This window comes from Croceicoccus sp., from assembly GCF_983967925.1.
Window position 1 is genome coordinate 1 of sequence record NZ_CFETID010000021.1, and the last position, 56,348, is coordinate 56,348.

Genomic DNA, 56,348 nt, shown 5'->3' on the forward strand with positions numbered 1-56,348 from the left:
GGAAACTCGACGCTTCAGATTAACCGCGCAAGGTGGGGACGCAACAGCGCTTACACCCGAAATCAAAATCCCCATAGCTCATCGCGTGCGGCCCGCGGGTTCGGGCACCGTCGACTTTCCGACGCCTCACGGCGTCCGAAACTCTAAACGATTGCGGAACGTCCGCTTTAGGATTGGCGCACCGCGAAAGCGGACGCGGCCCCAATTCTACTGCTTAAGTCCAGAAAACAGGGCGTCCATCGCTTCATCGGAAAATTCTTCGTTATACAAACTTGAAGATGAGAAGCTTGGAGAGGTCGAGGACGTAGTCTCGTGTTCCTCAATTTCAGCAATCCGCTCCTGGATCATGTCCAATGCTGAGGAAAGGCTCCAATCCGGAATACCGGCACGCTGCCCAAGCACTTTCATTGCCTCAGCCTGATCGGAGAGATGGGAACTAGAGTCCTGATCCCGACAATAGTTATCTACATTGTCGATCTCAGTTACAATCGCCGCTTTCAATGCGCTTTGGATTTCCAGACTAACCCCTTGTGTCTCTTCGACGGTATCGGAAACAGTTTTCAGATCTTCTGCCCACATTCCTTGTTCGAGCAGCGTGACAATGGCCCCCTCAATCTGGGCCTTAAGCTCAGGCATGTCCGAATGGGCTCCGAAGTAGTCGCCGTCATCGATCTTAACAACCAATTCCAATAGGGCGTTGGTATCTCTCCAAGCGTCAAAACCTTGCGGAGGATCACGAACAAGATCGGCGGCCGCCTTGAAGAATGTCTCGTTGGAAGTTTCAGACCACCATTCCAGCAATAGCTCTACGCGAGCTGAGTTACTGGAATCGGCGAAAACTATCCGATTACCATCGACAAGCCTTTGATATGGTCGCGACTTCAGAACTTCAGTTACGCCATGAAACTCTCTGGCGATGATCTCCTTCGCGGGCGACAGGAGAAATTTTTTCTTGGTGAACTCCCAAACGGCAGATGCGAAGCTGACGGATTGCGAACTAGATGCGGCCGCTGCGAGAAGCCCGGCATCGATAAGAAAGTTGGCAAGAAAGTCTCGCACAGAGGGATTTATGAAGTTGACTGTCGTGTCTTGGATGTCGACGAAACTACCTTCGAGAGTGCGAAGGGAATCTTCGAAATCTTGCAAGCCCCGCGGCAGACCAAGTTTGGAGCAAAGGGTCCCATGAAGAGCGTCGAAGGTCTTACGGAGCTCCGCAATTTCCTCACCGAATGACCCGGAAAAGAAGAGCACGATCAATAAGTGACGGCAGGCATCGTTGATATGGCTCTTGAAAGCCACTTCCCATATTTTCTGCGGATTGGCGAGTGCGTGAAGAAATGCCTTAGGGTAGTCCGCCCCTTCGAAGCTTCCGATTTGAATGGCATCAGTCATCCATTCTACAATACGTGGATTGTAGTTCTTATGATCAACAATCTGAGGAATCTGGCCGCTATCGACCAGTGCATTGATGTGGGTTTGGGGCGTATTTCCGACAAGAAGGTGGTTGTAGAGGATCCGGGCACGAATAGCGCGTGTGTACGATTCGAGATCAAGAACATACGTGCTGATTTCAACGCGATCATCTGCCAATCGGTCCGATATACTCCGCGCCTCATTGAGAATGTAAGCCCTGGTCGTCAAAACAAAACGCGCATTCGGGCTTTTGCGTACGCGGTTCATGAATTTGGCTAGGGCAGAGTCATTTGCTGCGAGTGATTGGCGATCCAAGGCGATGGTGCCGAGAAAATCGTCAAAGAAGAAGATTTGCTTCTGCGAGTCCTTTATCCGAGCGAACCCATCCTCGAGGCTACGGATAGCGATGAACTCCCAACCGTCCCCGATATGCGCATATGCCAGCATCTCAGCTAGTGTGGTCTTGCCAACACCCGGAGGGCCAGAGACAATTAGGACATGGTTCTTCTCAAGTGTTGATTGCGCATCAGCAAGGCTAGGATTTTGTGCGTAGACTCTGACCTTTGCTTCAATTTCGACCTCCGTGGTCGCGCTAAAGGCATGTGAACTGGCATTGACGACGGAATCAAGGACGTGGCTGCTAGACAACCAGAGTTTGAGATGGGCACGTTCGACTTCACCGTGGTCTTTTAAGGAGGCGTTGAGTTCGTCCGGCCCTACAATATCGCTCAGCGATAGAAGTCTTGGTCCAATAATCTCTGCGAGCTCATCCTTTCGATTAGGCGTCAGTGGGCAGGAGGTCGCGAGAATGTATCGATCCGGTTCCAGCGCATCGATCGAAGCGCGTTCCTTTTTCATCTTCGATTTTAGGGCGGAGTATCCGGAATTAATGTAGTGTTTTGCTTGGAGAATTGTTTTGGCTTCACTTGTAGCGTGACGACCATCAACTCCGCCATCGGGCCCCTTGGCAAAAGCCTCGAAACGGATGCCGAGGCTCTTGCCGATGAGGTCGCGGGAAAAGTCTTCGAAGTCTGCCGGAAGAAGGGTGCGAAAATCGTAGGTCAAGTTTTTCTCAATCAGCCACGCTGTGTCAGCTAGTGGGTTTGCCTTTTCTACACTTCTAATAATGGTAATGCTTCAAGCACATATAATATTCTTGCGGCTAGGTTTGGAAACCGAGAGAATAGCGAGCAGTTCGATCAGGTAACGCGATCTCGAATAGCTTCCATCCACCCCCTAATTTCGCCCTGCCCATCTTGCTGCTCAAGGTCGGCGACAGACATCCGGTCCATCACGACCGAATTGAGCCGCTTCTTCGCTCTACTTTCCTTTTTCCCCTGTAACTCCTCGGACAGTACAGCCCATGCATTCGGCGAGCCAGATTGAATATGAACTTGCTCCGCGAACAGCATGGGCACGTCACTCCAATCCGTACATTCCAATGCAACTCCGAGTTCATCTTGTATGGCAGTTGGGTGCAGGTAGTTTTCCATTTCTCGCTTATTGGTCAGAAAGGCGACAGAATTGTCTCCTCTAGCATTAACGTCATCTACCTGGGCTTGGTACTTAGGATCGTTCTGATCGTCTCGGTCATAGATGTGCACTTCGACCAATTGGACATTTGCAAGGTATCGCTTGTCGACCCAGTGCTTCAAGTTTCCGCCGCCGGTAACAACCCACGCGATACGATGATCCTTTTCAAGGTCGATCAATGTCGGATCAGTCTGGCGCAGTTTCTCGCTCGCTCGAACGAGAAACTCATAGTCGTGAGGCCCCTCAATATAGATCGCAACTTGCGCACGCTTGTCGGGAAGCAAGCCAAGAGATTCGACAGCTTTCTCATAGGCGTCTTCAGTTCCTTGCTCGATAACCGGATACCCATCTTGATGGCGGGTGACCAACCGGACGCTTTCAACTGGAATCTGAGCAGCAACAGCAGGAACGTGCGTGGTTAGGAGCACTTGGGTATTTGGGTCGATGCTGAGCTCCAACAATGCCCGTATAAGCATCGTTTGATTGTCTGGATGTTGGGAGCTTTCAGGTTCCTCAATTGCGTAAATCACTCGCCGAGAATCCGCTGTCTCCCTACGGCGTTCAGCTTCCGCCCGGAAGAAGTTGAGCAGGATGAGCCGCCTTACCCCACTACCCCTCTTGTTGATGGGGATGTCATTGTCGCCTGTGAGGGTGAGCTTGAATCCGTCCCACTTCGGCTCCGCTTTGAATGTGGGATTGAGCTGACCAGCTAGCTCGCTGTCCATTTCGGTAAGTTTAGCTATGGTGCGTTGCGCCACTTCCATGACACTGAGCCGGACTTTCTCTCGAACCGCTTCCAACTCATCTTCGATATCCTTGATCGCAGCCTGAACGGCGATCTTCATCGGGTCAGAGACCTCCGGATCGTCGTCCTTGCTTGGACGATCGGCTTGGAAGAGCGCGAATACGGGCAATCCTTTTTGAATCTGATCCCACACCTTCTTTCCGTCATCTTCCTTGAGCGGTATCTCGCGTTCAGCAAGAGCAAGATCACCAAGTGAATCTCGGATGGCTTGTCGCAATGATACATTCGATCTTTTATCAATCTCGGCTAGGTCGGCTCCCAGTTCGCCGGCACGAGTTTTGAGCTGCGCATTCTTAAGTTGGAGCAGGTCGGCAGCTCCTTCCATTGTTGGATGATGAGCCCTCGCAAAAATCTCGGCTTTGGGGGCTGTCCGCAATCCACAGTTGTATCGTTTGAGGATTTCTAGATCGCCATCAGCGTTCAGCAGATGTTCCTCAGACCAAGTCGTCTCGGCATGGGCGTCAATCGTCAGCGTTGTGGGTAGGCTGTCGAAGATGCATGCAATCTCTACGAATTTGTCGTCATTAGCCGCGTGCACACAGCAGTCGCCAGAATCTGGCTTTACCAGCTCGGAATTGAAGAAAATTTCCAACGCTTCAAGCAAACAGCTTTTGCCGACATCATTCCGCCCGAGGATGGCCGTTAAGTCGTCCAAGAAGAGCGTCGTTTCGACTTGGTACGCTCGAAAATTTCTGATTTTTACTGCCTTGAGTCTCATAATAACGTCGCTGCTCCAAAAAATGATCATTGGAATAGCATGTTGAAATTGGCTGCAGAAGTCCCACCGCGCTAGTAGCGACACTTCGCGCCAATCGATTCCCTCAGATGATCAGCAAACTCGCTAGTCATGCCTGAGAAGCGCAACGGCATTTGAAGGCAGCTTCCAGGCGATTGCTGAGCTCGCGTGTATGTCCGAGATGAGGGCGCAAAGCTGACCTAGCGCAAAATGTCAGCAATCGGGTCGGAAGCCGAAGGTCTGCTTTCAGCAAGCCATCTCGACAAGCTGCGCCTCGGCGACCGCTGAGCCTACTGCTTATCCGGGCGCGCCCTTGCTTCAGCTTTGAGCTTTTCAATCCGTTCCGAGCACACCTCGTGCACAACCCTACCAAGCTCCTCTACCTGTTCTCCGAGCCATTCGAGCTCTTCCTTTGTGATGCGGTAGTGCTTCGAGTAGCGCGCCTTAACGTAGGCCTCCTTGAGCTTCTCGAAGCGGGCGCGGTCGCGTCGGGTGTCGCGCGGCCATACATAGGTTAGCCGAGCGTCAATCCGCTCGGCCTGAGTGCGGAGGAAACCAAGATTGTGCACGTGGGGCGTATAGAAGGTGCAGACCAGTAGGACACAGTGATACAAACTCTCTGCAGCTTGATGCATCAAGAACGCAGCTCGCTTGTACCTTCCTTTGCTCATTAGGTGAGTGGCACTGTCCACAAAGTCGTTCGCGCCGGGCATCCACTCGTCGAAATACTCTTGCGCCATGGCGACCGCCTGCGTCGGCGTCTTGGGCTTCGGTGTGTGCAGTTCAGTGTCGTCCGACTGGTACAGCGCTATCCCGTCGTCCTTGACGTCCATGAAGAAGTAGCGCCCATGGGCGAGCCCGTCGTTCACCTCCTGCAGGGTGTGGACGATGAAATTGACCGGGGTCTTGAGCCCTTTCGTGACGCCGTACTCTCGCATCAGACGATCATCGAGCTTCGACCAGTACTTCACTCGGTCGACCAGCCGCTTGTCATTGACGATGATCAGCAGGTCATAGTCCGACTGGTAGCCCTTGGCGGTGTGCGGTTCATCAACCCAGGTACCGCGCGCGTAGCTTCCGTAGAGGATGACCTTGAGGATGCGTCCGGCCTTCTTCCACTCGTGCTTTGCAAGCGCGAACGCATCGTCGAATTCCTCGAAGATCAGCTGCACCACGCGTTCAATCTCGCGCTGCTTTTGCGGTGGCAGATGATCGAGGTCGGTCTTCATCATTCGACACCTAGCAAGGTGCTGGAATGGTTGCACCTGTCGATCAGATTTCGTCCGCAATGTCTTCTCATTGGACTCGTTGAGTCAGCATGAGACTAGTGCGTCAATACCAAGAACTGGGGAGGGCAGTCGCAAAGCCACTTCTGAGTTGAGAAATGCACGAACGCGGACGCGTAAGGATTGGTGTCTTGAGCAATCGAATGAACACATCGCAATGTGCTGGAAGCCACTGTAGGTCACGAGATTGCGACGAATCATCTCCGCGCTGCGCGGCACTACGCCAACGTTTCCAAAGGTTTCCCTCTACAGTGCGAGGGCACTTGATTACGTGGTGATTAAACGGGCCTCGACACCCCTTTGGTAGGGATGTATACTCTGGCCTAAGTCTTTGAGAAGTTTGGTGGACGCACTAGGGTTCGAACCTAGGACCCGCTGATTAAGAGTCAGCTGCTCTACCAACTGAGCTATGCGTCCACATCGCCGATTTCAGACGATTGCGGCAAATGCGAGAAGTGCGATTCGCCGCGGGAGGCCTCCCTATACGGATTGCGCGGCGCGATGGAAGGGAAAATTTCACCTTTCCGAAAATTTCTCGCGCAGCGCTAGGCGAAGCTGCCCGGTTCACGCGTGTTCCAGCGCTCGACTGCCATGATAAGGCCTACGCAAATCATGATCGTCAGCATCGACGACCCGCCGTGGCTCATGAAGGGAAGGGGGATGCCCACCACCGGTGCCAGGCCCATCACCATCATCAGATTGATCGCGGCATAGAAAAAGATCGTCGCGGTAAGTCCCGCCGCCATCAGCTGACCAAAGCGGTCGCGCGTGCCCATCGCGACCTTGATGCCCCAGCGCAGTAACAGGCCAAACACGGTCAGTACGAAAAGGCCGCCCATCATGCCCCATTCCTCCGCCATGGTGGCAAAGACGAAGTCCGTGTGCGGCTCGGGCAGGTAATTGAGGTGGCTCTGCGATCCGTTTCCAAAGCCCTTGCCGAACAGGCCGCCGGACCCGATCGCGATCTTGGACTGGGTGATATGGTATCCCGCCCCAAGCGGATCGCTCTCAGGATCGAGGAACGTCAAAACGCGGCGCTGCTGATAGTCGTGAAGCGCAAAGAAGAATGCCAGCGGTATGGCGGCAAGCCCCGCCACGCCGACCGTGATGAACCAGCTGAGCGGCAGGCCCGCCAGGAACATGACCAGTCCTGCGCCGAATACGATGGCAAGGCTGGTGCCAAGATCCGGCTGCATCAGCACCAGCCCGAACGGCAACCCGATCAGCACGCCCGGCACGATCAGCGAGGAAAACTCGCGCGTCGCCGCGGGTGGCAGCATGTCGTAGAAACGGGCGAGAATGATGACGATCGCGGGCTTCATAAGTTCGGAAGGCTGCAAGGTCATGAAGCCCAGGTCGAGCCAGCGCTGGCTGCCCCCGCCGACGAACCCCATGGCCTCCACCGCCATCAGCATCAGCAGCAGGATGACATAGACCGGCAATGCCATAAGCCTGATGAAATCGCGCGACATGCCGGCAATGACGATGGCCATGATGAGGAAAACGACAAAGCGCACCACATGCAGCAAGGCCCATGGCATCAGGCTGCCACCCGCCGCGGAATAGAGAACGGCCGCACCAAAGCAGACCAGAAGCAGCAAGGGGATGATGATGCCCCACGGCTGAACCGCGATGATGCGGGGCAGGAACTTGCGGTTCACTGGCCTTGCTCCGCCAAATTCGCACCATTCGCAGCCGGAGGCGTGACCGAGGCGGCCTCGGCCGATGCGGCGTCTGGCCCTGACTGCTCCTGCAAACTGTCGCCTTCGGCAGCACGCTGCGCTTGGGCGGAGTTCAGCGGGGGCGGAGCGGTAGCACTGTCACCGGACGCCGCGTCGTCGATATCGGTCGATTCGGGCTTTGGCGCATTGCCGCCATAGGCCGCTTCGTAGGCGCCATATTTGCGCGCGAGCCTTTCCTGCGCCGTGCCGCCCCATTGCTTTTCATAATCGTGCAGGACTTCCAGCGCCTTGTCGGGGTCGAACAGGAACGTCATGACGTCGCGCGCCACCGGATAGGCCGAGGAGGAGCCGGCGCCGTGCTCGATAGCGACGGCGCAGGCATATCGCGGGTTCTCATACGGGGCAAAGCTGATGAAATGGCCGTGATCGCGATACTTCCACGGCACGTCCCGTCCACCGCGCCCATAGGCCAGCGACACGACCTGCGCCGTGCCGGTCTTGCCCGAAAGCTCGATACCGGGGATCGGCAGGCGCGCGCGGCCCGCCGTGCCAGCGCCGTTAACGACTTCCCACATGGCGTGGCGCACGATCTCGAGATGCTCGTCCGGGATGTCGAGGTGCGGTGCGGGTTTGGGATCATTCGTCAGCAACAGGCGCGGCTGCAATCGCCGACCACTGGCGATGCGCGAGGTCATCACCGCCTGCTGCAGCGGATTGACGAGCATGTAGCCCTGTCCGATCGTCGCGTTGACGGTATCGAACGTCTGCCAGTCGCTGTCGTATTTCTTTTTCTTCCAGGCCGGATCGGGCACGGTGCCATAGGACTGGCTTTCGACGGGAAGCGGGTATTTCCACCCCATGCCCAGCCTGCGCGCCATATCCGCGATGGGCTGCATCCCGACGCGCTGCGCGAAATAATAGAAATAGACGTCGCAGCTCTGATAGATGCCCTTGGCCATGTTGACCGTACCGTGGCCACCGCGCTTCCAGCAACGGAACACGCGATTGCCGACCCGCAATCCGCCGCCGCAGAACACGGTTTCCTCCGGGTCTATCCCTTCCTTCAGGAATGCAAGCGAGACATAGGGCTTGACCGTCGAACCGGGCGGATAGAGCCCCGACAGCACCTTGTTCCGAAGGGGAACGTGGTCGTCTTCGGACAGCATCTTCCATTCCAGACGTCCGATGCCGTCCGAAAAGCTGTTGGGATCGAAACTGGGCATCGACGACATGGCAAGAAGGTCGCCTTGCCGCAGATCCATCACCACGACCGAACCCGATTCCTGACCCAGCCGGCGCGCCGCATAGTCCTGAAGCGGGCCGTCGATGGTCAGCTGGACCGGATCGCCCTGAACGTCCTCGCGCATTTCAAGGTCGCGCACGATCTTGCCGCTTGCGGTGACTTCCGCCCGTCGCGCGCCGGGTTCGCCGCGAAGGCGCTTTTCGAAATATTTTTCAACGCCATCCTTGCCAATCTTGAAACCGGGTGTGATGAGCAGGGGGTTCTTTTCCTCCTCATATTCCTCGGCCGAGACGGTGCCGACATAGCCAAGCAGATGGCCGACCGAAGGACCCGTCGGGTAATAGCGCGAGAAGCCGCGCTGCGGGACCACGCCCGGCAGATCGGGCAGGCGGACGGAGAGCGCAGCGAACTGCTCCCAATCGACGCCGGTGGCGACTTCGACGGGACGGAAACCGCGGACCTCGTTCAGCTTGTCGCGCAGATCGGTGATCGCGGCCGGTGACAGTTCCAGAACTTCGCCCAGAACGGCCAAGGTCCGTTCCTGATCCACGATCCGTTCGGGGACCAGATCGACGCGAAAGTCGGCGCGGTTGGAGGCCAGCGGAACGCCGTGCCGATCGAGAATCCAGCCGCGACGCGGCGGAATCAACGTAAGATCGACGCGATTGCTTTCTGAGGCGAGCTGGTATTTCTCATTCTGCTCAACCGACAGCCACGCCATCCTTCCGGCCAGCAAAAGGCCCACGCCGCCTTGCAGCCCGGCCAGCACGAATGTCCGCCGATCGAAGGCATTGTGCAATTCGCCCGCGCTGACCCGTTTGGGCGCGCGATTCCGCCGGCGCCAGGAAAGGGTGACCATTAACCCAGCACCTTGATGCGGGCGCGGCGCAGGACATCAAGAATGGCGACGAGACGGGTGAACAGGGGAAACGACAACACGGAAATCAACAATTGGGGAAGGAGGAGCGAGGGATACCATATCGTACCGGCCATGACCGCAATCATGTGCGCCAATGCCAGATAGATCGCAATCAACACGATGGCCACGGCCCAGTCCTGCCAAAAGCTGCGCCAGCGTTGCCAATTATCCAATGCTTCCAGTGCGATCATGGTGATGGACCACAATAGCACGGCACTGCCGATTGGTTGACCGGAAAATAGATCGTCGACAAATCCAAGCGGCGCGCCAGCCCACAGGGGCAGCATCCCCGGACGAAACAGGCGCCACGCGATCAGCAGCATGAAGGCGAGCGGGGGGAGAACCGGCGCAGACGCGATGATCGGCGACAGCGGGGCGAGGGACAACAACGCGATCGAAAGCCACGGAACGATCGTCGCCAGAACGGGGGAGGGCGCCCGGTTCAGCTTGCGCTGGAACATGTCCTCGCCAGGAAGGCGATCGCCTTTCAGAGCCATGGCTGGGCGCCCCATCGCTGAGTTCCGCGCCGCCCATTGATCATGGCGGCGTCTCCCCGTCGACAGGCTGAAGTTCTGTCATCGGTTGCCATACCGGCTCTACCATGACGAAGTCGGTGGCCGCCGGATCGGAAATGATCCGTGCGACCGCGCCGTCGCGGGTAACATTCTCGACAATGGCAACGGGGACATTCGGACGATAGAGACCGCCAGAGCCGGACGTGACCAGCAAATCACCTTTTTCTAGGGGGTTGATGCCCATTTCTATCAGGCGGACGATCAAGGTGCCATCCGCCTGCCCCTGCGCGAAACCGGCGACATTTCCCTTGATGCGGCGCACGGGAACGATGCTCTGGCCATCGGTGATAAGCAGGACGCGCGCGGTCCGCCGTCCCGTTTCAAGGACGCGCCCGACCAGTCCGGTGGCCGAACGCACCGGCTGGCCCACCACCACCCCATCCGATGCGCCTGCGCCGATCAGGGCGAAACGGCGTGTGCTGGACGGGCTCGATCCGATAAGGCGCGCGCTTGCGACCGGGCGAATTTCCTTCTCTCGCAGCGACAGCAACTGCTTGAGCCGGCGGTTTTCATCCTGGATCGCTTCGGCCTCGGCCAGCTTCGCCCTCGCAAGCCGAAGCTCTTCCTGAAGGCGGGCATTCTTGCTGCCCGCCTCGATATAGCCGGTGATGACGTCGATGATCGACCGGCTGCCATTGCGCGCGACGGCGGAAACCTCACCCACCGGGCGCGCGGCATCGCTGGCAGCATTGCGCGCGAACGCAAAACTGCCGGGGCTGAACAGCGACACGAGCAGCAACACGACGCCAAGCACGATTCCGCCCGTGGCGACGACATAGCTCGTGAAGATCGAGATATGCGCCCTCTTGGAAAAGCCGGGACGTCGCTCCGCCGACGCCATGATGCACTACTCCCCTTCGGCCCGTCGGCCGTTACGCGATATCGGGGCGCACGCGATGCGCCCCGATATCGGCCGAAAATGTCGCGCGGCCCCGTCCGGACCGGCGAAATGGATCAGGCCGTCATCAATACGCCGCGGAACACCGGCTCTTCAAGCGCGCGCCCTGTGCCCAGCGCGACGCAGGACAGCGGATCTTCCGCCACCGTCACGGGAAGGCCCGTTTCCTCGCGCAGATGCTCGTCCAGCCCCTTGATCAGCGCGCCGCCGCCCGTCAGCACGATGCCCTGGTCGACGATATCGGCCGCCAGTTCCGGAGCAGTGTTTTCCAGCGCGATGCGGACGCTTTCGACGATGGCGCCGATCGGTTCGGACAATGCCTCGGCAATATTGGCCTGGGTGATCGTGATTTCCTTGGGAACGCCGTTCACCAGATCGCGTCCGCGCAGATGGATCGTTTCGCCCACGCCGTCGGCAGGCGGGATCGCGATGGCGTAATCCTGCTTGATCCGCTCTGCCGTGGATTCGCCGATCAGCAGGTTGTGGTGGCGGCGGACATAGGAAACGATGGCTTCGTCCATCTTGTCGCCGCCGACGCGCACGCTGGTGGTATAGGCAAGACCGCGCAGCGACAGCACCGCCACCTCGGTCGTGCCGCCGCCGATGTCGACCACCATCGAACCGACCGGTTCGGTCACCGGCATGTCCGCGCCGATTGCGGCGGCCATCGGTTCAAGGATGAGATAGACCTGGCTGGCGCCCGCATTGCTGGCCGCGTCGCGAATGGCGCGGCGTTCGACCGATGTCGAGCCCGAGGGCACGCAGATCACGATTTCGGGATGGCGCAGGATGCTGCGCTTGCCGTGCACCTTCTTGATGAAATATTTGATCATGTGCTCGGCGACTTCGATGTCGGCGATCACGCCGTCGCGCAAAGGCCGGATCGCCTCGATGCTGTCGGGGGTCTTGCCCATCATCATCTTGGCGTCGTCGCCGACGGCGCGCACGCGCTTGATGCCGTTCTCGGTCTCGATCGCGACGACCGAGGGTTCGTTCAACACGATCCCGCGCCCTTCCACATACACGAGCGTGTTCGCCGTGCCGAGGTCGATCGCCATGTTCTGCGAGCCGAGCTGGAAAAGACGCGAAAAGAAATTTGCCATTGTAGGTATCGTCCCTCACCGGAGCCGCGAAAACCCATGCGTCAGGCATGACGCGAGCTGCGGTCCGTAAGTAGTTGCTGGTCCCTCGGTGTGCCTAGCCCAATCCTGCGCCCTTTGGAAAAAAAATTGATGGGGTTCAGTCGGCTTTTCCACATGGACCCGACATCACTGATCTCGAAAATCGGGCCACTCGGCGCTAGCGTCCGCGAATGCCCGTCATACGCCGACTTCCCGAAGCGCTGGTTAACCGCATTGCCGCGGGCGAGGTGGTCGAGCGTCCGGCTGCCGCGCTCAAGGAAATCGTCGAGAATGCCATCGATTCAGGCGCGGGCGAGATTGCAGTCGCGCTGACGGACGGCGGGCTGGACTCGATCGAGGTGATCGACGACGGCTGCGGCATGCTGCCCGAAGAGATCGCGCTGGCGCTGGAACGCCATGCGACATCCAAGCTGCCGGTCGATCTGGTCGGCGAGGAAGGAGCTATAGAGCAGGTCGCGACTCTGGGTTTCCGGGGCGAGGCGCTGCCCTCCATCGCCAGCGTGGCGCGTCTGACCATCGAATCGCGCCCGGCAGAGGCGGCGCAGGGCTGGAAGCGCGTGACCGATCACGGCGAGACCCTGTCCGAAGGCCCCGCCGCCTTGCCGCCCGGCACCCGCATTCGCGTCGAGGACGTGTTTGCCCGCGTGCCTGCCCGCCGCAAGTTCCTGCGCACGCCGCGCAGCGAATACATGGCCTGCCACGACGTCATGCGCCGGCTTGCGATGGCGCGGCCCGATGTGGGGTTTCGCTTTTCGAACGACGGGCGGCGAATCTTCGCGGTGCAGGCGGGGGAAATGCTGGAAACGCGCGTATCCCGGCTGGTTGCGCGCGAACTGGCGGATAATGCCGTCAGCATCGATTGCACCCGCGGGCCGCTGGATGCGCCGATCCGTCTGACTGGCATCGCCGGGCTGCCGACCTATAACCGGGGCGTGGCGGATCATCAGTACCTGTTCGTCAATGGCAGGCCGGTCAAGGATCGCCTGCTGACCGGCGCGGTGAGGGGCGCCTATGCCGACATGCTGGCGCGTGATCGCCATGCAGTGCTGGCGCTGTTCCTGACCGTGCCGCCCAGCGAAGTCGACGTGAACGTCCATCCCGCCAAGACCGAGGTGCGGTTTCGCGATGCTGCCGCAGTCCGCTCGCTGATCGTGGGCGGATTGCGCGACGCGCTGTCGGCGGGAGACCGGCGTTCGGCGCAGCAACCTTCGGCGCAGGCGATGGCGGCATGGCAGGCCGAACCGGTTGCGCCCATGGGCGGCGCATTGCCGCTGACGCTGCGCGAACAGCGTCCGATGTTCGCGGCCCATCCTGCGGGGCGGATGCAGCACAGCCCTTCGCAAGACTCGTTTCGCGCGATGGAATCGGCCATTCTCGAACCCTCCGCCCGGGCCGAAGAGGCCGAGGCGCAGGCCCCCGATGCGGATGAATTCCCGATGGGAGCGGCCCGCGGGCAAATCGCGGAAACCTATATCGTCGCCGAGGCGGCCGACGGACTGGTCATCGTCGACCAGCATGCCGCGCATGAGCGGCTTACTCTCGAACGCCTGCGGGCAGCCGGGGCCGACACGGGCGTCTCGCGGGCGCAGGCCCTGCTGATGCCCGAGGTCGTCGAGATGGACGAGAGCGATTGCGACCGCATCGAAAGCGCCGCGGACCGGCTTGCCGGGCTTGGGCTGGCGGTGGAACGTTTCGGGCCGGATGCCGTGCTGGTCCGCTCTTTGCCCGCGGCCCTGTCGGGCGCGAATTGCCAGGCATTGATGCAGGATATCGCCGACGACATCGCCAATAACGGCGAAGCGCTTCTGCTGGGGGAGAAACTCGACCTCGTGCTGGCGACGATGGCCTGCCACGGTTCGGTCAGGGCAGGGCGGCGGCTTTCGGTGGCGGAAATGAATGCCCTGCTCCGCGAGATGGAGCGCACGCCGCGTTCCGGGCAGTGCAATCACGGCCGCCCCACATGGGTAAAGCTGTCCATGAACGACGTCGAGAAACTGTTCGGCCGTAAATAGCGGCGTGATGGAGAGAGTGATGAAGGCGACCCTGACCATGCTGGCGATCCCGGCGCTGATGCTGGCCGCATGCGGCGGCGAGGAACGCGACCCGGCTGCCGATGCTGCCGATGTGGCCAAAGTGCGCGCGATGCACGACAATCCCCCCGCCGTACCGATCGAGCCGCAGCGTATATCCTATAGCGATATCGAGAGGAACGATCTGTTCGGCGCAGGCTGCGGTTTCGCGCCTGCCAACAGCCTGTCGGTGATCGCGCTGGCGCAGCCCGAGCGCGGCTTTCTGAAGCTGGACGGGAAAATCGTGACCCTGTCGCCCGACAAGGGGGGCGCTTCGCTTCCGCTGGACAGCTGGCAGGATTATGCGGGCAGCGATTACGCGTTCACGCTGATGCGAACCGGCGAGGACGGTGAGGATACCGGCATGGAAAACACCAGCTGGCCGGGCTCGCTCTCCATCACCGACGTTAAGGGAAAGACCGTCTACGAGGCCGAAGGCACATTGCAGTGCGGTTCGTGATGGCCTCGTAAACGGTCTTGCGCATCCAATCAGGCGCGGAACGCCGGCGTACTGCCCGATGCATCCATGTCCGGGATGATGCGATAGCGCGCCAGCACGAAGCTGAAGAGCCCGAACAGCAGCAGCCCGATGGCGGTCAGCGTGAACCAGATGCCATCGTCGGCAAGGCTGGCGACCGCATTGCCGAGTGTCTTCACGTTGCCGCTGCTTGAGAACCAGCCCGAGCGGATCAGTGACCAGCCGATCACGACGAACACAACGGCCCGCGCCAGATAGCCTGCACCGCCCAGCCAGCGTGTGGCCGAAGGAGCCCGCGCGCTGATGCGGTTCATGAAACTGCCGGTGATGCCCTTCTTGGCCTGGAACACCGCCGTCGCAAGGAACGCTACGCCAAGCAGGCCGAGCAGGATGTCGCCCAGCGGAAGCGACAGAACGCCGGAGGCCGCTTCCTGCGCGCCGTCGCCCGAACCGCCGCTGGAACTGGTCGCGAATTTATAGGCCGAATAGGCAAGCGCGAAATGGCCGATCGCGCTGCCGGCGTGACCGATCCGCTGCGCGATGCCCTTCTTGTCGCTGCCGTGGTTTTCGATGTCGAAGAATGTCGAAGCCAGACGGAACAGACCATAAGCCGTCAGTCCGACAACCAGCAGCCACAGTATGAACATGCCGCCGGGAAAATCCTCGATCGCGCGGAAAACGCCGTTTGTGCCCTGCTGGATACTGCCGACGCTGGTCAGCGCGATCAGGCCGATCAGCGTGTAGAGAATGGCGCGAGACAGATAGCCGACCCTGACCAGCCAACGGAATTTTTCGGACTTGTCCACCACGTGATTGTTCCCCCGGTATAAATGATATGTGCCGAGGGAACGGGCGGAACGCCGAAAAGTGCCCGATCGGGCAGGGCGCTTCGCGTCAGACGTTGAACTTGAAGTGCATTACGTCGCCGTCCTGCACGACATATTCCTTGCCTTCCTGCCGCAATTTGCCCGCCTCGCGCGCGGCACTTTCGCCGCCGAGGGTGACATAATCGTTGTAGGCGATGGTCTCGGCGCGGATGAAACCGCGTTCGAAATCGGTGTGGATTTCACCTGCAGCCTGCGGAGCCTTGGATCCGGATGGGAACGTCCATGCGCGCGTTTCCTTGGGCCCGGCGGTGAAGAAGGTCTTCAGCTGCAGCAGGTCGTAGCCGGCGCGGATCACGCGGGCGAGGCCGCTTTCCTCAAGGCCGATGGCTTCGAGGAATTCGGCGCGGTCCTCCGGTGCCATGGCGACGATCTCGCTCTCGATCGCGGCGGACACGACGACGGCCTGCGCACCCTCGGCAGCGGCCTTTTCGAACACCTTGGCCGACAGCGCATTGCCCTCGGCGGCGTCTTCCTCGGCCACGTTGCAGACATAGAGCACCGGCTTGGCCGTCAGCAGCTGGGCCTGCGCGAACACGCGGGCTTCCTCGTCGTCCCTCGGCTCGGTCAGCCGCGCAGGCTTGCCTTCGCGCAGCAGTTCCAGCGCCTGCCCCAGCACGCTGGCCGCGATCTTGGCTTCCTTGTCGCCGCCGGTCGCGCGCTTGGCGGCGGCGGGCACGCGTTTTTCCAGGCTTTCCAGATCGCTCATCAGCAATTCGGTTTCCACCACCTCGGCATCGGCGATGGGGTCGACCTTGTTGGCGACATGCTGAATGTCGTCGTCCTCAAAGCAGCGCAGGACGTGCACGATGGCATCGACCTCGCGGATATTGCCGAGGAACTGGTTGCCAAGCCCTTCGCCCTTGGACGCGCCCTTTACCAGACCCGCGATATCAACGAAGGCCAGCTGGGTGGGGATGATCTTTTCGGATTTGGCGATGGCGGCGATCTTGTCCAGCCGCTCATCGGGAACGCCGACCTGCCCGACATTGGGCTCGATCGTGCAGAAAGGGTAATTCGCGGCCTGTGCGGCCTGCGTCTCTGTCAGCGCGTTGAAAAGCGTCGACTTGCCGACATTGGGAAGGCCGACGATGCCGCAACGAAAACCCATCATGAACTCCGATCTCTAATCTGGCAGGCCCGATAGGCGGTGACGCCCGAAATAGCCAGTGTGAGTTTGCCAGCAGGAGCTTGAGTTTTCGCGCGGCCGTCGCCGGCCATACCCGTGTTATCAGCCTTCCGAGGGGATGGCTGCCTCGATCTGCGCCAGCGTCGCGAGGACGATCACGCTGCCGCTGTTGTCGAGCGCGAACATGTCCTTGCCCAGCGTGATCTTCTGCGGCGTTTCGCCGGCAAGAGCCAGAACGACGCTTTCGCCTTCGACGGTGTCGATGGTGCCAAGCGTCTGCGCATCGGCGGTGCCGACCGAAGCGCCGGCCACCATGGCGGCGTCGAGCGCGGCCTTGGCTTCGGCCATCTGCTTGGCGAAGGTCGCGTCCAGTTCGGTCTTGGTGATGTTCAGCGTCAGGCCGCTTTCGGCCTTGCCGAACGCATTCAGCGGCAGCGGGATCTTGTGCATGCCGGTGTCCACGATCGCCGCATCTGCCGAAACCTGCGAAACGGTGCCGATCGGATTGCCGTCATTGCCGGTAACCGATGCGCCCTGCGTCACTTCGACCGCTGCGGGGGCTGCGGCGGGAGCGGCTTCCTGCGCATGGGCGGTGGCGGGCACGATAGCGAGCGCCGCGGCAGCGGCGGCGAGCTTGGCAAATTTCATTCGTTCAGTCCTTTGTCTTTAGAAACATCTGTTCAAAACGATACGGCGCTGTCCGGCGGAGGCCGGACAATAGATTGCCGATGCCTGAATTGCGCCAGAGGTTCACGAACCTGCGATTGACGCGTTTCCCGAAGGGGGAGGCCCATTCAAGCAAGTCGGGCCGGATAGTGCAAGGGGCCGGATGACCCATGGCCTTGCGAATAGAGGTCAACTAGATCTCGCGGTTCGGTCACGACATCTGCGTATATATCGCATATCCGCGCTGAACGCCCGCTGACCGGCCTGCTATTGCTGGCGCAGCGCGACATCGTTCATGAAACGCACGTCATCCCCTTTCGCAAGCCATTCGGCTTCCGATGCGATGGCGCCCAGCATGGTGACCAGATCGTCCTGCTCCGCCTTGGCATAATTGCCGAGGACATGGCCGGTAACCCGATCCTTGTGGCCGGGATGGCCGATACCGATCCGGATGCGGCGGAAATCACGGCCCATGTGCTGGTCGATGCTGCGCAGACCGTTGTGACCGGCGGTGCCGCCGCCCTGCTTGACCTTCACCTTCATGGGCGCAAGGTCCAGCTCGTCGTGGAATACGGTCAGATCGTCCGGGGTAAGCCTGTAGAAACGCAGCGCCTCGCCGACGCTGCGCCCGCTTTCGTTCATGAAGGTCGCGGGTTTCAGCAGCAGAATTTTTTCGCCGCCGATCCGCCCCTCGGACAGCCAGCCCTGGAATTTCTTCTGCGGCGGCGCAAAGCCATGCACCTCGGCGATCGTGTCGCATGCCATATAGCCGACATTATGCCGGTTGAGCGCGTATTTCCCGCCCGGATTCCCAAGACCTACCCAAAGCTGCATGGCAAGGGCCGTTAGCGCCTATTGGCGCAAAAGAAAACGCCGGCCCCGCATGAACGGGACCGGCGCTTCGTGTTTTCTGCCGAAAACGGTAAGGATCAATCCTCGCCGTTCTGCTCCGTTGCGGGGACTTCTTCCGCATCGGCTTCGTCGGCATTGGCTTCCGCGCCTTCGCTCTTCTTGAGAGCCGAGGGAGCGACCAGCGTGGCGATGGTGAAGTCACGGTCGGTGATCGCGCTTTCCGAGCCCGCGGGCAGCGAGACGTGGCTGATGTGGATCGAATCGCCGACATCCTTGCCGGTCACGTCGATCTCGATCTGATCGGGGATCTTGTCCGCTTCGCAGACCAGTTCAAGCTCGTGGCGCACGATGTTCAGAACACCGCCGCGCTTCAGGCCGGGCGATGCTTCCTCGTTCACGAAGACGACCGGCACGGCGACGTCGACCTTGGCGTTCTTGCCAAGGCGCAGGAAGTCGACATGCAGCGGGCGGCTGCTCACGGGATGGAACGCGACGTCCTTGGGAAGGGTGCGGACCGACTTGCCGCCGACATCGACCATCACGATCGAGTTGGAGAAGTGGCCGGTGCCGAGCAGCTTCACAAGGGCGCGCTCCTCGACGTGAATGGTGGTGGGTTCTTCCTTGCCGCCGTAGATCACAGCGGGGACACGGCCGTCACGACGCAGTGCGCGGGAGGCTCCCTTGCCTGCCTTGTCGCGCGTCTCGGCCGCCAGGGTCATCTGATCGCTCATTACCTTGGACCTTTATGAATAAATCGGGTTCAACAAATCCCGCGCCGAACGCCTCCAGGGATGACCATGCGGTGCGGGAAGGGCGCGCCCATAGGCTGGATAGGGCGCAAAGGCAAGGCGAAAGCGGGCTATCGGACGCGCGTGACGGTCCAGCCTTCGCCCTCAAGAAGCGCGATCAGGCCGTCGCTTCCCCCGACATGGCCGGCCCCGACGGCCACGAAGGGCCTGTCACCGCGCTCCATGGCCGCGACGATGGGTCCGATCCAGCTCCGGTTCCGGTCGGTCAGCAAGGCCTTGCGCAGCGACAGCTCGCTCTCGCCGTCGCCAAGACCCAGATCCATCAGGCCGGCGAGGGCGTCGGTATCGCCGGCCAGCCATGCACTCGTCATCTCGGACGGATCCTGGTCTTCGGTTTCCAGCAGAGATTCAAGCAGGTCCTGCTGCGCCGCCGCGTCAAGCCGGTCGAAGATCGCGAACTGCCCTTCCACGGTTTCGAGGCCAGATACGGGGCGGGGCGCATAATCCGCTATCAACGCACGGTCGACGCCTTCACCGGCATCCATGCCTGACTTTCCCTGCATCAGCGCGGATAGCGAAATGGCGGCCGCCCAGCTTTCGACATGCCGGAACTGACGCGCATTCACGCCCGCCTCGTCCAGCAATTCCTCAAGCTCATCCCTGTATTCGGGAGCGACCCTTTGTTCCAGCGGCGGCAGGGCCGTGTCGATCGACAACCTTGCGAATGTATCCCGCACCTTCGCGGGGTCGAGGTCGGCAATCTCCACGATCAGCACGCCCGATTGCGCAAGCGCCTTTTCAATGGCCGGTCTGCGCCACTGCGTGCCTTCCGGCAGGGCATGGATCGTCCCGAACAGCCAGCCTGCCGCTTGTGCATCGGGCGCGGCACCGGGCCGGTCGATCCGGTACAGCGCGGGATCGCCGCCCGGCGCCTCTGCCTGCTGGCACGCCGCCGCCACAAGGGCCAGCGGTGCAAGCAGCAGAAGCCTGATCAGCAGGAACGGATGCATCAATATTCGACGCGCTGGACCGTCAGACCGCGCTGGGCAAGGACGGCCTGCACGCTGTCGGGACCGGCCAGATGACCCGCGCCCACCGCGACGAATACGTTTCCGGGCTGCCCCATGCGCTGTTCGATCCAGTCGGCCCAGTTGCGGTTGCGCCGGGCGATCAGCACGTCATAGACGTCGGGCGTTTCCTCCAGCCCGTCATTGATCAGCTTTTCGGTCGCGGCGATGTCGCCTGCGCCCCACGCCCTCTCCGACTCGGCATAGACCTCTTCCGCTTCGGCCAGCGAACTGGCCGATTCCATCAGGAAGGCGATCTGCTGTTCCTCGGGCAGGCTGGAGAAGAAACCCATCTGCTGCTCGAAAGTCTCAAGCCCCTTGATCGTCTTGCCCTGTTCGCGCGCAGAACCCTGAAGCACGGCCTCGGCACCCGACTTGGGATCATAACCCAGCTTGGCGAGCGGCGCTGCGGAGAGGGTGACGGCAGCAAACCACGGCTTCATACGGTCAATGGCCTGCATCGGTATGCCCAGCGTCGCGGCGCTTTCGGCCACCAGCGTGCGCTGTTCAGCGCTGAGTCGTTCGGACAGGGTGCTGCCATCGGCATACAAGGCGCTCGACCCCACGACCTGCTGCATCGTCGCCATGTCGGGCTCCAGCATCTCGATCACCAGCTCTTCCGAACCGGAAAACGCCTCGCTGACGGCATCGTCGAACCACACCAGATCGGGTTTCAGCGCGTGCATCGTGCCGAACAGCCAGACGGTGGTGTCGTCGTCCGACAGCTTCCACAGCGCCGGATCGGCGTCGGACCGGTCCAGTTCGACCACGTCCTCGGCCATGGCGACCGATGGAGACGCCAGCAGGCCGATGCCCGCAAGCGGCGCGGCAAGGCGCATGAACCGTTTTCGAAAGGCCGAAGCGACCCGTTTGATATTCACCTTGCGATCATCCTTCCAGTTCGATCAGCCCCGTCGTCGGCACAGCCATGCGAACGACAGTTGACGCATTCCTAGCGCTTCGCCATTGCCGCGACGATGAACGAAAGCGCCTCCAAAGCCGTCCTGTCGTTTCAGGACATGATCCTCACGCTCCACGATTTCTGGAGCGCCAAGGGATGCCTGATCCTTCAGCCCTATGATATGCGCATGGGCGCGGGCACTTTCCACCCCGCCACGACACTGCGCGCATTGGGGCCGCAGCCGTGGAACGCCGCCTTCGTCCAGCCGTGCCGCCGCCCGACCGATGGCCGCTATGGCGAAAATCCGAACCGGCTGCAGCACTATTACCAGTATCAGGTGGTCCTGAAGCCCAGTCCGCCGCAGATCCAGGACTGGTATCTCGACAGCCTGCGCGTGATCGGCGTCGATCCGCTGAAGCACGACATCCGCTTCGTCGAGGATGACTGGGAAAGCCCCACGCTGGGCGCCTGGGGGCTGGGCTGGGAAGTCTGGTGTGACGGGATGGAGGTGACGCAGTTCACCTATTTCCAGCAGATGGGCGGCTATGACTGCAAGCCGGTGGCGGGCGAACTGACCTACGGGCTCGAACGGCTGGCGATGTATATCCAAGGCGTCGACAACGTCTATGACCTTGCGTTCAATTCGCAGGGCGTGACCTATGGCGACGTGTTCCTTGAAAACGAACGCCAGATGAGCACCTGGAATTTCGAGATCGCCGACACCGACGCGCTGTTCGACCTGTTCCGCAAGGCGGCTGCCGAATGCCGCCTGTGCCTCGACAAGGGCCTGCCGATCCCCGCATACGAGCAGGCGATCGAGACGAGCCATATCTTCAACCTGCTGCAGGCGCGCGGCGTGATCAGCGTGCAGGAGCGTGCCAGCTATATGGGACAGGTCCGCGACCTCGCGCGCGGATCGTGCGAGGCCTATATGGCGAAATACGCCGACCAGTGGGCCGCGGACTATCCGGAGTGGGCGGCATGAGCGACTTTCTGCTTGAACTCCTTTGCGAGGAAATCCCCGCGCGCATGCAGGCAGGCGCCCGCGCCGATCTGGAACGGCTGTTCAGGGCCGAGATGGACGGGGCCGGTGTCGAGACCGGTGCCATCACCGTCTGGAGCACGCCGCGCCGCCTTGCGCTGATCGCCGCCGATCTCCCCGAACAGACCGAAGCCGTTAGCGAGGAAGCCAAGGGTCCGCCCGAAGGCGCGCCCGATGCGGCGATCGACGGGTTCTGCAAGAAGAACGGCGTCACGCGTGATCAGCTGGAACTGCGCGAGGTGAAAGGCCGCAACACCTGGTTCGCGGTGAGGAACGTGCCGGGGCGCAAGGTCGCCGATGTGCTTGCCGAAGCCATTCCCGCGATCATCCGCGCCTTCCCATGGCCGAAGTCGATGCGCTGGGGGAAGGCCTCCATCAGCACCGAAAGCCTGCGCTGGGTCCGCCCGCTGCAGGGCATCGTTGCCATACTGGGCGAGGATCTTGTGCCTTGCGAAGTGGGCGGCGTCGCCTCTGGTTTTGCCACGGTCGGGCACCGCTTCCACCACAGCGGCGAGGTGACGATCGGCGGCGCCTCCGATTACGCTGAAAAGCTGCGCGCCTGCCATGTCATCGTCGATCACGCGGAACGACAGGACATCATCCGGACCAAGGCGAAAGAGGCTGCGGAAGCGGTTGGCCTGACGCTGGTCGAGGACGAGGGTCTGGTCATCGAGAATGCGGGCCTGACCGAATGGCCCGAACCCTTGCTCGGCCGGTTCGACGAGGCGTTTCTGGATGTGCCGCCCGAAGTCATCCAGCTGACCGCGCGGGTGAACCAGAAATATTTCGTGTGCGAGGACTGTGCCGGTAATCTGGCCAATGCGTTCGTTTGCACCGCAAACATCAGAGCAAGCGATCCCGCCGTGGTGGTCGACGGCAACCGCAAGGTGCTGGCCGCACGCCTGTCCGATGCGCGCTTCTTCTGGGACACCGACCGCAAGGTGCCGCTGGAACAGCAGGCCAGAAAGCTGGAGCGGATCACCTTCCACGAGAAACTCGGCACCGTCGCCGACAAGGTGGAGCGCGTCGCGACGCTGGCTCGCTGGCTGGCGGAGGAAGGCATCGTGCCCGGTGCCGATCCCGCGCTGGCGGAGCAGGCCGCGCGGCTGGCCAAGGCCGATCTGGTCACCGAAATGGTCGGGGAATTTCCTGAATTGCAGGGCCTTATGGGCGGATATTACGCCCGAGCCGAGGGTTTGCCAGACGCCGTATCGGACGCCATCCGCGATCATTACAAGCCGGTGGGGCAGGGCGATGACGTTCCCACCGCGCCGGTGACCGTGACGGTGTCGCTGGCCGACAAGCTGGATAACTTGCGCAGCTTTTTCGCCATTGATGAAAAGCCGACCGGTTCGAAGGATCCGTTCGCCTTGCGCCGCGCGGCGCTGGGCGTCATTCGCACCGTGACCCGGAACGGTCTGCGCCTGTCCATCGCGGAAGGCGATCTGCTCGATTTCTTCGCCGACCGCCTCAAGGTCCAGCAGCGCGAGGCGGGTGTTCGCCATGACCTGATCGATGCAGTCTTTGCATTGGGCGGAGAGGACGATCTCGTCCGCCTGCTCGCCCGCGTTCACGCGCTGCAAAGTTTCATGGAAAGCGAGGACGGGGCGAACCTGCTTGCCGGCTACAAGCGCGCGGCCAATATTTTGAAGAAGGAAGGCTACGAGGGCAGCGGCAACCGCATCGCACGCACAGGCGAGGAAGACCCGCTTGCGCTGGTTGACGACCCCGAACTGGGCTCAATCGTGGCGCAGCGTGGTCATGTACGGCCCGATTACGACACCGAACCGGCCGAATCCGCGCTGATCGAGGCGCTGAACAGGGCCGAACCCGCGGCCAGCAGCGCTATTGCAGACGAACGTTTCGAGGAGGCCATGGCCGCGCTTGCGTCGCTGCGGGGGCCGATCGATGCGTTCTTCGACAATGTCACGGTGAACGATCCGGACCCGGCAAAGCGCGAGGCGCGACTTGCCTTGCTCGATCATTTCCGTGCTGCAGTGCACAAGGTGGCGGATTTCGCGCGGATCGAGAGCTGACGCCATGCATTTAAGCAACATTGCCTTGTCCTGTTGCAAAGCGGTCCACCCTAAACGGGCGACTTGCTAACGACCTGCTGCAGCGCAACATACATGCCATTAACGGTCGGGGAGCTTGAGACCAGATGACGCAATATGTTTACACCTTCGGCGGAGGTGCGGAAACGGACGATCCGCGCGCCAAGGACAAGACCATCACGGGTGGCAAGGGCGCAAACCTTGCCGAGATGGCGTCGATTGGGCTGCCGGTTCCTCCGGGCTTCACCATCACCACCGAAATGTGCGTCAAATATCTGGCAGAGGGCGCCAATTTCGACGACCAGCTTCGCGCCGATGTCGCCAGTGCGCTGACCCATATCGAGCGGACGGTGGGCAAATCCTTCGGCGACGCCGCCGATCCGCTGCTCGTGTCGGTCCGGTCCGGCGCGCGCGTTTCCATGCCCGGCATGATGGACACTGTGCTGAACCTCGGCCTGAATGACGAGACGGTGCAGGGGCTGGCATCGGTCTCGGGTGACGAGCGTTTCGCATGGGACAGCTATCGCCGTTTCATCCAGATGTATTCGGACGTTGTGCTCGGCCTCGATCATGGATTGTTTGAGGAAGCGCTGGAGATCGCCAAGGAAGACAACGGCTATTCCGCCGATATCGAACTGACCGCCGCCGACTGGAAAGCATTGGTCGCGCAATACAAGACCATTGCCGAAGACGAGCTTGGCCGCCCGTTCCCGATGGACGTCAACGATCAGCTATGGGGCGCGATTGCCGCCGTCTTTGGCAGCTGGGACAGCGAACGCGCCAAGATCTATCGCCGTCTGAACGGCATTCCCGGCGGATGGGGCACCGCGGTCAATATTCAGGCGATGGTGTTCGGAAACATGGGTGACACCAGCGCTACGGGCGTCGCCTTCACCCGCGATCCGGCGACGGGCGAAAAGGCCTATTACGGCGAATATCTGATCAATGCCCAAGGCGAGGACGTCGTCGCGGGGATCCGCACGCCGCAATATCTGACCAAGGCTGCGCGCGAGGAAGCGGGAGCGCAGCTCCCCTCGATGGAAGAGTCCATGCCGCAGGCCTATGCGGAACTGGCGCGCGTGTTCGATCTACTCGAAAACCATTACCGCGACATGCAGGATATCGAGTTCACCGTGCAGCAGGGCAAGCTGTGGATGCTGCAAACCCGCACGGGCAAGCGCACCGCCAAGGCCGCGCTCAAGATGGCGGTCGACATGGTGGCCGAAGGCCTGATCTCCGAGGCGGATGCCGTGAAGCGCATCGATCCGATGGCGCTCGACCAGTTGCTGCACCCGACACTCGATCCCGACGCTCCGCGCGAAGTGATGACGGTCGGTCTGCCCGCCTCGCCCGGCGCCGCGTCGGGCGCGGTCGTGTTCGATGCCGATACCGCCGAACAGATGGCGGAGCGGGGCGAGGCGGTCATCCTCGTACGCGTGGAAACCAGCCCCGAGGATATTCACGGCATGCATGCTGCCAAGGGCATCCTGACGGCGCGCGGCGGCATGACCAGCCACGCCGCAGTGGTGGCGCGCGGCATGGGCCGTCCTTGCGTATCCGGCGCGTCCGCCCTGTCGATCGACCGCCGGACCAAGATCGCGCGCATCGGCGGCGTGGAGCTCAGCGAGGGCGATATCATCACGCTCGACGGCGGGACCGGCGAAGTGATGAAGGGCGCGGTGCCGACGATCGAGCCGGAACTGGTCGGCGATTTCGCCACGTTGATGGAGTGGGCCGACGCGATGCGGCGCATGAAAGTACGTGCGAACGCCGAAACGCCCGCCGATTGCCGCATGGCACGCCAGTTCGGCGCCGAGGGCGTCGGGCTATGCCGGACCGAGCACATGTTCTTCGACGCCTCGCGCATTTCCAGTGTTCGGGAAATGATCCTGGCCGAGGACGAGGCGGGCCGCCGCAAGCCGCTCGCCAAGCTGCTTCCCGAGCAGCGCAGCGACTTCAAGTCGATCTTCACCGAAATGGCCGGTCTTCCGGTCACCATCCGGCTGCTCGATCCGCCGCTTCACGAATTCCTGCCGCATGGCGACGATGAATTCGTGGAACTGGCCGAAGCCACGGGATATGGCGTCGATCACCTCAAGCGCCGTGCGGGTGAGCTTCACGAGCTGAATCCGATGCTGGGCCATCGCGGTTGCCGGCTGGGGATCACCTTCCCCGAAATCTACGAAATGCAGGTTCGCGCCATTTTTGAGGCCGCCTGTGAAGTCGCCGAGGAAAGCGGCGACGCACCCGTGCCGGAAGTGATGATCCCGCTGGTGGCGACCAAGCGCGAGCTGGAAATCCTGCGCGCGCTTGTCGACCGGGTGGCGAAGCAGGTGTTCGGGGACAAGGGGCGTACGCTGGAATATCTGGTCGGCACGATGATCGAACTGCCCCGCGCCGCGCTCATGGCCGATGCGATTGCCGAGGAGGGCGAATTCTTCTCGTTCGGCACCAATGATTTGACCCAGACAACCCTGGGCGTCAGCCGCGACGATGCCGGGCGCTTCCTGACGCCCTATGTCGACAAGGGTATCTACCCCCGCGATCCGTTCGTCAGCCTAGACATCGAAGGGGTCGGACAACTGGTCGAGATGGCCGCCGAGCGAGGCCGCAAGACACGGCCTGATATCAAGCTCGGCATTTGTGGAGAGCATGGCGGCGACCCGGCATCGATCGCTTTCTGCGAAAAGACCGGTCTCGATTACGTATCCGCATCACCCTACCGCGTGCCGATCGCCCGGCTGGCCGCGGCGCAGGCAACGCTGGCGGACTAATACGGTACGTGCGGGACGGGGTTCCGTCCCGTAAGCGTCACGAATTCGAAGCGTTCGCGGATCAGCCCGTCGGGGTCCCGCGACGCTTCGAATCGGGCCTTGGCAGCGGCCAGGCCCGTGCGGGTCAGGGGCGGCCCGGCATTGTTCAGCACATTACCCATCGCCTGCGCGCGCAGATCTGACACAGCCTGCTCGAAACTGTCGAAACCGACGTCGAAGCCCCAGCCGTCGACCACGGGGTCGGCAAATCCGATACGGGTGAGCAATTGTCCCGCCGCGCGCACGTCGACCTGCGGATGAATGCGCGGGGCTGGGCGGTCGCCGTCCGCTTCCAGCATTGCGCCGCGCAGGATCGGCAGGCTGCCCGCCGCCGCGAAACTTGCGATCATCAGGCCGCCCGGCCTGAGCGCGCGGCGCATCAGCACCAGCGCACCCGGCAGATCGTTCACCGTATCGAGCATTCCCAGCGTGGCGATCAGCGCATAGGGCCCGTCCGGCAATGGCGCCTCTTCATCGACAGCAAGCAGACCGGGCAGGGGAGCGGGATCGGCCGCGGTAACCTTGGTACCTTCGGCTTCAAGATGGCTGATCAGACTGCCCGTCCGGTCGCCCAGTACCAAGGCCGTATCGAAATCCTCTCGCAGGAAACCGATCCGGTCGACGACATCCTCTGCCAATTCCCGAGCGACCGTCATCACCCCGCCGCCCTTCATCCGCAGGCTCTCCATGCGTAGGCGCGCCGCGATTCGGCGCGATTTCGAGAAGATGCGGGGCGGAGAAGGCGGGATATCCATCGCCCGCCTGTTGCAGCCGCGAGCGTATCGGCGCAAGCTTGGCGCGGCGAGATAGAGGAAATTTCAACGCAATCCATGCATGGCTCTTCCCGATGATCCTTCGCCAAGCCCTTGCCCCGATTGTCGATTTCGCCTTTCCGCCGCGCTGCCCCTGCTGCGGCGGCGAAGTCATCGGGAGCATGAGTGATTTCGACGAGCGCCTGTGTGGAACCTGCTGGCCGAAACTGGGATTGCCCGGCCAGCCCGCCTGTCGCCTCTGCCAGATACCCTTGGCGAGCGATGAGAGCACGCCCGAGCAGCTTTGCGGCCGATGCGCATTGCAGGCGCCCCTGCATGACGGCATTGCCGCCGCGTCGATCTATGGCGCTGTCTCGAGAGAGCTATTGCTGGCATTGAAGCATGGCGGCAAATTCGCACAGGCCGGGCCGATGGGACGATTTATGGCTTTGCGCTTTTCCGCCGCAGCGATTGCGGAACCGGAGGACCCGCTCGTCATCCCGGTACCATTGCATTTCACCCGAATGTGGAAACGGGGATATAACCAGTCCGCCCTGCTGGCCAAGGCCTTCGCCGCGCAGAAGCACTGGGATATTGCGCCCGACGCACTGCGGCGGATCAGAAAGACGCCGTCGCTCGACGGGCTGGGCAGCGCGGAACGGCGTGAGGCATTGGAGGGTGCGATCATCGTCTCGCCCAAAGCGCGATTCGATATCGAAGGACGCGACATTGTTCTGATCGATGACGTGGTGACAAGCGGTGCCACGACCGATGCCTGTGTTGCCGCCCTAAAGAAAGCGGGCGCGGCGCGCGTCGTGATCGCCTGCTACGCACGCGTACCGCTCGAAAGGATGGCCGTAACCTTGGAAGCGGATCACGAATCGCCATAAAAAGTTGGCGCCCGGGACCGAAGCCCCGAGCGCCAGCGTGACGTTCGGCCGAAATGCGCATCAGGGACCTAGGTCCCGAGCGGCTGTTCCGGCCGTTGGTCCGGCGCGCCCCCCGGCACGCCGTTTTCCCTGAACGCTGACCGCTATAGCAACCTGCTCTGCGACAACGTCGACCGCTGCTTCGAGCGGGTCCGGCTCCCTCAAGCCGTGATTGCGTTGTCGCGTGTAGAGTGCGATTTGAAAAGTAGAATCCCGCAGCAATCATGGAAATCATGCAACGCTGTGTTTCTTTTGCAACATTTGTGCGCGCGATCATGCGCGTACACCAAGGACATTACCCCATGGGCGATCAGGCCGCCGATACCACTTTGCAATTCCGCCCACGGTTCGATGAGGACGGGCTCATCACCGCGATCTGCGTCGATAAGCAGGACAATGCGATCCTGATGGTCGCCTATATGAACAGTGAAGCGCTCGATCTGACGCGCAAGACGGGGCTCGCCCATTTCTGGTCGAGGTCGCGCAACAGGCTTTGGAAGAAGGGCGAGACGTCGGGCAATATGCTGGAAGTGTCGGAGATCCTGGTCGACTGCGATCAGGATTGCCTCTTGTTTCGGGTGGCGCCTGCAGGCCCCGCCTGTCACACGGGCAGGCGAAGCTGTTTCTATCGCCGGGTGACGAACGAAGGGCTGGAAATGATCGAAGAATAAGACCAAAGGCCATATAAATTGACATAACTGTCAGTAACTAGAGAGGAGCGGGCCACCATGGCCGATTACACCGCGCCGCTGCGCGATACGATTTTCAATCTCGAACATGTGTTGAGGCTGCCGGATCATGCCGCGAAGCCGGGTTTCGAAGCGCTCGATGCCGACATGATCGAACCGATCCTGTCGGAGGCCGGAAAGTTCGCGGCGGAGGTTTTTGCCCCGCTGAACGAGGTGGGCGACCGGCAGGGCTGCACGCGGCACGAAGACGGCTCCGTGACCGTGCCGGAGGGCTTTGCCAACGCCTATCGCCAGATGTGCGAGGGCGGGTGGACCACGCTGACCGCGCCCGAGGCCTATGGCGGGCAGGCCCTGCCGCATGCCATCGGCGTGGCGGTCGAGGAATTCCTGTCGGGTGCCAATATGTCGCTCGCCATGTATCCGGGCCTCACCGATGGCGCCATCCGCGCCGTCGTCGCGCGCGGCAGCGACGAGCAGAAGGCGACCTATCTCGCCAAGCTGACGTCGGGCGAGTGGACCGGCACGATGAACCTGACCGAACCGCATGCCGGCACCGATCTGGGACTTCTTCGGACGCGCGCGGAGCCGAACGGCGACGGCAGCTTTGCGATCACCGGCACCAAGATCTTCATCTCGTGCGGTGAGCATGACATGGCGGGCAATATCGTCCACCTCGTCCTTGCCCGCCTGCCCGATGCGCCGAAGGGTTCGAAGGGCATCTCGATGTTCATCGTGCCCAAGTTCATCCCCGACGAGAACGGCGAACCCGGCGAGCGGAATAGCCTGTCGTGCGGCTCCATCGAGGAAAAGATGGGCATCCACGGCAGCTGCACCTGCGTCATGAACTATGACGGCGCAAAGGGCTGGCTGATCGGCGGCGAGCATCAGGGTCTGGCCGCCATGTTCATCATGATGAATGCGGCGCGGCTGTGGGTTGGGCTGCAGGGCCTCGGGCAGGCAGAGGTGGCGTATCAGAACGGCGCTTCCTATGCCCTCGACCGACGTCAGGGCAGGGCACTCACAGGCCCGCAGGAGCCGGAGCAGAGCGCCGACCTGCTGGTCGTCCATCCCGACGTTCGCCGCCTGCTGATGGATGCGCGTGCCAAGACCGAAGGACTGCGCGCGCTGATCCTGTGGACCGGCCTGCTGACCGATCTGGCGCACCATGCCGAGAGCGAGGACGAGCGGGTTCAGGCCGACGATCTGATCCAGTTGCTCACCCCGGTGGTGAAGGCCGTCGGAACGGACTGGGGCTATGAAGTCTCGACCCAGATGCAGCAGGTCTGGGGCGGCCATGGCTATATCGCCGAGAACGGCATGGAGCAGTTCGTCCGCGATGCCCGGATCGCGATGATCTACGAAGGCGCGAACGGCATTCAGGCCATGGACCTCGTCGGACGCAAATTGCCAATGAAAGGCGGCAGGGCGATCCAGTCGTTCCTTGCGCTGGTCGACGGCGAAATCGCCGAAGCGGGCTCTGAGCCTGCCGCCGCGGAAATCGCCGAAGCGCTCGGCAAGGCGAATGGCGAATTGAAGGCGGCGGCGATGTGGCTGATGCAGAATGCACCGGAAAACCCAGATAACGCCGGGGCCGCGGCCTATATGCTGATGGACATTTTGGGGCTCGTCGCGGTCGGGCTGATGTGGCTCCGCATGGCGAAGGCCGCTGCCGCCGCGCTGGAGGCCGGCGAGAGCGACAAGGCTTTCATGGAGGCCAAGCTGCTATGCGCGCGCCATTTCGCGCAGGGCCATCTTCCCGACGCGGGGGCCCTGCGGCGCAAGCTGCAGGCCGGGGCTGAAGTCATCATGGCCATGCCTGCCGAGAGCTTTCTGCGGGCATGACAAAAAGGTCGGCGGGACAAATCAGCCCGCCGACCTTTTTCTAACCGATCAAATCGGACTTCAATCCGGCAGGAAATCCGGAACCGAGAGATAGCGTTCGCCCGTATCGTAGTTGAAGCCAAGCACCCGCATGCCCTTTTCCAGTTCGGGCAGCTTTTTCGCGATGGCTGCCAGCGTCGCACCGGAACTCAGTCCGACCAGCAAGCCTTCCATCGCGGCGGATTTGCGGGCCATGTCCTTGGCCTCGTCCGCGTCGACCGAGATGGCGCCGTCGATCGAGCGCGTATGCAGGTTCTCCGGAATAAACCCTGCACCGATACCCTGTAGCGGGTGAGGCCCCGGCTGGCCGCCGGAGATCACCGGCGAAAGTGCAGGTTCGACCGCATAGGCCTTCATCGTCGGCCAGACGGCTTTCATCTCTTCGGCGCAGCCCGTCAGATGACCGCCGGTTCCGACGCCCGTGATCATCACATCGATCGGGCTGTCCGAAAAATCCGCAATGATTTCGCGCGCGGTCGTTCTGGCATGGATCTCGGGATTGGCGTCATTCTCGAACTGCTGCGGCATCCAGGCGCCCGGCGTCTCGTCGATCAACTCGCGCGCCCGTTCCAGCGCGCCCTTCATGCCCTTTTCCTTGGGCGTCAGGTCGAAAGTCGCGCCATAGGCCAGCATCAGGCGGCGGCGCTCGATCGACATGCTTTCGGGCATGACAAGAACTAGCTTGTAGCCCTTGACCGCGGCAACCATCGCAAGGCCGATACCGGTGTTGCCGGACGTCGGCTCAATGATCGTGCCGCCTTCCTTCAGCGCGCCGCTCTTCTCGGCCGCTTCGACCATGGCCAGCGCGATACGGTCCTTGATCGAACCGCCGGGATTGGCGCGTTCGGACTTTATCCAGACCTCGTGGTCCGGAAACAGGCGCGAAAGGCGGATATGCGGCGTGTTGCCGATCGTGGCGAGGACATTGTCGGCCTTCATGTGGTGGCTCCTTCCTGCTCTTTTGTGCTCTTGCCATCGGCGGTGACGCGATAGGCTGGCGCGAACGTCCGGGCGTTCCTGAGTTCAGGATAGGCATACGCCCAGATGACGACCACCAATATCGCCCCGACTCCGCCGAAAACAACCGCCCCCGTCGCCCCGATCAGCGCGGCGGCCACGCCCGATTGCAACTCGCCCAGCTCGTTCGATGCCGATATCGCAAGGCCCGAGATCGAGGACACGCGCCCGCGCATGTGGTCCGGCGTGTTGAGCTGCACCAGCGATCCGCGCACGAAAACCGATATCATGTCCGCCGCGCCCAGCACGACCAGCATCGCCAGGCTGAGCAGCAATTCGCGCGAGACGCCGAACAGGGCCGTCATCAGGCCATAGATCCCGACCGCCCAGAGCATCTTGACTCCGACATTGCGTTCAAGCGGTTTCCAGGCCAGCCACAGCGCCACGATCCCCGCGCCAAAGGCCGGAGCCGCACGCATCCAGCCCAGACCGATAGGCCCCACCTGAAGGATGTCGCGCGCAAACACGGGCAGCAGCGCCGTGACCCCGCCCAGCAACACGGCAAACAGGTCGAGCGAAATCGCGCCCAGCAGGAAACGGTCGTTCCAGACGAAACGCAAGCCATCGGTCACTTGCCGGATGGGATGGACCTTGCGGTCGACGTCGGGTTGCCGCAGCGGCTTGATCAGTGCGACAAGCAATGCGCCGAGCGCCAGCAGGAAAACCGACACGATATAGGGAAAGCTGGGAAAAACGGCATAGAGCATGCCGCCCGCCGCCGGACCCAGCACCGTGGCGAATTGCCAGGCGATGGCATTGGTCGCGATGGCGCGCGGGATCATCTTTGCAGGGACGATATTGGGCGCCAATGCGTTCATCGCGGGGCCAAAGAAAACGCGCGCGGTTCCGTGCAAACCCGCCAGAAGAAACAGCAAGGGCAGCGTCAGATGACCATGCCAAGTCGCAAAACCCAGCGCGGCCGCGATCAGCATGTCGAGCAGCATCGCAGTGACCGCCACCTTGCGCCGGTCGAACCGGTCGGCGGCAAAGCCCGCGAAAGGCGTCAGAAGGAACAGCGGCACAAATTGCGCCGCGCCCAGCAGCCCAAGCTGAAACGCGGCGAGCGAGCGACTCATCCCGTAATCGCTGCGCGCTATGTCATAGACCTGCCAGCCAAGCACAACGACCATCGACAGCGTCGCGATGACCCCGGCGAAGCGCGCGACCCAGAACAGCCGGTAATCGTGAATCTGCAGCGGATGGCGCGGTTCGGCCGCGCCAGGCTCTGTCCTCATGACTTAGGTCAGCGGACGGGATTGAACTTGCCGGAACCTTCGTCGAGCCAGTGGAGGATACCGTCGGAAATCGCGAAGAAAGCGCCGCGCAGGCGAAGCGTGCCCTTGGCTTCCTTGGCATTGACGCAAGGGAACGTGCGAAGGTTCTCGATCGAAACCCTGACGGCGGCCAGCTCCATCTCGCGCTCTGCCTCTCGCGTTTCGGTGCCATGCTTGTGCGCCACCTCGTCGCGGGCGTCGTCGAGCAGTTCGATCCAATCGGCGATGAAACCGCCGCGCCCCGGTTCCGCGCCATGCATCGATTGCGTAAGCGCCGCCTTGCAGCCGCCGCACATGCCGTGGCCCAGCACCAGCACTTCCTCGACCTCCAGCACCTGCACCGCGAATTCCAGCGCCGCCGACACGCCGTGATGGCCGGGCGTCGTTTCGAAGGGAGGAACCATCGCGGCGACATTGCGGACCACGAATATCTCGCCCGGGTCGACGTCAAAGATCTGGCTGGGATCGACCCGGCTGTCGGAACAGGCGATCACCATCACCTTGGGAGACTGCCCTTCCTTAAGCTGCATCCAGCGATCGCGCTGCGGATGCCAGCTCTTTTCACGAAATCGTAGATAGCCTTGGGTGAGGGCGGACTGGACAGGTGAATCGGTCATGATGCGTTCTTTGCATCCGCGTCCTGCACCTTGCAAGCAGCATGATGTTGCGGCCCGGCACCGGTCGGCTTATGTGACCATCATGAACGAGATCACCAAACCTGCCGATATGCGTCCCCCGATCCAGCGCAAGCCCGACTGGATTCGCGTGAAGGCGCCGACCAGCAAGGGTTACGCCGAAACGCGGCGCCTGATGCGCGACCTCAAGCTGAACACGGTGTGCGAGGAAGCGGCCTGCCCGAACATTGGCGAGTGCTGGACCAAGAAACACGCGACGGTGATGATCCTGGGCGACGTGTGCACGCGCGCCTGCGCGTTCTGCAACGTCAAGACCGGCATGCCGCGCATGGTCGATCCGATGGAGCCGGTGAACGTCGCCGTCGCCGCCGGCGAGATGGGGCTTGAACATATCGTCATCACCTCGGTCGACCGCGACGACCTGCCCGACGGCGGTGCGGGTCATTTCGTCAAGGTGATCGAGGAACTGCGCAAGCGTGCGCCCAACACCACGATCGAGATTCTGACGCCCGATTTCCGCGGCAAGATGAAGCCCGCGATCAAGGCGATCTGCGAGGCGCGGCCGGATGTGTTCAATCATAATCTGGAAACCGTGCCGCGGCTCTATCCCACGATCCGTCCCGGCGCCCGCTATTATGCGTCGCTGCGGCTGCTGGAGGAGGTGAAGGCGAACGATCCGTCGATCTTTACCAAGTCGGGCATCATGCTGGGTCTGGGTGAGCAGCGTCTGGAAATTCATCAGGTGATGGACGACATGCGCAGCGCCGACATCGATTTCCTGACCATGGGCCAGTATCTGCAGCCGACACCCAAGCACGCCAAGGTCGTCGATTTCGTAACCCCGCAGCAATTCAGCGCGCTGGGTTCGATCGCCCGCGCCAAGGGCTTCCTGCAGGTGGCCTCAAGCCCGCTAACGCGCTCGAGCTATCACGCGGGCGATGATTTCGCCGAGATGAAAGCCGCGCGCGAAGCGCAGCTGGCGAAGCAGGGAAGCGAACCCGTCAAGGTGCCCGGCAAGAAGCAATGGGTGCGCGACGAGACGGCGTCCGCCGAATAAGCCGGATCCGATCGATGCCAAGCATTCGCGAAACGCGCGAACTCGACTATTCCGCCGAACAGATGTTCGATCTTGTCGCCGATGTCGCCAGCTACCCGCAGTTCCTGCCCTGGGTCGTCGCCACCCGCGTGCGATCGGACAGCGAGACGGAGATGGTCGCGGACATGATGGTGGGCTTCAAGGCCCTGCGCGAACGCTTCACGTCCAAAGTTCACAAGCATCGGCCCGACAGGATCGTCGTCGAATATGTCGATGGCCCGCTATCCAACCTTGAGAACATCTGGCGGTTCGAACCGCTGGACGAGGGGCGGTGCCGCATCCATTTCTGCGTCGAATTCACCTTCCGCAACAGGGTGTTCGAGGCGCTGGCCGGCCAGTACCTCGACCGTGCATTTCGCAAGATGGTCGGCGCATTCGAAACGCGCGCTCAGGACCTTTACGGCAGCAATAATTCCAGCGCGCACAGCGCCGCCTGAAGGCGGACGTGCGCGCGGCCCGTGCATTCGAAATGCCTCAGCTCCGCTGAAGGCTCTTCACCTTCGTCGCGGTCGCGCTTTGCGCGTGCGAAGACCACGGTGCCGACAGGCTTCAGATCGGTGCCGCCGTCGGGGCCCGCGATACCGGTGATCGCGACGGCGACATCTGCATCGGAACTTTTGATCGCGCCCGTCGCCATCGACCAGGCAACCGCGACCGAAACCGCTCCGAAGGTTTCGATCAAGTCGCTCGGGACGGCGAGCTCTTCCATCTTGGCCTGATTGGAATAGGTTACGAATCCCCGATCGAGCACTTTGGACGAGCCCGGGATTTCCGTCAGCGCCGAACAGACAAGCCCGCCGGTGCAGCTTTCGGCCACGGCAATCGTGGTGCCTGCGTCCATGTGTGCCGCCACGACTTTCGCCGCGAGATCGGTCAGTTCCTTGGGGAGGTTGCTGTCCATGTCATTTCCGAAAAGTGGGGGGGTGGTCGAGGCCGTCATGCGGTCCTCGTCAGCAAAATCTGCGCCTGCGCGGCGATGCCTTCGCCGCGACCGGTAAAGCCCAGACGCTCGGTGGTGGTCGCCTTGACCGAAATGACACTCATGTCAACAGCAAGCAGTTCGGCCAGTCTTGCGCGCATCGCTTCGCGGTGCGGGCCGACCTTGGGTGCTTCGCAGATGATGGTCAGGTCGCAGTTCGCGATTGCATAGCCCTCGCGCGCCGCCAGTGAAGCGGCGTGCGATAGAAATATATGAGAGGCCGCGCCCTTCCACTGCGGATCGCTTGGCGGGAAATGATCGCCGATGTCCCCCGCCGCAATCGCGCCGAGAATCGCATCGGTCAGTGCATGGAGAGCGACATCGGCATCGCTGTGGCCCGACAGGCCCTTGTCGTGGTCGATCCTGATCCCGCACAGCCAGATATGATCGCCCGGGACCAGGCAATGCACGTCATATCCGCTCCCGACTCTAAATGATGGCGGGGGCGCGGCGTTCATGGCGAAATCCTCTCTGAAAGTCAGCTTGGCGAGCCTTGCATCGCCGTCCACCAATGCGATTTCGAGACCTGCCTTTCGCAGCACCTGCGCGTCGTCTCCGGCAATCGGATCGCCTTGCCAGTCGCGGTGGGCCGCAAGAATGTCAGCAAAGCGAAAGGCCTGCGGCGTTTGAACGCGCCTGAGGTTTTCACGCCTGGCGGGCGCGGCCATGATGTTTCCGCTGGCTTCGACCATGCTGTCCACAACAGGTAGAACGGGAATGGCGCCCGGAATATCCCGCAGCGCCGCGATCAGCCGCTCTGCAACTTCGCGGGGCAGGTCGGGACGGGCCGCATCGTGGATCAGCACAATCCCGGGCGGACACGGCGCCGAGGCCAGGCGTTCGAGGCCAGCCCGCACCGATTCCTGCCGCGTCGCGCCGCCTGTGACAAAGGATACGCCGTCGCAGTCGCCAATGGCGCTGCGGGCCTGCCCTTCGTCCCCGCCCGGAATGACGACGAGGATCGGTCCGGTAATCGCGCTGCGAAATCGCTCGACAGCATGCCCGAGAACCGTTGTGCGGCCATAGGAGGCATATTGCTTTGGAGTGCCCATGCCCGCCCGCGACCCGCTGCCTGCCGCGACGATAATGCCTGCGACATCGCCTGCCGCAGTTTCGGTACCTGATCGATCAGCATGGTCCGCCATCGCGCGTCCCGCTACAGGCTTGATGGGGATTGAGCAATCGACTATGCGCTCTGCTTAATTTTTAGGCAGACCATGAACGCAGATACGACCCTTCCGCCCGCGCCAAGGCTCGCGCCGATCCGCATCGGACCGGTGACCGTGGCCACGCCCGTCGTCCTCGCGCCGATGACCGGCGTGACCGACATGCCGTTCCGCACGCTCGTCCGCCGGTTCGGATCGGGCCTGAACGTGACCGAGATGATCGCCAGCCAGGCGATGATCCGCGAAACGCGCCAGTCCATCCAGAAGGCCGAATGGCACCCCAGCGAGGATCCCGTGTCGATGCAGCTTGTGGGCTGCGACCCGGTCTCGATGGGAGAGGCGGCCCGCCTGAACGAGGATCGCGGCGCGGCGATCATCGACATCAATTTCGGCTGCCCGGTTCGCAAGGTGACCAACGGTTTCGCCGGATCGGCCCTGATGCGCGACATTCCGCTCGCGTCAAAGCTGATGGCCGAAACGATCAAGGCGGTTTCGGTTCCTGTCACGGTCAAGATGCGGATGGGCTGGGATCATGCCTCTCTCAACGCGCCCGAACTGGCCCGTATCGCGCAGGACCTTGGCGCGGCCATGGTGACGGTGCACGGCCGCACGCGCAACCAGATGTACAAGGGCAGCGCCGACTGGGCCTTCGTGCGCAAGGTGAAGGACGCGGTGTCGATCCCCGTCATCGTCAATGGCGACATTTGCAGCATCGAAGACGCGGCCACCGCGCTTCAGCAGAGCGGAGCGGACGGGCTGATGATCGGCCGCGGTGCCTATGGACGGCCGTGGCTGCTTGGACAGGTTATGGACTGGCTGGAAGGCCGCGACGTGCGTCCGGATCCCTCGCTTCCCGATCAATATGCGTTGGTGACCGAGCATTATCGCGCCATGCTGGACCATTACGGCGGCGATACGGGGGTCAAGATGGCGCGCAAGCACCTGGGTTGGTACACCAAGGGGCTGAAGGGATCGGCGGAATTTCGCAACAAGGTGAATTTCATCGACGATGCCGACGATGTGCTGGCCGCCTTGCGTGAATTCTATTTGCCGCTGTTCGATTCCGGACCGAAGGCCGTCGCCGCGTGACGATCGGGGGCGCGATCAGCGAAGCGGTCAGGCCATCTCCCGATCACGCCCGGTTGATCGCCAGCCTACCCTATGCCGTCATCATGCTGAGGCCGGGCCTGCGCGTCGCTGCCGTCAACTCCGCGGGCGAGCATCTTTTCGGCCAAAGCGCGCGGCGGCTGGTGGGCAAGCCGCTGAAGACGCTCGTCGATTTTGGCGAAGCACGTCTGATGCCCATGCTGGAGGACGGGGATGTCCAGATCAACGCGCGGGACATGACCGCGCGGATCGGCAAGGAAAGCGCGCGCCGCGTGAATGTCATCGCCTCACCGATCGCCGGGTGGGAAGGCTGGCAGACGCTCACCCTGATGGAAGCCGCCGAGGTCGAGGGTTTCGAGGAATCGGGGCTTGCCGGTCACGAGGAATCCGGTCTCAGGGCGCCCGAGATACTCGCTCATGAAATCAAGAACCCGCTGGCCGGCATTCGGGGCGCCGCACAGTTGCTGGGCCGCAAGGCAAAGCCTTCGGATCGCGCTCTTACCACGCTGATCGCAGAGGAAGTGGACAGGATCGCTGCGTTGATCGACCAGATGCAGACCTTGTCGAGCCGTTCCGCCGCTCCGGCAACGCCGCTGAACCTGCATGTGGCCATCCGGCGCGCGCGGGCCGTTCTGGAAGCGGGCGGCCATGACCGGATCCGTATTCGCGAGGATTTCGATCCTTCGCTGCCTATGGTGCTGGTGAATTCGGATTCGCTTCTGCAGGTGCTACTAAACCTACTGACCAATGCGGCCGAGGCGTGTTCGGCACAGGAGTCTCCCGAGATTACACTGCACACGCGCTTTGCCAGCGGGATCATGCTTCGCCAGGCCGGTAACGCGCAGCCGATCCGCCTGCCGATCGAGATTTGCGTGACCGACAATGGTCCGGGCGTCGACCCCGAGTTGCGCGACCATATTTTCGAACCCTTCGTCTCTTCGAAAAAGCAGGGCCAAGGCCTGGGACTGGCTCTTGTGCGCAAGCTGGTGCGAGACATGAACGGGCGTATCCATCATGAGCGCGACGAATTGCGCGGTCTGACCCATTTCCGCGTACGCTTTCCCATGGCCGAATCGCGCCGGGACGCGGGGCTCGGCGACCGGGCAGAGGAAGCGCTGACATGACCGCGCCCGTTCTGCTGGTCGAGGACGATATCTCGATCGCGCTGGTCATCACCACAGCGCTTGAAGAAGAAGGTCTGAAGGTGATCCGCTGCGACACGATCGCAGAACGTGACCGCTTGCTGGCTACCGAGAATTATGCGGCCCTGATCACCGACGTAATGCTCAAGGATGGCGACGGGATCGAGACACTCGACGATGTGCGGCAGTGTCAGCCCGACCTGCCCGTCATCGTCGTGTCCGCGCAGAACACGCTGGATACAGCCGTAAGGGCGAGCGACACCGGCGCCTTCGAATATCTCCCCAAGCCTTTCGACCTTGATGAACTCGTCCGCGCCGTTACGGCAGCCATCGGCAATGCCGAGGCAGAGGCGAAGCCGCTTGAGGAAGGCGATCCTGCCTTGCCACTCGTCGGGCGGTCGAGTGCGATGCAGGCGGTCTATCGCATGATCACCCGCGTGCTGCGGAACGATCTGACCGTCCTGATCCTCGGTGAATCCGGCACGGGCAAAGAACTGGTCGCCGAAGCGATCCACAAGCTGGGCCAGCGTTCGCGCGGACCATTCGTTGCCGTGAACACCGCGGCGATTCCCGCCGATCTGATCGAATCCGAACTGTTCGGCCATGAAAAGGGCGCCTTCACCGGAGCCTTCGCTCGGCACGTCGGCAAATTCGAGCAGGCGCGCGGCGGTACGCTGTTTCTGGACGAGATCGGCGACATGCCGATGCAGGCGCAGACCCGCCTGCTTCGCGCGCTTCAGTCGGGCACGATCCTGCGGGTCGGCGGGCGCGAGGAGGTGCCCATCGATGCCCGCATCGTTGCGGCGACCAACAAGGACCTTGCCCCGCTGATCGAAACCGGACGGTTTCGCGAGGACCTCTATTATCGGCTCAATGTCGTGCCTATCCAGCTTCCTCCGCTGCGCGAGCGTGGCGACGATGTCGATTCGCTGGCGCACCATTTTCTGGCTCAGGCCGCGCGAGAGGGGTTGCCGCGCCGCAATCTCAGCCGCGAAGCTGCCGCCTTGTTGCGGGTTCAACCGTGGCGCGGAAACGTGCGCGAATTGAAGAACTTCATCTATCGGCTGGCCCTGCTTGCGCGCGAGGAGATCGTGGACCGGGCCGCCGTGCAACTGCTGCTGGCGGACGAGACGGCGACTGCTGCGCCCGCATCGCCGCGCCCGGTGGGCGAGGGGGCAGGCGGGGCCAACGATCTCGACAGCGCGCTTGCCCGCTGGCTTGCCGCCAATGCGCCCGAACCTGGGCAGATCTATGCCAAGGCCATCGCGGCGTTCGAGCGCCCCTTGCTGTCGCATATGCTGGACACGACAGGCGGGAACCAGCTTCGCGCAGCACGAATGTTGGGGATCAACCGCAACACCTTGCGCAAGCGGCTGGATGAATTGCACATCGATCCGGAACAATTCACCCAGCGCGCAGGCGACTGAAAACGGCCTGAACATCGCGTGGCAGCGGTTCGTCGCGTTTTCGCGATCATTTATCCACGCAGCGGCAATGCCCTCTTGAGTTTGGGCAACAGCCCTGTTGTATTCCCGCAACGATGAAGCCCGACCGCCCCCTGTCTGCATCGCCTCCCGATGCCGCCACCGAAAATGGGGCTGAGCGGCTATTCGCTACCGGATCGGCGGGTCGCGACTGGCAGCGACTTTTGCGCCGGGTCAACATTCTTTGGCATCGATCCAACGGGTTCGCCATTCTCGAAATTGCGTGTGTTGCCGCGATTGTCGCGACCATCGTGTTCGGATGGCTGACGCTTGACGGGCGGTCGCAGGGTGCCCTGTTGCCAACGGCCACCACAACAACGCTGCTGGTCGTGACGCTGGTTCCGGGCATGGGCCTCATGGTCCTGATTGGCCGGCGCCTTGCCTTGCGCAGGGCAAGGCGGCTTACCGGGTCGACCGGGCGCATGCATGTCCGCCTCGTCTTCTTTTTCTCGCTGCTGGCGGCGGTTCCGACATTGCTGGTCGTGGTCTTTGCGTCCTTCCTGTTCCAGTCCGGCGTCGAGTTCTGGTTCTCCGACCGGTCCCGCGGTTTGCTGGAGGATGCGAACGAGCTGGCGCGCGGTTATTACGAGCAGAATTTCCGCGACATCGGCGACAATGCGATCGCCATGGCGGACGATATTCGGTTCTATCTCGACCGAGCGCCGATCACGAGCCCCGAGTTCGCCGAGGCCTATACAAGACAGGTCATCCTGCGCGAGTTCGACAGTTCGGCCATCGTCGAGCGGGACAGCGACGGAACCGTGCGAACCGCGGCCATCGTCGATCCCGAAAGCGATTTCGGTCCCTCGAACATCGAACCCGAGATTTTTGACAAGCTCGCCGCCGGTTCGCGTGTCGAGGTTACTGCCGTTGCCGAGCGAACCGAAGCGATTGCACCTCTCGACCTTGGGGCGGGCATCTTCCTCTATACCTCGCGCGAATCCGATCCGCTAGCGCTCAGCCAGTGGCAGCGCGCGCAAAGCGTGCTCGCCAATTACGACGTGCTGACCGACAATGTCCGGTCGCTGCAATTGCGGTTCAACATCGCGCTGCTCGTGGTGTCGCTGGCGCTGGTCGGACTGGCGGTGTGGTTCGCGCTGCGTTTTGCCGACAGGCAGGTGGGGCCGCTGGCCGAGCTGGTCGATGCGGCGCGCGATGTGGGTGCGGGCAATTTCTCCAGTCGTGTCAGCGGGCGCACGGGGTCCGACGAAATCGGCCTGCTCAATCGCGCCTTCAACCGCATGACCTCGCAGATCGAACGGCAGACCGCAGCGCTGTTGTCGGCCAATGAGCAATTGCACGAACGCCGCGCCTTTATCGAGGCCGTCCTCGATTCAGCGACGGCCGGTATCGTGTCCATCGACACCAAGGGACGTGTCCTGCTGATCAATGGATCGGCGCAGACGCTGCTGGTCGGGGAAGGGGAGGATTCACCGATCGGTCGATCACTCAAGGAGATCGCGCCGGGGCTTGCCGCATTGGTTGAGGATGGAAAGGGCAGCGGCATCGTGCAGCTTCCGCGCGGCGGGGACATGCGAACCATGGCCGTGAAGCGGGCGCGGACCACGCATGGCCATGTGCTGACATTCGAAGACATCACGCGCCAGCTGCTCGACCAGCGGCGTGCGGCCTGGTCGGATGTGGCGCGGCGTATCGCGCATGAAATCAAGAACCCGCTGACGCCCATCCAGCTGGCGACCGAACGGCTCAACCGGCGCTATCGCCGCCAGATCGAGACTGATGGCGAGCTGTTCGACGAGTTGACGCAGACGATCATCCGGCAGGTCGGCGACCTGCGCAAGATGGTCGACGAGTTCTCTAGTTTTGCGCGGATGCCCAAGCCCAGCTTCCGGCGCGAAGATATTTCCGACCTCGTGCGGCAATCGATGTTCCTGCAGGAAGTCGGCCATCCCGGCATCGGCTATCGCTTTCATGCCGAACCCGGCGACACGGGGATTGACTGCGACCGCCATCAGGTGGGGCAGGCAATGACCAATGTGCTCAAGAACGCTGCAGAGGCCATAGAGGCACGCAAGCTTGCCGAGGGCGAGTCCTATCGCGGTCATATCGAAGTCGCGCTTCAGCCCGATCGCGACGGGGTGACGATCACGGTCACCGATAACGGCAGCGGTTTGCCCCAACAGGGCGAACGCATCGTCGAACCCTATATGACCACACGCGAAAAAGGGACCGGGCTGGGGCTGGCGATCGTGCAGAAGATCCTGGGCGAACACGGCGGTCATATCGGTTTCGATCCGGCGCCGGATGGCGGCACGACCGTGCGCATGCGTTTCGCCCGCGATCCCCTGGCCGAGGAAGCGGGCGCAAGATCGGTCGATGCCGCGGAAGACAAGGGGCAGCAGGCGGCAGAATGAAGCATATGAATCAAAAAAGGCAGGACTGGCTCTGATGGCACTCGATATCTTGATCGTGGACGATGAGCGGGACATCCGCGAACTTGTCGCAGGCGTGCTTTCCGACGAAGGATACGAATGCCGCACGGCCGGCGACAGCACAGCCGCACTGCGGGCGATCGACGAAAGGCGGCCGTCGCTGGTTCTGCTAGACGTCTGGCTCCATGGCTCACCGATGGACGGGCTCGAAGTGCTCGACGCGGTGAAGCAGCGCGAGCCCGACCTGCCGGTGATCGTGTTCTCGGGCCATGGCAATATCGACACCGCCGTCTCGGCCATCAGTCGCGGCGCCGTGGATTTCATCGAAAAGCCGTTCGAGGCGGAGCGCCTGCTCCTGATGGTCGAACGGGCCACAGAAACCGAACGCCTGCGCCGCGAAAACGCGCAGTTGCGCAATGACGGCGGAGCGGGTTTCGAGGAATTCAACGGCAACTCTGCTGCGATCAACGCCGTTCGTGCGACCCTGAAGCGCGTTGCCAATACGGGAAGCCGCGTTCTCATCACCGGTCCCGCGGGCGCGGGCAAGGAGATGGCGGCGCGGCTCCTCCATCACTGGAGCGCCCGGGCGGAAAAGCCTTTCGTCACCGTCAATTCGGCCCGGATCACGCCCGAGCGGTTCGAACAGGAATTGTTCGGCGAGGAATCGGGCGGCCGGCTCGTGCGTGCGGGCCTGCTTGAGATGGCCGATGGCGGCACGCTGTATCTCGACGAAGTGGCCGACATGCCGGAATCGACTCAGGCGCGTATATTGCGTGTCCTGACGGACCAGGCCTTCGTTCGTGTCGGCGGCAACCGCCAGATCCGCGTCGATGTCAGGGTGGCTTCCTCCAGCTCGCAGGATCTGTCCGAAGCGATTGCCGATCGCCGCTTTCGCGAGGATCTGTATTATCGGCTGAACGTCGTGCCGGTCGGCGTGCCGGGACTGGCGGAGAGGCGCGGCGATATTCCCGTTCTCGCGAACCATTTCTTCGCGCGCTATGCCCGCAGTCAGGGCTATTCCCCGCCCGAGATCAGCGATGAGGCGGTAGCCGTCCTGCAAAGCTATGAATGGCCGGGGAACGTGCGTCAGCTGCGTAATGTGGTGGAACGCACCTTGATTCTCGCTCCGCGCGAGCGGCTGACCACGATCGAGGCGGACATGCTTCCGGCGGAGATCACACAGGAATCGACGGGCGACAGCGCCGGCATCACCGCGATGATGGGAATCCCGCTTCGCGAGGCGCGCGAACAGTTTGAGCGGGAGTATTTGCGAGTCCAGATCCGCCGGTTTTCCGGCAATATTTCGCGCACGGCCTCCTTTATCGGGATGGAGCGGTCGGCCTTGCACCGCAAGCTGAAGACGCTGGGCCTTTCGGAAAAGCGCGACGAACCTGCCTGAGCGCGTTGCTACCAGATCATAGCAAAGCATCGCTAAACGATTGCGCTGCACTGCAGCAATTAGTAGGAGTCTTCAAACCGGCGTGATATAACGTCCGGTATCGGTGCCATTAGCAGGCGCCAGAACGCCACGCGACGAGGAGCGCGTGTGCCAACAACAGGAGACCAATAATGGCCGGAAAGACGCTCAGCATCCGCACAAAGGCGGAAGAGCCAGCGCCGGAACGGGTCGATGAACCCGCCGAAACCGAAGCTGCACCCAAGAAGACCACCACGCGCAAGGCGCCTGCGAAGGCGTCGGCTGCAAAGGCTGCGACTCCCAAGCCTGCCGCCGGCAAGGGGCAGAATCTTCAGGACATCTTTCTCAATCACCTGCGCAAGCAGAAGACGCCGGTCACCATGTTCCTGGTAAAGGGCGTGAAGCTGCAGGGCATCGTGACCTGGTTCGACAATTTCTCGATCCTGCTGCGCCGTGACGGCCAGACCCAGCTTGTCTACAAGCATGCGATCAGCACCATCATGCCAACGCAGCCGGTCGATGCCGCGATGTTCGAAATGGGCGACGAGCAAAAGGGCAAGCGCATGTTGCAGGACGTGTTCCTCGCATCGGTCCGCGACGCGGGCGCGCAGGTCACCATGTTCCTGATCAACGGCGTGATGCTGCAGGGCCGAATTGCGGCCTATGATCTGTTCTGCATGCTGCTTGAGCGCGAGGGCTATGTGCAGCTGGCCTATAAACATGCTATCTCGACCGTACAGCCGATCACCCATGTCGACCTGAGCGGCGACTGGGCTGGCGAAGAATAACGGAGAACGCCCCTGGGCGAGGATATTTTCGGTAACGACGATGTAAGCGGCGAGGTGACACGCGGTGCGCGGGCCATCGTCGTGCTGCCTGACATTCGCAAGGAGAACCTTCCCGATCCCTCGGCCCGGCTCGAGGAGGGAAGGGGGCTGGCGCTCGCCATCGGGATCGAGGTGGTCGACAGCTTTGTAATCCCGGTGCGCGACGTGCGCCCCGGCACACTGTTCGGTTCGGGTCAGATCGAGAATATTCGCGCCGCCTGCGAGATGGAAGACGCCGAGCTGCTGATCGTCGATGGCGCGCTGTCGGCGATCCAGCAACGCAATCTGGAAGATTCGCTCAAGCGAAAGGTGATCGACCGGACTGGCCTGATCCTCGAGATCTTTGGCGAACGGGCGGCAACGGCCGAAGGCCGGTTGCAGGTCGAGCTTGCGCATCTCGATTATCAGGCTGGCCGTCTTGTGCGCAGCTGGACGCACCTTGAACGGCAGCGCGGCGGCTTTGGCTTCCTGGGCGGCCCGGGCGAAACGCAGATCGAGGCCGACCGTCGGATGATCCGCGACCGCATGGCGCGGCTGCGGCGCGAATTGGAACAGGTACGCCGCACGCGTGCGCTTCACAGGGCGCGCCGGGGAAGGGCGCCCTGGCCGGTGGTCGCGCTGGTCGGTTATACGAACGCCGGCAAATCGACGCTTTTCAATCGCCTGACAGGGGCCGAAGTGATGGCGGAGGATTTGCTTTTCGCCACGCTGGATCCCACCATGCGCGCAATCGGCCTGCCCGGCGTCGAGAAGGCGATCCTGTCAGATACGGTCGGGTTCATTTCGGACCTCCCGACCCAGCTGGTGGCCGCGTTCCGGGCCACGCTGGAGGAAGTGACCGGCGCCGACATCATCGTCCATGTACGCGACATGTCGAGCGCGATGGCGGATGAGCAAAAGGCGGAAGTCGTCCAGATTCTCAAGGATCTGGACATCAATACCGGCGAAGAGGATGCCATCGATATCCCGCTGATCGAAGCGTGGAACAAGTGGGATGCGATCGAGGGAGAGCGCCGGAAAGAGTTGGCCGAGCAGGCGGAACGTTCGGAAGAGCCCGTCGTGCCCATTTCGGCGCTGGACGGTTTCGGAACTGACGCGCTGGAACGCGCGATAGCCGCTATTCTGACGCGCGATGCCCGCGTGCACGACATCGTGCTTCCCAGTCATGACGGCAAGCGAATTGCCTGGCTCCATGCCCATGGCGAAGTGCTGAGCGAAGAAGAGATCAAGGACGAGATCGAAGGCGAAGAGCCCCAGATCCGTATGACCGTACGCATCGAGGACCGCGAATTCGGTCGCTTCGTGTCACTGACCGACAGTTAGGTTGCGCGGCCTTTTTCCCCGGCCTTGACGCGGTTCCACAATTCGTCCTGTGCCTGCAGGTCGAGCGCTGAAAACTCGCGGTCTTCGCTTGCGGCAAGGGTTTCCATGCCGGCGAAGCGGCGCTCGAACTTCAGATTGGCAACGCGCAACGCTTCCTCGGCCGAGACGCCGTTCTTGCGAAGGAAATTGACCGCCGCGAACAACAGGTCGCCGCCTTCCTCGACCCGCTCTTCTTCGGTGTCGGCGGAGGCGAACTCCGCTATTTCCTCGTGCAACTTATCCGCCGCGCCAACCGTGTCCGGCCAATCGAAACCGACCCGGGCAGCACGTTTCTGCAGTTTTTCGGCACGCATCAGGGCAGGATAAGCCAGTGCCACGCCATCCAACGCGCCTGTCTGGGACTTCTCGGCGCGTTCCTCGGCCTTCAACCGCTCCCAATTGGCCTTGATGGTTTGGGTTCCGTCGGCTTGCTGGCCCGCGAAGATATGCGGATGACGCCGCTCCATCTTGTCGGCGATCGACGCTGCGACATCGGCAAAGTCAAACGCGCCGGCTTCCTCGGCCATTCGTGCATGAAAAACGACCTGGAGAAGAAGGTCGCCCAATTCGTCCCGCAGATCGGCCAAGTCGCTGCGCGCAATCGCGTCGGCGACTTCGTAGGCTTCCTCGATCGTATAGGGCGCAATCGATGAGAAGTTTTGAGCGACATCCCATTCGCATCCATTCACCGGGTCACGAAGGCGCGCCATGATGGCGAGCAGGCGGGCGACGGGTTCGGTCGTGGACATGCGAAAACCTCAGGGACGATAATCTATATTATGTAAAATTACTCGCGACATGGCCGTGGACGATCAGGACGTAATCAGCCCCATCACCAGCGTGATCGCCAAAAATATGCCGACCCAGATCAACACCATTCGGATTGTCGCGGAGCGACTGACTCGGTGCGAACGCCACGAACCGATCATCAGCACAAGCCACCCAAGAAGGCTGATTAGCGAGACGAGCGCCAGCGTCGTCATGGCCTTATCTGCATACCGTCGTAGCCAACCTCGACATTGCGCGGCAAATCTTCACCCAGCGTTCGATAATCCATGCTCTTGTCGAGATGCGTCAGGACGACCTTGCCAGCTTTGACCCGTTCGGCCAGTTCCAGCGCCATGCCCAGGTGCGCATGCGTCGGATGCGGATCCCTTCTGAGGCAATCAACCACCAGCAGGTCACAGCCATCCATCAGCGATACCATGTCCGTCGTTATTTCGCTGAAGTCCGTCGCATAAACCACTGACTTATCGAAACTATCGAAGCGAAATGCGGTACTCTTCACCGGTCCGTGCGGCATTTCGCACCAAGCAACCGACAAGCCGCAAATCATCCGCAACCGGTCCAGTGGCTCAAGATTGACAATCGTGGGATAGCCGAACTGGCCGGCGAAGACATAGTCGAACCGGCGCCGCAGACGCTGCACCGTCACCTCGCTCGCGAAACCCGGAATGGGTCCGCCGCGACCATATCGCAGGACGCGCATATCGTCGATTCCGTGACAATGATCGGCATGATCATGGGTCCAGAAAACCGCGTCGATCCGGTCTATGTCGTTGGAGAGCAATTGCTGCCGCAGATCGGGCGACGTATCGATCAGGATGCGCTGGCCGTCATCGGTCTCGATCGCGACGGAAACCCGGCTACGCCTGTTCCGTGGTTCCTCAGGGTCGCAATCGCCCCAGTCATTGCCGATGCGAGGAACACCGGTCGACGTGCCCGATCCCAGTATTGTCAGCTTCACAGCGCCGCCTTGCTGAACAGGCGCTTGAAATTATCCGTCGTCGTTTGTGCCAATTGCTCCGTTCTCACACCCCTGAGGCGCGCCACGAATTCAGCCGTATCCACGACAAACGCCGGCTCGCATGTGCTTCCCCGGTGCGGGACGGGCGCCAGAAAAGGCGCATCGGTTTCCACCAGCAAACGGTCTGCCGGGACGGACTTCACGGTTTCCTGCAAGTCGGCCGCGTTCTTGAACGTCACGATACCCGAAATGGAAATGGTGAGGCCCAGTTCCAGAACCTGTTCGCCGAACTCACGCGACGCGGTGAAGCAATGGATGAGGGCCGGAAACGCCCCCTTCCCCATCTCGTCCTTCAAGATACCGAGCGTGTCTTCCTCTGCGTCCCGCGTATGGATGATGACCGGCAAGCCCGTTTTGCGAGCGACATCGATATGCATGCGGAAAAGACGGCGCTGGGCGTCACGATCCGAATGGTCGTAATAATAATCCAGCCCGGTTTCGCCGATTGCGATCACACGCTCGTGGTCCGTTGCCGCCAGCAGTTGGTCCGCGCTCAGATCGGCATGTTTGTCCGCCTCATGCGGATGGATGCCCACGCTGGCCCAGACATCGGCTTCCCGCTCGGCCGTCGCGATCACGTCGCCCCATTCGCTCTGCCGGGTCGAGATGTTGAGGAAGCCACCGATACCGCGCGCACGCGCTTGTGCCAGCACGTCAGCCTGGCGTTCGATCAGCCCCTTGTAGTTCAGATGACAATGGGAATCGATGAGCATCAAACGGCGTCCTCCGTTTGCGGAAGCTCGACCCTTGGGAACACGCCTTCCGGTTTGTCCACCTTGAACCCGCTTTCGGCCAGACGTTCGAACCATGTCTGGTCATCGAGCGCCGAAAAATCTCGCTCGCTGTCTGGAACACCCATCTGGTCGAGCAGCCTGTCGATCGAACCGGGGACGACCGGGCGAACGGCGATGGCAAGATCGCGCACGCAGCGGAACAGGATGTTGAGTACGACCGCCATCCGATCCGGATCCGTCTTGCGCAGCGCCCACGGCGCCATTTCGTCGACATAGGCGTTGCAGGCAAAAACGGCCTTGATCCAGGCTTCGAGACCTTCGCTGAAGGACAGCTTTTCGAAGGCGGTGCGCAATCCGGCGATACCCTCGCGCACATTGGCGAGCAATGCGGCATCGGCATCGTTTTCCTGTATTCCGGCATCAATAGCGCCATCCAGATTCTTAAATATCATGGATAATGTACGCTGCGCCAGATTGCCGAAGCTGTTCGCCAGCTCTGCATTGGAACGCGTCACGATAGCCTCGGGCGAATAGCTGCCGTCCTGTCCGAACGCGATCTCGCGCATCAGGAAATAGCGCAAAGGATCGACCCCGAACTGCTCGATCAGCATCACCGGATCGGTCACATTGCCGAGCGACTTCGATTCCTTCTTCCCGCGGTTCAGCAGGAAGCCGTGTCCGAACACCTGCTTTGGCACGGGCAGGCCCGCGCTCATCAGAAAGGCCGGCCAGTACACCGCGTGAAAGCGCACGATGTCCTTGCCGATCAGATGAAGGTCGGCAGGCCAGAATTTATCCAGATCAGGCGTCTCATCCGGATAGCCCAGACCGGTGAGATAGTTGGTCAGCGCATCGACCCAGACGTACATCACATGCTCGTCGGCCCCGGGCACCTTCACGCCCCAATCGAAACTGGTGCGAGACACCGACAAATCCCTGAGGCCGCCCTCGACAAAGCGCATCACTTCGTTGCGGCGGCTGTCGGGTTGGATGAAACCGGGGTTGTCGCGGTAAAGTGCCAGCAGCGGCTCGGCATATTTCGACAGGCGGAAGAACCAGCTTTCCTCGACCGTCCACTCGACGGGCGTTCCCTGGGGCGACAGCTTTACGCCGCCCTCGCCCTCGCTCAGCTCGCTTTCGTCGTAATAGGCTTCGTCGCGGATGGAATACCATCCTTCGTATCGGTCAAGATACAGGTCGCCGTTCGTTTCCATCGCCTGCCAAAGAGCTTGGCTGGCGCGATGATGCGAAGAGTCCGTCGTGCGAATGAAATTGTCGTATGAAATATCAAGACGTCCAAACAAGTCACGGAAATGCGTCGACATTTCATCGCAAAGGTCCCGCGGAGTGACTTGCAGTTCACGGGCCTTTTGCGCCATTTTCAGGCCATGTTCGTCGGTTCCGGTCTGGAAGCGGACTTCGCGCCCCGACGCACGCTGGAAACGGGCGATGACATCGGCGGCGATGGTCTCATACGCGTGGCCGATATGCGGCTTGCCATTCGGATAGTGAATGGCGGTCGTGATGTAATAAGGATCGGCCATTTGGCCCCTGACTTTCTCAACTGGATAGATCGCGCGAAACCCGCCCTTGCGGGCTCGCGATTTTCGCTAACCCTTAGGTGTCGCAGCGCCTGCCAGCAACCCGCCAATTTCCACGACGGTCAGTCCGGGATCGAAATTCGCATAGGGAATTTCGCGGCCGAGGTTGAGCAGTCGGTCGTGGGCATCGATCAGCGCGGCACGCTTCTCGCGGGGCGCTTGCCGCGCATGTCCGGCACACAAATTGCGGGCAAGGCGCACGCTGGCGAGCAGACGCTCGCGATCCGGGCGCGTTCCGATCGCGGCGGCCAAGGCACCTCTCCGGGCGAAATCCGTGTCACCATTCACGATGATGCTGCGAAGCTCTTTCGCAATCGGGGCCAATTCGTCATCGATGAAAGAAAGCGCGGCACCGGGTGAGCCTTGCGCGGCTTCGATGGCCGCGCTCATGAGGTCAGGCGACAGCGAGGGCTCGTGTTCCGTCAGGATCCTCTCCAGATCGCTGTCTCTCAGCCCATGGAAACGCAGCTGGCGGCAGCGCGACCGGACCGTCGGCAACAAGCCTCCCGGTCGATGCGCGACGAGCAGAAAGATCGTGCCAACGGGCGGCTCTTCGAGGCTCTTGAGCAAGGCGTTTACGCCAGACTTCTCGAGATCGTCGGCAGAATCGATAATTACTGCCCGGCGAGGGCCCAGGGTCGGGCGGGTCGTCAAACGGCGCTGCATGGCGCGGATCTGGTCGACGCTGATGCTGCGCTTGCGCGTATAGGGCTTGCCTTCCTGCCGCTTCTTTTCCTCGTCGCTGCTGGAAGGCAGGGTTTCGAGCACGAGTATATCCGGATGCGCGTCAACTTCGGGCTGGGGCACGCCCCGCTGCGCGACCATTTCCGATGCGGCCTGTTTCGCGAAGCTGGCCTTGCCAAGACCCCGCCGGCCCGAAAGCAGCCAGGCATGATGCATGCGCTCCCCATGCATCGCCGCACGCCAGCTTTCCCAAGCTGCCTCGTGGCCGAGCATTCTCGATGCCTCGATCATGCTTCCTCCACAAGCGGCACGATGGCCTGCATGATCCGGGCATGCACATCGCCCGGATCGCCCGATCCGTCGATCCGAACAAACCGGTTCGCGGCGTCGGTGGCAATCAGTTCGAACCGCTCGCGCACTGCTGCATGATAGGCCTCGTCCTTGGCGCCGATTCGGTCCGAGGCGTTTCCGTCTCGGATCTTCGCGCGTTTGGCGGATTCCGCAGGAGCAAGGTCGATCAATATGGTCAGGTCGGGCAGCAGGCCGCCGCTGCCGATGGCATGAAGCGCAAGAACATCATCGTCATCAACGCCGCCCGCCCCGCCCTGATAGGCACGGCTGGAATCGAGGAACCGGTCACAGATAACCCATTGCCCGGCAGCCAGCGCCGGTTCGATCAGCTTTTCGACATGATCGCTACGCGCTGCCGCAAACAGCAGTGCCTCGGCCCGCGCACCCCAATCCAGTTCGGGATCCAGAAGCAGACCGCGAAGCGCCTCTGCACCCGGCGTTCCGCCCGGTTCGCGCGTCGTCAGCGCCGCTATACCAAGCCGTTCGAGAGCATCGGCAAGCAAGCGCGACTGGGTCGTCTTTCCGGCCCCCTCCCCGCCTTCGAAGGCAATAAACCGCCCTCTCGAAGCCGGTGCGCTCACCCGAACAGCCCCAGCAGACCGTTGCGAAGCCGCTGCATCGCATTCGCCTCGCCTACCTCTTCGGTCGCGACGAGGTCGAAGCGCGCCGGGGACAGGCCTTCGCGCGTTACGACAAGCTCGCCGACGCGCTGTCCCTTGCTGATCGGCGCGGCGACGGGACCGTTATAGCGCATGATAACGTCAACATCGCCCTTTTCGCCGTGCGGGACCGAGATGTTCACGGGACCGGCGGGAGCCACCGCGACATGCCGGCTTGCGCCGCCCTGAACGTCGACCTGACCGACCGGCTGGCCCTTGCCGTAAATGCGCTGGGCGTCCCAGGCGGCGAAGCCCCATTCGATGAAATCGCGGGCAACCTGCTTGCGCTGACTGCTCGATTCCGCGCCGCCCAGCACCATGATCAGGCGTCTTCCGTCACGCTCTGCCGATCCCACGAAGCCATAGCCCGCCTCGTTGGTGAAACCGGTCTTCAGCCCGTCCGCGCCCTCGACATAGCCCAGGATCGGATTGCGGTTTTTCTGCGTGATCTTGTTATAGCTGAACGAGGGCAAGGCAAAATAGCGGCGATAGAGATCGCCATGTTCCATCAGCAAGGCGCGCGTCAGCGTCGCCAGATCGCGCGCGCTGGTATAGGTACGCCCCTCGTCCATCCAGCCGTTCGGCGTGTTGAAATGGCTGTCGTCCATGCCAAGCTTTTCGGCATTGGCATTCATCAGGGCCGTCCAACCCTCGATACTGCCGGCAGCGCCTTCGGCCAGAATGACGCAGCCGTCGTTGGCGGATACCGTCAAAATGGCCTTGAGCAGCGTATCCACCGACAAGGACGTGTTCGCGACCGAGAACATGGTCGATCCCTTGCCGCTCCACTCCCGTGCGATGCGGGGGGATACGGGCATGCGCTGTTCAGGCCGCAGCCGTCCCTGCTCCAGCAGTTCGAACGCGGTGTACACCGTCATCAACTTGGTCAGCGAGGCTGGAATGAAGCGCCGGTCGGCGTCCTTGGCGTAGAAGGCCGTCCCTGCCTCGGCATCCATGATCAGCGCGATGGGCACCTGCTGGATCGGAGGCGCCGCGGGATCGAGCGTCTGCGCCGACACCGCATTGCCGCGACCGGACTGGGCCATGGGCATTGCGGGCGCAAACGCCAGGGCAATGCCGGCCGAAGCGCCCACGAGGCGCTGTCCCATACGAAAATTCATGTCTGCTCCTGCCGGCAAAGCGCGCGGTTCAGCGGATTGCGTCTGCCAGAAGACCTACCGAAAGTGCGTAATAGTTGGAACAGTTGTAGTCCAGTATCACCCGGTAATTGCTGGTCAGAAGATAGGCGGTTGCCCCCGGCCCATCAGGTTCGAACAGGAACGCGAACGTGTCGTCGGCGATCCGGCCCTGCGGCCTGATCCCCAGGGCCTTCCATTCGGCGACGGTCTTCCATTGACCGTGCCGTTCGAACACCCGTTCGCAGCGCGGGGCATTGAGCCGGCTGACATTGCCCGATCGATTGAAATTGCCCGGCACATAGGCAGGCACGCCCCATGGCTCTCCGCGGCGCCATCCGGCGTTCACGAAGTAATTCGCGATCGATGCCAGCGTGTCCGCACGGCTGTTCCAAATGTCACGCGTGCCATTGTTGTCGCCGTCCTGCGCCACCCTCAGCCACACGCTGGGCAGGAACTGCGGATTGCCGATGGCCCCGGCCCAGCTGCCCGTCAGCTGCTGCCGCGTCACGCCGCGGTCCAGCATCTTAAGCGCCGCGATCAGTTCGGCCTCGAACAGGTCCCGCCTGCGTCCTTCATAGGCCAGCGTCGCCAGCGAACGGATCGTATCGAAAGTGCCGGTATAGCTTCCGTAATTCGTCTCGTGCCCCCAGATCGCTATCAGGATCTCGCCCGGCACGCCGTATCGCTGCTCGATCGACGGTAGCAGCGAGGCGCTGGCCGCATAGGTGCGCTTTCCGCCATTGATGCGCGCGGCGTCGACATGGCGCTCACGATAGGGCGCGAAAGGCGGATAGGACGATCCCGGCGGATCGGGCGCCTGCGGGCGGTCGAGTTCAACGACCCGCGTGTTGATCGTCAATCCCGACAGCCCCTGCTGGATGGCGCGATCGGATACGCCCTGTGCTCTTGCCCTGCTGGCAACTTCGGCCAGATAGGTTTCGAATCCGGCCTGCGTATAGACCTGCCCAAAAGCGGTCTGGGTCGTCAGAAGTGCGGCAAATGCCGCGGCGATGGCAGTCAAGCGGGTAACGATCGTCATGGCCGGGGTCATGGCATAGGCAAAGCCGCGTGTGAATTGCCTCTATGCGATCATTCGACCAATGGATGACAGATCAAGCCGCAGTGCAGAGGTGACAAGCGCCAAAGAAGGCGCTAGCGGCGCTTTTCACGGACAGGTGGCCGAGTGGTTTAAGGCAGCGGTCTTGAAAACCGCCGTGGGTTCACGCTCACCGTGGGTTCGAATCCCACCCTGTCCGCCACCACCCTTTCCCTCATTTTCCGCCGATGACCTGAAAAAGCCAAGCATTTGCGCGGCTTATCAGGTGATTCGGGTCCCACACTGTCCTTGCTCATCCATCGGTGTCCGATTGGATTTGTGGGAATAAATGTGGGAGAATTTGCAGCCATGGGTAAGCTTTCGGCAACAGCGGTAAAGGCCGCCTCGAGACCCGGCAAATTAGGCGATGGCGATGGGCTTTACCTCGTGGTGAAGTCGTCGGGCACGAAGAGCTGGATGGTCCGGGTGCAGAAAAACGGCAATCGCCGCGATTTCGGTCTCGGAGGCGCATCGAAGATATCGCTGGCGGTCGCACGTGAGCGGGCCCGCGAGGTTCGAACCTGGGTCGAACTGGGACTGGACCCGCTGTTCGAGCGCCGGAAAGCGGAAGGCATTCCCACATTCCGGGAAGCTGCCGCCAAGGTACTCGCCCAGCATCGCGCGACATGGCGCAACGAGAAACACGAGAAGCAATGGATCAGGACGCTGGAGGCCTATGCCTTCCCCCATCTTGGCAACGTGCAGGTCAACGACATCACGGGGCCGATGATCCGCAATGTGCTGGCCGAGATCTGGCTGGCAAAGCCTGAGACGGCGCGCCGGGTGCGTCAGCGGATCGGGACCGTGCTCGACTGGGCCTATGCCTCGGGATACCGCGACAGCGAGGCACCCATGCGCGCGATCACCAAGGGCCTGCCGCGCCAGCCGAAGAAGGAAGGCCACTACGCGGCCATGGCCTATGCCAAGGTGCCGGACTTCATTCCGCGGCTACGCGAGCGTGAAAGCTACAGCAGGCTGGCGCTGGAGTTTGCGATCCTGACGGGGGCCCGCTCGGGCGAAGTGCGCCATGCTGTCTTCGATGAGTTCGATCTCGATGAGAAGCTATGGACCATCCCGAAGGAGCGGATGAAAGCCAATCGCGAGCATGTCGTGCCGCTGTGCGATCGGGCAGTACGGATCATCGAGCGCTGCATGGAACTGCGCGTGAGAAACTGCGAGCTCGTCTTTCCC

48 protein-coding genes and 2 tRNA genes are annotated in these 56,348 nt (G+C 61.9%); 19 read left to right on the forward strand and 31 right to left on the reverse strand.

The annotated features are described in order from the left end of the window. Positions 1–207: 207 nt before the first annotated feature. The 9 genes from AC4FIJ_RS12140 to AC4FIJ_RS12180 form a co-directional block, all read right to left on the reverse strand. Positions 208–2,478: an nSTAND3 domain-containing NTPase gene (locus AC4FIJ_RS12140; protein WP_146029897.1), complete on the reverse strand. Its 2,271-nt coding sequence runs from the start codon at positions 2,476–2,478 to the stop codon at positions 208–210. Positions 2,479–2,612: 134 nt separating this feature from the next. Beyond that, on the reverse strand, positions 2,613–4,499 hold the full coding sequence (locus AC4FIJ_RS12145) for an ATP-binding protein (protein WP_490336988.1): 1,887 nt from the start codon (positions 4,497–4,499) through the stop codon (positions 2,613–2,615). A gap of 278 nt (positions 4,500–4,777) precedes the next feature. Next, positions 4,778–5,716, reverse strand: a complete 939-nt coding sequence (locus AC4FIJ_RS12150) for a HEPN domain-containing protein (RefSeq protein ID WP_103025247.1) — start codon at positions 5,714–5,716, stop codon at positions 4,778–4,780. 398 nt (positions 5,717–6,114) lie between these two features. Beyond that, a tRNA-Lys gene (locus AC4FIJ_RS12155) sits at positions 6,115–6,190 on the reverse strand. Between the two features lie 128 nt (positions 6,191–6,318). Further along, positions 6,319–7,434 (reverse strand): rod shape-determining protein RodA, encoded by a 1,116-nt coding sequence (rodA, locus tag AC4FIJ_RS12160; RefSeq protein ID WP_490336989.1) that lies wholly within the window; start codon positions 7,432–7,434, stop codon positions 6,319–6,321. After that, on the reverse strand, positions 7,431–9,557 hold the full coding sequence (mrdA, locus tag AC4FIJ_RS12165) for a penicillin-binding protein 2 (protein ID WP_490336990.1): 2,127 nt from the start codon (positions 9,555–9,557) through the stop codon (positions 7,431–7,433). Before mrdA ends, rodA begins: the two co-directional genes overlap by 4 nt. Then, a complete protein-coding gene (gene mreD, locus AC4FIJ_RS12170) occupies positions 9,557–10,114 on the reverse strand; it encodes a rod shape-determining protein MreD (RefSeq protein WP_490336991.1) in 558 nt (185 codons plus the stop codon). Before mreD ends, mrdA begins: the two co-directional genes overlap by 1 nt. Before the next feature lie 40 nt (positions 10,115–10,154). After that, a complete protein-coding gene (gene mreC / locus AC4FIJ_RS12175; protein WP_490336992.1) occupies positions 10,155–11,033 on the reverse strand; it encodes a rod shape-determining protein MreC in 879 nt (292 codons plus the stop codon). A gap of 113 nt (positions 11,034–11,146) precedes the next feature. Beyond that, positions 11,147–12,193 carry a rod shape-determining protein gene (locus AC4FIJ_RS12180; protein WP_490336993.1) on the reverse strand — a complete coding sequence of 349 codons (1,047 nt, stop codon included), beginning with the start codon at positions 12,191–12,193 and terminating at the stop codon, positions 11,147–11,149. A 209-nt stretch (positions 12,194–12,402) separates the two neighbouring features. On the opposite strand from AC4FIJ_RS12180, the gene mutL reads away from it, so the two are divergent. Both mutL and AC4FIJ_RS12190 read left to right on the forward strand, forming a co-directional pair. Beyond that, positions 12,403–14,244 carry a DNA mismatch repair endonuclease MutL gene (gene mutL / locus AC4FIJ_RS12185; protein WP_490336994.1) on the forward strand — a complete coding sequence of 614 codons (1,842 nt, stop codon included), beginning with the start codon at positions 12,403–12,405 and terminating at the stop codon, positions 14,242–14,244. A 19-nt stretch (positions 14,245–14,263) separates the two neighbouring features. Beyond that, positions 14,264–14,761: a hypothetical protein gene (locus AC4FIJ_RS12190; RefSeq protein ID WP_490336995.1), complete on the forward strand. Its 498-nt coding sequence runs from the start codon at positions 14,264–14,266 to the stop codon at positions 14,759–14,761. A 29-nt stretch (positions 14,762–14,790) separates the two neighbouring features. On the opposite strand, the gene AC4FIJ_RS12195 is transcribed toward AC4FIJ_RS12190, so the two are convergent. From AC4FIJ_RS12195 to AC4FIJ_RS12225, 7 genes are all read right to left on the reverse strand, one after another. Next, positions 14,791–15,588 (reverse strand): DUF1206 domain-containing protein, encoded by a 798-nt coding sequence (locus AC4FIJ_RS12195; protein WP_490336996.1) that lies wholly within the window; start codon positions 15,586–15,588, stop codon positions 14,791–14,793. An 85-nt stretch (positions 15,589–15,673) separates the two neighbouring features. Next, positions 15,674–16,774 (reverse strand): redox-regulated ATPase YchF, encoded by a 1,101-nt coding sequence (gene ychF / locus AC4FIJ_RS12200; RefSeq protein ID WP_490337031.1) that lies wholly within the window; start codon positions 16,772–16,774, stop codon positions 15,674–15,676. 120 nt (positions 16,775–16,894) lie between these two features. Then, positions 16,895–17,440: a hypothetical protein gene (locus AC4FIJ_RS12205; protein ID WP_490336997.1), complete on the reverse strand. Its 546-nt coding sequence runs from the start codon at positions 17,438–17,440 to the stop codon at positions 16,895–16,897. A gap of 285 nt (positions 17,441–17,725) precedes the next feature. Beyond that, entirely contained in the window at positions 17,726–18,292 is a 567-nt protein-coding gene (gene pth, locus AC4FIJ_RS12210) for an aminoacyl-tRNA hydrolase (RefSeq protein ID WP_490336998.1), read from the reverse strand. 95 nt (positions 18,293–18,387) lie between these two features. Continuing rightward, on the reverse strand, positions 18,388–19,041 hold the full coding sequence (locus tag AC4FIJ_RS12215; RefSeq protein ID WP_490336999.1) for a 50S ribosomal protein L25/general stress protein Ctc: 654 nt from the start codon (positions 19,039–19,041) through the stop codon (positions 18,388–18,390). 128 nt (positions 19,042–19,169) lie between these two features. After that, a complete protein-coding gene (locus AC4FIJ_RS12220) occupies positions 19,170–20,069 on the reverse strand; it encodes a TraB/GumN family protein (RefSeq protein WP_490337032.1) in 900 nt (299 codons plus the stop codon). After that, positions 20,069–21,007, reverse strand: a complete 939-nt coding sequence (locus tag AC4FIJ_RS12225) for a TraB/GumN family protein (protein ID WP_490337000.1) — start codon at positions 21,005–21,007, stop codon at positions 20,069–20,071. The genes AC4FIJ_RS12220 and AC4FIJ_RS12225 overlap by 1 nt, the downstream gene beginning before the upstream one ends. A 96-nt stretch (positions 21,008–21,103) precedes the next feature. Between AC4FIJ_RS12225 and AC4FIJ_RS12230 the strand changes: the two genes are divergently transcribed. The 3 genes from AC4FIJ_RS12230 (at position 21,104) to ppdK (ending at position 26,897) form a co-directional block, all read left to right on the forward strand. Continuing rightward, positions 21,104–22,012, forward strand: a complete 909-nt coding sequence (locus AC4FIJ_RS12230) for a glycine--tRNA ligase subunit alpha (RefSeq protein ID WP_490337001.1) — start codon at positions 21,104–21,106, stop codon at positions 22,010–22,012. Beyond that, a complete protein-coding gene (gene glyS / locus AC4FIJ_RS12235; RefSeq protein WP_490337002.1) occupies positions 22,009–24,105 on the forward strand; it encodes a glycine--tRNA ligase subunit beta in 2,097 nt (698 codons plus the stop codon). The genes AC4FIJ_RS12230 and glyS overlap by 4 nt, the downstream gene beginning before the upstream one ends. 125 nt (positions 24,106–24,230) lie before the next feature. Further along, complete coding sequence (gene ppdK, locus AC4FIJ_RS12240; protein ID WP_490337003.1) at positions 24,231–26,897, forward strand: pyruvate, phosphate dikinase; 2,667 nt, start codon at positions 24,231–24,233, stop codon at positions 26,895–26,897. On the opposite strand, the gene AC4FIJ_RS12245 is transcribed toward ppdK, so the two are convergent. Continuing rightward, a complete protein-coding gene (locus tag AC4FIJ_RS12245; protein WP_490337004.1) occupies positions 26,894–27,691 on the reverse strand; it encodes a methyltransferase domain-containing protein in 798 nt (265 codons plus the stop codon). The two genes, ppdK and AC4FIJ_RS12245, sit on opposite strands and share 4 nt — an antisense overlap. Before the next feature lie 92 nt (positions 27,692–27,783). Here AC4FIJ_RS12245 and AC4FIJ_RS12250 point away from each other — a divergent pair, with 92 nt between their 5' ends. The 3 genes from AC4FIJ_RS12250 (at position 27,784) to AC4FIJ_RS12260 (ending at position 31,148) form a co-directional block, all read left to right on the forward strand. Then, positions 27,784–28,578, forward strand: a complete 795-nt coding sequence (locus AC4FIJ_RS12250) for a ComF family protein (RefSeq protein ID WP_490337005.1) — start codon at positions 27,784–27,786, stop codon at positions 28,576–28,578. A gap of 341 nt (positions 28,579–28,919) precedes the next feature. Beyond that, positions 28,920–29,288: a phosphoribosyl-AMP cyclohydrolase gene (gene hisI / locus AC4FIJ_RS12255; RefSeq protein ID WP_490337006.1), complete on the forward strand. Its 369-nt coding sequence runs from the start codon at positions 28,920–28,922 to the stop codon at positions 29,286–29,288. 57 nt (positions 29,289–29,345) lie between these two features. Further along, positions 29,346–31,148 carry an acyl-CoA dehydrogenase C-terminal domain-containing protein gene (locus AC4FIJ_RS12260; protein WP_490337007.1) on the forward strand — a complete coding sequence of 601 codons (1,803 nt, stop codon included), beginning with the start codon at positions 29,346–29,348 and terminating at the stop codon, positions 31,146–31,148. Between the two features lie 60 nt (positions 31,149–31,208). Here the strand turns inward: AC4FIJ_RS12260 and cysK are convergent, their stop codons facing one another. Genes cysK through AC4FIJ_RS12275 form a run of 3 tightly spaced genes read right to left on the reverse strand, consistent with a single transcriptional unit; the run spans position 31,209 to position 34,095 of the window. Continuing rightward, positions 31,209–32,126, reverse strand: coding sequence for a cysteine synthase A (cysK, locus tag AC4FIJ_RS12265; protein WP_490337008.1), 918 nt, complete (start codon positions 32,124–32,126; stop codon positions 31,209–31,211). Then, complete coding sequence (locus tag AC4FIJ_RS12270; protein ID WP_490337009.1) at positions 32,123–33,439, reverse strand: MFS transporter; 1,317 nt, start codon at positions 33,437–33,439, stop codon at positions 32,123–32,125. Before AC4FIJ_RS12270 ends, cysK begins: the two co-directional genes overlap by 4 nt. 8 nt (positions 33,440–33,447) lie before the next feature. After that, complete coding sequence (locus tag AC4FIJ_RS12275; RefSeq protein WP_490337010.1) at positions 33,448–34,095, reverse strand: carbonic anhydrase; 648 nt, start codon at positions 34,093–34,095, stop codon at positions 33,448–33,450. 82 nt (positions 34,096–34,177) lie between these two features. Here AC4FIJ_RS12275 and lipA point away from each other — a divergent pair, with 82 nt between their 5' ends. Then, positions 34,178–35,170: a lipoyl synthase gene (gene lipA / locus AC4FIJ_RS12280; RefSeq protein WP_490337011.1), complete on the forward strand. Its 993-nt coding sequence runs from the start codon at positions 34,178–34,180 to the stop codon at positions 35,168–35,170. Positions 35,171–35,184: 14 nt separating this feature from the next. Continuing rightward, positions 35,185–35,646 carry a type II toxin-antitoxin system RatA family toxin gene (locus tag AC4FIJ_RS12285; RefSeq protein ID WP_490337012.1) on the forward strand — a complete coding sequence of 154 codons (462 nt, stop codon included), beginning with the start codon at positions 35,185–35,187 and terminating at the stop codon, positions 35,644–35,646. Here the strand turns inward: AC4FIJ_RS12285 and AC4FIJ_RS12290 are convergent. Both AC4FIJ_RS12290 and AC4FIJ_RS12295 read right to left on the reverse strand, forming a co-directional pair. Then, positions 35,607–36,110: a CinA family protein gene (locus tag AC4FIJ_RS12290; protein ID WP_490337013.1), complete on the reverse strand. Its 504-nt coding sequence runs from the start codon at positions 36,108–36,110 to the stop codon at positions 35,607–35,609. The genes AC4FIJ_RS12285 and AC4FIJ_RS12290 overlap by 40 nt on opposite strands. A gap of 35 nt (positions 36,111–36,145) precedes the next feature. Then, positions 36,146–37,333 carry a bifunctional 2-C-methyl-D-erythritol 4-phosphate cytidylyltransferase/2-C-methyl-D-erythritol 2,4-cyclodiphosphate synthase gene (locus tag AC4FIJ_RS12295; protein WP_490337014.1) on the reverse strand — a complete coding sequence of 396 codons (1,188 nt, stop codon included), beginning with the start codon at positions 37,331–37,333 and terminating at the stop codon, positions 36,146–36,148. 72 nt (positions 37,334–37,405) lie between these two features. On the opposite strand from AC4FIJ_RS12295, the gene dusB reads away from it, so the two are divergent. From dusB to hflX, 7 genes are all read left to right on the forward strand, one after another. Further along, complete coding sequence (gene dusB, locus AC4FIJ_RS12300; RefSeq protein WP_490337015.1) at positions 37,406–38,443, forward strand: tRNA dihydrouridine synthase DusB; 1,038 nt, start codon at positions 37,406–37,408, stop codon at positions 38,441–38,443. After that, positions 38,440–39,585 (forward strand): two-component system sensor histidine kinase NtrB, encoded by a 1,146-nt coding sequence (locus AC4FIJ_RS12305; protein WP_490337016.1) that lies wholly within the window; start codon positions 38,440–38,442, stop codon positions 39,583–39,585. The genes dusB and AC4FIJ_RS12305 overlap by 4 nt, the downstream gene beginning before the upstream one ends. Further along, positions 39,582–41,030, forward strand: a complete 1,449-nt coding sequence (locus tag AC4FIJ_RS12310) for a sigma 54-interacting transcriptional regulator (protein ID WP_490337017.1) — start codon at positions 39,582–39,584, stop codon at positions 41,028–41,030. The genes AC4FIJ_RS12305 and AC4FIJ_RS12310 overlap by 4 nt, the downstream gene beginning before the upstream one ends. A 113-nt stretch (positions 41,031–41,143) precedes the next feature. Next, a complete protein-coding gene (locus AC4FIJ_RS12315) occupies positions 41,144–43,462 on the forward strand; it encodes a sensor histidine kinase (protein WP_490337018.1) in 2,319 nt (772 codons plus the stop codon). Positions 43,463–43,496: 34 nt separating this feature from the next. Next, on the forward strand, positions 43,497–44,879 hold the full coding sequence (gene ntrX, locus AC4FIJ_RS12320; RefSeq protein WP_490337019.1) for a nitrogen assimilation response regulator NtrX: 1,383 nt from the start codon (positions 43,497–43,499) through the stop codon (positions 44,877–44,879). A gap of 170 nt (positions 44,880–45,049) precedes the next feature. Beyond that, positions 45,050–45,685 carry an RNA chaperone Hfq gene (gene hfq, locus AC4FIJ_RS12325; RefSeq protein WP_490337020.1) on the forward strand — a complete coding sequence of 212 codons (636 nt, stop codon included), beginning with the start codon at positions 45,050–45,052 and terminating at the stop codon, positions 45,683–45,685. Between the two features lie 54 nt (positions 45,686–45,739). Continuing rightward, positions 45,740–47,047, forward strand: a complete 1,308-nt coding sequence (gene hflX / locus AC4FIJ_RS12330; RefSeq protein WP_490337021.1) for a GTPase HflX — start codon at positions 45,740–45,742, stop codon at positions 47,045–47,047. On the opposite strand, the gene mazG is transcribed toward hflX, so the two are convergent. The 9 genes from mazG to AC4FIJ_RS12375 form a co-directional block, all read right to left on the reverse strand. After that, positions 47,044–47,835 carry a nucleoside triphosphate pyrophosphohydrolase gene (gene mazG, locus AC4FIJ_RS12335; protein WP_490337022.1) on the reverse strand — a complete coding sequence of 264 codons (792 nt, stop codon included), beginning with the start codon at positions 47,833–47,835 and terminating at the stop codon, positions 47,044–47,046. The genes hflX and mazG overlap by 4 nt on opposite strands. A gap of 63 nt (positions 47,836–47,898) precedes the next feature. Beyond that, the gene (locus AC4FIJ_RS12340; RefSeq protein WP_490337023.1) at positions 47,899–48,069 is read right to left on the reverse strand and encodes a hypothetical protein; all 171 of its coding nucleotides are present in this window, start codon (positions 48,067–48,069) and stop codon (positions 47,899–47,901) included. Then, entirely contained in the window at positions 48,066–48,833 is a 768-nt protein-coding gene (locus AC4FIJ_RS12345; protein ID WP_490337024.1) for an MBL fold metallo-hydrolase, read from the reverse strand. The genes AC4FIJ_RS12340 and AC4FIJ_RS12345 overlap by 4 nt, the downstream gene beginning before the upstream one ends. Further along, positions 48,830–49,606, reverse strand: a complete 777-nt coding sequence (locus AC4FIJ_RS12350; RefSeq protein ID WP_490337033.1) for a TatD family hydrolase — start codon at positions 49,604–49,606, stop codon at positions 48,830–48,832. The genes AC4FIJ_RS12345 and AC4FIJ_RS12350 overlap by 4 nt, the downstream gene beginning before the upstream one ends. Then, positions 49,606–51,171: a methionine--tRNA ligase gene (metG, locus tag AC4FIJ_RS12355; RefSeq protein ID WP_490337025.1), complete on the reverse strand. Its 1,566-nt coding sequence runs from the start codon at positions 51,169–51,171 to the stop codon at positions 49,606–49,608. The genes AC4FIJ_RS12350 and metG overlap by 1 nt, the downstream gene beginning before the upstream one ends. 66 nt (positions 51,172–51,237) lie before the next feature. Further along, on the reverse strand, positions 51,238–52,203 hold the full coding sequence (locus AC4FIJ_RS12360) for an AAA family ATPase (RefSeq protein ID WP_490337026.1): 966 nt from the start codon (positions 52,201–52,203) through the stop codon (positions 51,238–51,240). Further along, entirely contained in the window at positions 52,200–52,844 is a 645-nt protein-coding gene (gene tmk, locus AC4FIJ_RS12365; protein WP_490337027.1) for a dTMP kinase, read from the reverse strand. Before tmk ends, AC4FIJ_RS12360 begins: the two co-directional genes overlap by 4 nt. Continuing rightward, positions 52,841–54,043, reverse strand: coding sequence for a D-alanyl-D-alanine carboxypeptidase family protein (locus AC4FIJ_RS12370; RefSeq protein WP_490337028.1), 1,203 nt, complete (start codon positions 54,041–54,043; stop codon positions 52,841–52,843). The genes tmk and AC4FIJ_RS12370 overlap by 4 nt, the downstream gene beginning before the upstream one ends. Before the next feature lie 28 nt (positions 54,044–54,071). Then, on the reverse strand, positions 54,072–55,100 hold the full coding sequence (locus AC4FIJ_RS12375; RefSeq protein WP_490337029.1) for a lytic murein transglycosylase: 1,029 nt from the start codon (positions 55,098–55,100) through the stop codon (positions 54,072–54,074). 130 nt (positions 55,101–55,230) lie between these two features. Between AC4FIJ_RS12375 and AC4FIJ_RS12380 the strand changes: the two genes are divergently transcribed. Next, positions 55,231–55,320: transfer RNA gene (locus AC4FIJ_RS12380), tRNA-Ser, on the forward strand. A 146-nt stretch (positions 55,321–55,466) separates the two neighbouring features. Further along, positions 55,467–56,348: tyrosine-type recombinase/integrase (locus AC4FIJ_RS12385; protein WP_490337030.1), on the forward strand; the 882-nt coding region annotated here is incomplete at its 3' end.

Excerpts from the sequence above, each read along its gene's own strand:
- mrdA (WP_490336990.1), bottom strand. The coding sequence starts at position 9,557 with ATGGTCACCCTTTCCTGGCGCCGGCGGAATCGCGCGCCCAAACGGGTC.
- AC4FIJ_RS12290 (WP_490337013.1), bottom strand. The coding sequence starts at position 36,110 with ATGGACAGCAACCTCCCCAAGGAACTGACCGATCTCGCGGCGAAAGTC.
- AC4FIJ_RS12285 (WP_490337012.1), top strand. The coding sequence starts at position 35,185 with ATGCCAAGCATTCGCGAAACGCGCGAACTCGACTATTCCGCCGAACAG.
- AC4FIJ_RS12350 (WP_490337033.1), bottom strand. The coding sequence starts at position 49,606 with ATGCTCATCGATTCCCATTGTCATCTGAACTACAAGGGGCTGATCGAA.
- AC4FIJ_RS12150 (WP_103025247.1), bottom strand. The coding sequence starts at position 5,716 with ATGAAGACCGACCTCGATCATCTGCCACCGCAAAAGCAGCGCGAGATT.
- pth (WP_490336998.1), bottom strand. The coding sequence starts at position 18,292 with ATGCAGCTTTGGGTAGGTCTTGGGAATCCGGGCGGGAAATACGCGCTC.
- ntrX (WP_490337019.1), top strand. The coding sequence starts at position 43,497 with ATGGCACTCGATATCTTGATCGTGGACGATGAGCGGGACATCCGCGAA.
- AC4FIJ_RS12190 (WP_490336995.1), top strand. The coding sequence starts at position 14,264 with ATGAAGGCGACCCTGACCATGCTGGCGATCCCGGCGCTGATGCTGGCC.
- glyS (WP_490337002.1), top strand. The coding sequence starts at position 22,009 with ATGAGCGACTTTCTGCTTGAACTCCTTTGCGAGGAAATCCCCGCGCGC.
- AC4FIJ_RS12180 (WP_490336993.1), bottom strand. The coding sequence starts at position 12,193 with ATGGCAAATTTCTTTTCGCGTCTTTTCCAGCTCGGCTCGCAGAACATG.
- AC4FIJ_RS12375 (WP_490337029.1), bottom strand. The coding sequence starts at position 55,100 with ATGACGATCGTTACCCGCTTGACTGCCATCGCCGCGGCATTTGCCGCA.
- AC4FIJ_RS12250 (WP_490337005.1), top strand. The coding sequence starts at position 27,784 with ATGATCCTTCGCCAAGCCCTTGCCCCGATTGTCGATTTCGCCTTTCCG.
- AC4FIJ_RS12270 (WP_490337009.1), bottom strand. The coding sequence starts at position 33,439 with ATGAGGACAGAGCCTGGCGCGGCCGAACCGCGCCATCCGCTGCAGATT.
- metG (WP_490337025.1), bottom strand. The coding sequence starts at position 51,171 with ATGGCCGATCCTTATTACATCACGACCGCCATTCACTATCCGAATGGC.
- AC4FIJ_RS12360 (WP_490337026.1), bottom strand. The coding sequence starts at position 52,203 with ATGATCGAGGCATCGAGAATGCTCGGCCACGAGGCAGCTTGGGAAAGC.
- ychF (WP_490337031.1), bottom strand. The coding sequence starts at position 16,774 with ATGGGTTTTCGTTGCGGCATCGTCGGCCTTCCCAATGTCGGCAAGTCG.
- AC4FIJ_RS12205 (WP_490336997.1), bottom strand. The coding sequence starts at position 17,440 with ATGAAATTTGCCAAGCTCGCCGCCGCTGCCGCGGCGCTCGCTATCGTG.
- AC4FIJ_RS12370 (WP_490337028.1), bottom strand. The coding sequence starts at position 54,043 with ATGAATTTTCGTATGGGACAGCGCCTCGTGGGCGCTTCGGCCGGCATT.
- AC4FIJ_RS12220 (WP_490337032.1), bottom strand. The coding sequence starts at position 20,069 with ATGCATCCGTTCCTGCTGATCAGGCTTCTGCTGCTTGCACCGCTGGCC.
- cysK (WP_490337008.1), bottom strand. The coding sequence starts at position 32,126 with ATGAAGGCCGACAATGTCCTCGCCACGATCGGCAACACGCCGCATATC.
- AC4FIJ_RS12260 (WP_490337007.1), top strand. The coding sequence starts at position 29,346 with ATGGCCGATTACACCGCGCCGCTGCGCGATACGATTTTCAATCTCGAA.
- mutL (WP_490336994.1), top strand. The coding sequence starts at position 12,403 with ATGCCCGTCATACGCCGACTTCCCGAAGCGCTGGTTAACCGCATTGCC.
- mreC (WP_490336992.1), bottom strand. The coding sequence starts at position 11,033 with ATGGCGTCGGCGGAGCGACGTCCCGGCTTTTCCAAGAGGGCGCATATC.
- hfq (WP_490337020.1), top strand. The coding sequence starts at position 45,050 with ATGGCCGGAAAGACGCTCAGCATCCGCACAAAGGCGGAAGAGCCAGCG.
- AC4FIJ_RS12310 (WP_490337017.1), top strand. The coding sequence starts at position 39,582 with ATGACCGCGCCCGTTCTGCTGGTCGAGGACGATATCTCGATCGCGCTG.
- AC4FIJ_RS12245 (WP_490337004.1), bottom strand. The coding sequence starts at position 27,691 with ATGGATATCCCGCCTTCTCCGCCCCGCATCTTCTCGAAATCGCGCCGA.
- AC4FIJ_RS12315 (WP_490337018.1), top strand. The coding sequence starts at position 41,144 with ATGAAGCCCGACCGCCCCCTGTCTGCATCGCCTCCCGATGCCGCCACC.
- mreD (WP_490336991.1), bottom strand. The coding sequence starts at position 10,114 with ATGGCTCTGAAAGGCGATCGCCTTCCTGGCGAGGACATGTTCCAGCGC.
- AC4FIJ_RS12145 (WP_490336988.1), bottom strand. The coding sequence starts at position 4,499 with ATGATCATTTTTTGGAGCAGCGACGTTATTATGAGACTCAAGGCAGTA.
- AC4FIJ_RS12215 (WP_490336999.1), bottom strand. The coding sequence starts at position 19,041 with ATGAGCGATCAGATGACCCTGGCGGCCGAGACGCGCGACAAGGCAGGC.
- AC4FIJ_RS12295 (WP_490337014.1), bottom strand. The coding sequence starts at position 37,333 with ATGGCGGACCATGCTGATCGATCAGGTACCGAAACTGCGGCAGGCGAT.
- AC4FIJ_RS12275 (WP_490337010.1), bottom strand. The coding sequence starts at position 34,095 with ATGACCGATTCACCTGTCCAGTCCGCCCTCACCCAAGGCTATCTACGA.
- hisI (WP_490337006.1), top strand. The coding sequence starts at position 28,920 with ATGGGCGATCAGGCCGCCGATACCACTTTGCAATTCCGCCCACGGTTC.
- AC4FIJ_RS12340 (WP_490337023.1), bottom strand. The coding sequence starts at position 48,069 with ATGACGACGCTGGCGCTCGTCTCGCTAATCAGCCTTCTTGGGTGGCTT.
- AC4FIJ_RS12230 (WP_490337001.1), top strand. The coding sequence starts at position 21,104 with ATGAACGAAAGCGCCTCCAAAGCCGTCCTGTCGTTTCAGGACATGATC.
- lipA (WP_490337011.1), top strand. The coding sequence starts at position 34,178 with ATGAACGAGATCACCAAACCTGCCGATATGCGTCCCCCGATCCAGCGC.
- ppdK (WP_490337003.1), top strand. The coding sequence starts at position 24,231 with ATGACGCAATATGTTTACACCTTCGGCGGAGGTGCGGAAACGGACGAT.
- dusB (WP_490337015.1), top strand. The coding sequence starts at position 37,406 with ATGAACGCAGATACGACCCTTCCGCCCGCGCCAAGGCTCGCGCCGATC.
- mazG (WP_490337022.1), bottom strand. The coding sequence starts at position 47,835 with ATGTCCACGACCGAACCCGTCGCCCGCCTGCTCGCCATCATGGCGCGC.